At 44.5% G+C, this 57,671-nt stretch carries 49 protein-coding genes and 1 tRNA gene (2 of these 50 only partly in view); 29 read left to right on the top strand and 21 right to left on the bottom strand.

The window, feature by feature from the left end:
* The 11 genes from AC07M6_RS05280 to AC07M6_RS05230 all read left to right on the top strand — a co-directional run.
* Positions 1-796, top strand: the 3' portion of a protein-coding gene (locus tag AC07M6_RS05280; RefSeq protein WP_494887879.1) for a glycoside hydrolase. It extends 740 nt beyond the left edge of the window; only the last 796 of its 1,536 coding nucleotides appear in the window; the start codon falls outside the window, past its left edge; its stop codon occupies positions 794-796.
* Positions 797-1,098: 302 nt separating this feature from the next.
* A complete protein-coding gene (locus tag AC07M6_RS05275) occupies positions 1,099-2,310 on the top strand; it encodes a TolC family protein (RefSeq protein ID WP_494887878.1) in 1,212 nt (403 codons plus the stop codon).
* A 4-nt stretch (positions 2,311-2,314) separates the two neighbouring features.
* On the top strand, positions 2,315-3,262 hold the full coding sequence (locus AC07M6_RS05270; protein ID WP_494887877.1) for an efflux RND transporter periplasmic adaptor subunit: 948 nt from the start codon (positions 2,315-2,317) through the stop codon (positions 3,260-3,262).
* Positions 3,259-6,321: an efflux RND transporter permease subunit gene (locus AC07M6_RS05265; RefSeq protein WP_494887876.1), complete on the top strand. Its 3,063-nt coding sequence runs from the start codon at positions 3,259-3,261 to the stop codon at positions 6,319-6,321. Before AC07M6_RS05270 ends, AC07M6_RS05265 begins: the two co-directional genes overlap by 4 nt.
* Positions 6,322-6,708: 387 nt before the next feature.
* Entirely contained in the window at positions 6,709-7,233 is a 525-nt protein-coding gene (locus AC07M6_RS05260; protein WP_494887875.1) for an RNA polymerase sigma-70 factor, read from the top strand.
* Between the two features lie 154 nt (positions 7,234-7,387).
* Positions 7,388-8,515 (top strand): FecR family protein, encoded by a 1,128-nt coding sequence (locus tag AC07M6_RS05255; RefSeq protein WP_494887874.1) that lies wholly within the window; start codon positions 7,388-7,390, stop codon positions 8,513-8,515.
* Between the two features lie 192 nt (positions 8,516-8,707).
* Positions 8,708-12,037: a SusC/RagA family TonB-linked outer membrane protein gene (locus tag AC07M6_RS05250; RefSeq protein WP_494887873.1), complete on the top strand. Its 3,330-nt coding sequence runs from the start codon at positions 8,708-8,710 to the stop codon at positions 12,035-12,037.
* Positions 12,038-12,049: 12 nt separating this feature from the next.
* The gene (locus tag AC07M6_RS05245; protein WP_494887872.1) at positions 12,050-13,543 is read left to right on the top strand and encodes a RagB/SusD family nutrient uptake outer membrane protein; all 1,494 of its coding nucleotides are present in this window, start codon (positions 12,050-12,052) and stop codon (positions 13,541-13,543) included.
* Positions 13,544-13,564: 21 nt separating this feature from the next.
* The gene (locus tag AC07M6_RS05240; RefSeq protein ID WP_494887871.1) at positions 13,565-14,143 is read left to right on the top strand and encodes a hypothetical protein; all 579 of its coding nucleotides are present in this window, start codon (positions 13,565-13,567) and stop codon (positions 14,141-14,143) included.
* Between the two features lie 49 nt (positions 14,144-14,192).
* Positions 14,193-16,727: a zinc-dependent metalloprotease gene (locus AC07M6_RS05235; RefSeq protein WP_494887870.1), complete on the top strand. Its 2,535-nt coding sequence runs from the start codon at positions 14,193-14,195 to the stop codon at positions 16,725-16,727.
* Between the two features lie 19 nt (positions 16,728-16,746).
* The gene (locus AC07M6_RS05230; protein ID WP_494887869.1) at positions 16,747-17,502 is read left to right on the top strand and encodes a hypothetical protein; all 756 of its coding nucleotides are present in this window, start codon (positions 16,747-16,749) and stop codon (positions 17,500-17,502) included.
* A 673-nt stretch (positions 17,503-18,175) separates the two neighbouring features.
* Here the strand turns inward: AC07M6_RS05230 and AC07M6_RS05225 are convergent.
* The 5 genes from AC07M6_RS05225 to AC07M6_RS05205 all read right to left on the bottom strand — a co-directional run bounded on the left by AC07M6_RS05225 (position 18,176) and on the right by AC07M6_RS05205 (position 23,959).
* Positions 18,176-18,898 carry a hypothetical protein gene (locus tag AC07M6_RS05225; RefSeq protein WP_494887868.1) on the bottom strand — a complete coding sequence of 241 codons (723 nt, stop codon included), beginning with the start codon at positions 18,896-18,898 and terminating at the stop codon, positions 18,176-18,178.
* A gap of 188 nt (positions 18,899-19,086) precedes the next feature.
* Complete coding sequence (locus AC07M6_RS05220) at positions 19,087-21,855, bottom strand: TonB-dependent receptor (RefSeq protein WP_494887867.1); 2,769 nt, start codon at positions 21,853-21,855, stop codon at positions 19,087-19,089.
* Between the two features lie 163 nt (positions 21,856-22,018).
* The gene (locus tag AC07M6_RS05215) at positions 22,019-23,005 is read right to left on the bottom strand and encodes a FecR family protein (RefSeq protein WP_494887866.1); all 987 of its coding nucleotides are present in this window, start codon (positions 23,003-23,005) and stop codon (positions 22,019-22,021) included.
* Positions 23,006-23,093: 88 nt separating this feature from the next.
* Complete coding sequence (locus tag AC07M6_RS05210) at positions 23,094-23,678, bottom strand: RNA polymerase sigma-70 factor (RefSeq protein ID WP_494887865.1); 585 nt, start codon at positions 23,676-23,678, stop codon at positions 23,094-23,096.
* Between the two features lie 204 nt (positions 23,679-23,882).
* A tRNA-Met gene (locus tag AC07M6_RS05205) sits at positions 23,883-23,959 on the bottom strand.
* A 144-nt stretch (positions 23,960-24,103) separates the two neighbouring features.
* Here AC07M6_RS05205 and era point away from each other — a divergent pair.
* The 6 genes from era to AC07M6_RS05175 all read left to right on the top strand — a co-directional run bounded on the left by era (position 24,104) and on the right by AC07M6_RS05175 (position 30,383).
* The gene (gene era / locus AC07M6_RS05200) at positions 24,104-24,982 is read left to right on the top strand and encodes a GTPase Era (RefSeq protein WP_494887864.1); all 879 of its coding nucleotides are present in this window, start codon (positions 24,104-24,106) and stop codon (positions 24,980-24,982) included.
* Between the two features lie 115 nt (positions 24,983-25,097).
* Positions 25,098-26,399, top strand: a complete 1,302-nt coding sequence (gene der / locus AC07M6_RS05195) for a ribosome biogenesis GTPase Der (RefSeq protein ID WP_494887863.1) — start codon at positions 25,098-25,100, stop codon at positions 26,397-26,399.
* A 365-nt stretch (positions 26,400-26,764) separates the two neighbouring features.
* A complete protein-coding gene (locus AC07M6_RS05190) occupies positions 26,765-26,998 on the top strand; it encodes a hypothetical protein (protein ID WP_494887862.1) in 234 nt (77 codons plus the stop codon).
* Positions 26,999-27,006: 8 nt separating this feature from the next.
* Positions 27,007-28,842 (top strand): hypothetical protein, encoded by a 1,836-nt coding sequence (locus AC07M6_RS05185; RefSeq protein WP_494887861.1) that lies wholly within the window; start codon positions 27,007-27,009, stop codon positions 28,840-28,842.
* Entirely contained in the window at positions 28,832-29,662 is an 831-nt protein-coding gene (locus AC07M6_RS05180) for a hypothetical protein (RefSeq protein WP_494887860.1), read from the top strand. Before AC07M6_RS05185 ends, AC07M6_RS05180 begins: the two co-directional genes overlap by 11 nt.
* Positions 29,655-30,383 carry a DUF6339 family protein gene (locus tag AC07M6_RS05175; RefSeq protein WP_494887859.1) on the top strand — a complete coding sequence of 243 codons (729 nt, stop codon included), beginning with the start codon at positions 29,655-29,657 and terminating at the stop codon, positions 30,381-30,383. The genes AC07M6_RS05180 and AC07M6_RS05175 overlap by 8 nt, the downstream gene beginning before the upstream one ends.
* On the opposite strand, the gene AC07M6_RS05170 is transcribed toward AC07M6_RS05175, so the two are convergent.
* The 7 genes from AC07M6_RS05170 to AC07M6_RS05140 form a co-directional block, all read right to left on the bottom strand.
* Positions 30,369-31,931, bottom strand: coding sequence for a DNA cytosine methyltransferase (locus tag AC07M6_RS05170; protein WP_494887858.1), 1,563 nt, complete (start codon positions 31,929-31,931; stop codon positions 30,369-30,371). The two genes, AC07M6_RS05175 and AC07M6_RS05170, sit on opposite strands and share 15 nt — an antisense overlap.
* Entirely contained in the window at positions 31,924-32,163 is a 240-nt protein-coding gene (locus AC07M6_RS05165) for a helix-turn-helix domain-containing protein (RefSeq protein WP_494887857.1), read from the bottom strand. The genes AC07M6_RS05170 and AC07M6_RS05165 overlap by 8 nt, the downstream gene beginning before the upstream one ends.
* 56 nt (positions 32,164-32,219) lie before the next feature.
* Positions 32,220-32,633, bottom strand: a complete 414-nt coding sequence (locus tag AC07M6_RS05160) for a very short patch repair endonuclease (protein WP_494887856.1) — start codon at positions 32,631-32,633, stop codon at positions 32,220-32,222.
* Between the two features lie 16 nt (positions 32,634-32,649).
* The gene (ypfJ, locus tag AC07M6_RS05155; RefSeq protein WP_494887855.1) at positions 32,650-33,522 is read right to left on the bottom strand and encodes a KPN_02809 family neutral zinc metallopeptidase; all 873 of its coding nucleotides are present in this window, start codon (positions 33,520-33,522) and stop codon (positions 32,650-32,652) included.
* 933 nt (positions 33,523-34,455) lie between these two features.
* Complete coding sequence (locus tag AC07M6_RS05150; protein ID WP_494887854.1) at positions 34,456-35,199, bottom strand: zinc ribbon domain-containing protein; 744 nt, start codon at positions 35,197-35,199, stop codon at positions 34,456-34,458.
* The gene (locus AC07M6_RS05145) at positions 35,199-36,296 is read right to left on the bottom strand and encodes a Nif3-like dinuclear metal center hexameric protein (protein ID WP_494887853.1); all 1,098 of its coding nucleotides are present in this window, start codon (positions 36,294-36,296) and stop codon (positions 35,199-35,201) included. The genes AC07M6_RS05150 and AC07M6_RS05145 overlap by 1 nt, the downstream gene beginning before the upstream one ends.
* Before the next feature lie 37 nt (positions 36,297-36,333).
* Positions 36,334-37,314, bottom strand: a complete 981-nt coding sequence (locus AC07M6_RS05140; RefSeq protein WP_494887852.1) for a peptidyl-alpha-hydroxyglycine alpha-amidating lyase family protein — start codon at positions 37,312-37,314, stop codon at positions 36,334-36,336.
* A 209-nt stretch (positions 37,315-37,523) separates the two neighbouring features.
* Between AC07M6_RS05140 and AC07M6_RS05135 the strand changes: the two genes are divergently transcribed.
* The 3 genes from AC07M6_RS05135 to AC07M6_RS05125 all read left to right on the top strand — a co-directional run bounded on the left by AC07M6_RS05135 (position 37,524) and on the right by AC07M6_RS05125 (position 39,825).
* Positions 37,524-37,967: a MarR family winged helix-turn-helix transcriptional regulator gene (locus tag AC07M6_RS05135; protein WP_494887851.1), complete on the top strand. Its 444-nt coding sequence runs from the start codon at positions 37,524-37,526 to the stop codon at positions 37,965-37,967.
* 89 nt (positions 37,968-38,056) lie between these two features.
* Positions 38,057-39,319 (top strand): MFS transporter, encoded by a 1,263-nt coding sequence (locus tag AC07M6_RS05130; RefSeq protein ID WP_494887850.1) that lies wholly within the window; start codon positions 38,057-38,059, stop codon positions 39,317-39,319.
* A gap of 53 nt (positions 39,320-39,372) precedes the next feature.
* The gene (locus AC07M6_RS05125; RefSeq protein WP_494887849.1) at positions 39,373-39,825 is read left to right on the top strand and encodes a 3-oxoacyl-ACP synthase; all 453 of its coding nucleotides are present in this window, start codon (positions 39,373-39,375) and stop codon (positions 39,823-39,825) included.
* Between the two features lie 87 nt (positions 39,826-39,912).
* On the opposite strand, the gene AC07M6_RS05120 is transcribed toward AC07M6_RS05125, so the two are convergent.
* The 5 genes from AC07M6_RS05120 to AC07M6_RS05100 form a co-directional block, all read right to left on the bottom strand.
* Complete coding sequence (locus tag AC07M6_RS05120; RefSeq protein WP_494887848.1) at positions 39,913-40,545, bottom strand: ABC transporter ATP-binding protein; 633 nt, start codon at positions 40,543-40,545, stop codon at positions 39,913-39,915.
* Between the two features lie 104 nt (positions 40,546-40,649).
* Positions 40,650-41,432, bottom strand: a complete 783-nt coding sequence (gene lpxA / locus AC07M6_RS05115; RefSeq protein ID WP_494887847.1) for an acyl-ACP--UDP-N-acetylglucosamine O-acyltransferase — start codon at positions 41,430-41,432, stop codon at positions 40,650-40,652.
* Positions 41,429-42,838: a bifunctional UDP-3-O-[3-hydroxymyristoyl] N-acetylglucosamine deacetylase/3-hydroxyacyl-ACP dehydratase gene (locus AC07M6_RS05110; protein ID WP_494887846.1), complete on the bottom strand. Its 1,410-nt coding sequence runs from the start codon at positions 42,836-42,838 to the stop codon at positions 41,429-41,431. Before AC07M6_RS05110 ends, lpxA begins: the two co-directional genes overlap by 4 nt.
* A 67-nt stretch (positions 42,839-42,905) precedes the next feature.
* Positions 42,906-43,964 carry a UDP-3-O-(3-hydroxymyristoyl)glucosamine N-acyltransferase gene (gene lpxD, locus AC07M6_RS05105; RefSeq protein WP_494887845.1) on the bottom strand — a complete coding sequence of 353 codons (1,059 nt, stop codon included), beginning with the start codon at positions 43,962-43,964 and terminating at the stop codon, positions 42,906-42,908.
* A 166-nt stretch (positions 43,965-44,130) separates the two neighbouring features.
* Positions 44,131-45,366: an HD domain-containing protein gene (locus AC07M6_RS05100; protein ID WP_494887844.1), complete on the bottom strand. Its 1,236-nt coding sequence runs from the start codon at positions 45,364-45,366 to the stop codon at positions 44,131-44,133.
* A 235-nt stretch (positions 45,367-45,601) separates the two neighbouring features.
* On the opposite strand from AC07M6_RS05100, the gene AC07M6_RS05095 reads away from it, so the two are divergent.
* The 3 genes from AC07M6_RS05095 to AC07M6_RS05085 all read left to right on the top strand — a co-directional run bounded on the left by AC07M6_RS05095 (position 45,602) and on the right by AC07M6_RS05085 (position 47,373).
* Positions 45,602-45,976 carry an HYC_CC_PP family protein gene (locus tag AC07M6_RS05095; protein ID WP_494887843.1) on the top strand — a complete coding sequence of 125 codons (375 nt, stop codon included), beginning with the start codon at positions 45,602-45,604 and terminating at the stop codon, positions 45,974-45,976.
* Positions 45,977-46,067: 91 nt separating this feature from the next.
* Positions 46,068-46,562, top strand: coding sequence for a heavy-metal-associated domain-containing protein (locus tag AC07M6_RS05090; protein ID WP_494887842.1), 495 nt, complete (start codon positions 46,068-46,070; stop codon positions 46,560-46,562).
* A 4-nt stretch (positions 46,563-46,566) separates the two neighbouring features.
* Positions 46,567-47,373, top strand: coding sequence for a hypothetical protein (locus tag AC07M6_RS05085; RefSeq protein WP_494887841.1), 807 nt, complete (start codon positions 46,567-46,569; stop codon positions 47,371-47,373).
* Between the two features lie 34 nt (positions 47,374-47,407).
* Here AC07M6_RS05085 and AC07M6_RS05080 read toward each other — a convergent pair whose 3' ends face one another.
* Positions 47,408-48,397 (bottom strand): hypothetical protein, encoded by a 990-nt coding sequence (locus tag AC07M6_RS05080; protein WP_494887840.1) that lies wholly within the window; start codon positions 48,395-48,397, stop codon positions 47,408-47,410.
* 55 nt (positions 48,398-48,452) lie between these two features.
* Between AC07M6_RS05080 and AC07M6_RS05075 the strand changes: the two genes are divergently transcribed.
* From AC07M6_RS05075 to AC07M6_RS05065, 3 genes are all read left to right on the top strand, one after another.
* Complete coding sequence (locus AC07M6_RS05075; protein ID WP_494887839.1) at positions 48,453-49,460, top strand: dipeptide epimerase; 1,008 nt, start codon at positions 48,453-48,455, stop codon at positions 49,458-49,460.
* Between the two features lie 10 nt (positions 49,461-49,470).
* Positions 49,471-49,836 (top strand): hypothetical protein, encoded by a 366-nt coding sequence (locus AC07M6_RS05070; RefSeq protein WP_494887838.1) that lies wholly within the window; start codon positions 49,471-49,473, stop codon positions 49,834-49,836.
* Between the two features lie 155 nt (positions 49,837-49,991).
* Positions 49,992-51,155 (top strand): hypothetical protein, encoded by a 1,164-nt coding sequence (locus AC07M6_RS05065; protein ID WP_494887837.1) that lies wholly within the window; start codon positions 49,992-49,994, stop codon positions 51,153-51,155.
* Positions 51,156-51,211: 56 nt separating this feature from the next.
* On the opposite strand, the gene AC07M6_RS05060 is transcribed toward AC07M6_RS05065, so the two are convergent.
* The 3 genes from AC07M6_RS05060 to AC07M6_RS05050 are packed head-to-tail and all read right to left on the bottom strand — an operon-like array spanning position 51,212 to position 52,636.
* Positions 51,212-52,117, bottom strand: a complete 906-nt coding sequence (locus AC07M6_RS05060; protein ID WP_494887836.1) for a prohibitin family protein — start codon at positions 52,115-52,117, stop codon at positions 51,212-51,214.
* Between the two features lie 18 nt (positions 52,118-52,135).
* Positions 52,136-52,318, bottom strand: coding sequence for a DUF6358 family protein (locus tag AC07M6_RS05055; RefSeq protein ID WP_494887835.1), 183 nt, complete (start codon positions 52,316-52,318; stop codon positions 52,136-52,138).
* 3 nt (positions 52,319-52,321) lie between these two features.
* Positions 52,322-52,636 (bottom strand): rhodanese-like domain-containing protein, encoded by a 315-nt coding sequence (locus AC07M6_RS05050; RefSeq protein WP_494887834.1) that lies wholly within the window; start codon positions 52,634-52,636, stop codon positions 52,322-52,324.
* Positions 52,637-52,832: 196 nt separating this feature from the next.
* Here AC07M6_RS05050 and AC07M6_RS05045 point away from each other — a divergent pair, with 196 nt between their 5' ends.
* The 3 genes from AC07M6_RS05045 to AC07M6_RS05035 all read left to right on the top strand — a co-directional run.
* Positions 52,833-53,951 carry a DUF4407 domain-containing protein gene (locus AC07M6_RS05045; protein ID WP_494887833.1) on the top strand — a complete coding sequence of 373 codons (1,119 nt, stop codon included), beginning with the start codon at positions 52,833-52,835 and terminating at the stop codon, positions 53,949-53,951.
* 24 nt (positions 53,952-53,975) lie between these two features.
* Complete coding sequence (locus AC07M6_RS05040; protein ID WP_494887832.1) at positions 53,976-55,370, top strand: alpha/beta hydrolase fold domain-containing protein; 1,395 nt, start codon at positions 53,976-53,978, stop codon at positions 55,368-55,370.
* 544 nt (positions 55,371-55,914) lie between these two features.
* On the top strand, positions 55,915-57,671 hold the 5' portion of the coding sequence (locus AC07M6_RS05035; protein ID WP_494887831.1) for a sensor histidine kinase. 28 nt of this gene lie beyond the right edge of the window; the window shows 1,757 of its 1,785 coding nt (coding positions 1-1,757); the start codon lies at positions 55,915-55,917; its stop codon lies beyond the right edge, outside the window.

The following is a 57,671-nucleotide window of genomic DNA, read 5'->3' as shown; positions in this document are numbered from 1 at the left end:
TTCAAAAATATTAGTAGGCGAAGCCGGGAGCATCAACTATTTATTTACAGCTGGCGATAAACCGGGAAAAGGAAACCAGATTAATGATTTTTTTAAACCAGGGGCTGCAAATTATATTGGTAACCTGCCGGGCATAAGCAAAACCATAGCGGGGCATAGTTATTTTACCACATCGCCAATGGCAACAGCTATAAAAGCTCGTAAGGCGCTGGCAGATACCGTAGCCACTATTAAGGGCCTTGATCTGTGGCAATCAGAGTATTGCATTTTGGGCGATAACGCAGGCGAAATAAACGGTAACAAACGCGATCTGGGGATCACTTCAGCGCTTTACTTAGCCTCGGTAATTCATACTGATCTAACCGTAGCCAATGTTTCGGCATGGCAATGGTGGACAGCTATTTCGGCCTACGATTACAAAGATGGCCTCATCTACATCGATAGAAATAAAAGCGACGGCAATTTTTACGCCAGCAAAATGCTATGGGCTATGGGTAACTACAGCCGGTTTATCAGTCCTGGCGCTATCAGGGTTGATGCCGGGGCTTTATCCGCAGCCGGGAGCGCGCCTATACTTGTTTCGGCCTTTAAAAAAGGCAGGGATTTAACGGTGGTGATAGTTAACCCCAATCCGGATGATATAACCGTTAGGTTTAATACTGGTGGTGTTAAAGTTCGGTTCACCTCGGCATACACTACATCGCAGACAGATGATCTTAAGGCGGGTAAAGTAACCGGAGATAAAAATCTTATCCCGGCCCGATCCGTCATCACGCTTACAGGGATCATTCAATAAAAGGTGAAAATATCGGGGATGCGATATAATCATGCTTTATACAAAAGCCTTCAGATTTTATCTGAAGGCTTTGCGGTATAATTGGGGCTACTTCACCAGCGGTTTCATAAATCGGCCGAGTCTGAAGGTAGTGGATTGGGGTTTACCCTGGCCCGGCAAATTTGCGAAAACTACAGCCTGGAACTTACTTGCGGCTTTGTAAATAACCTCCACAGGTTTAGTATAAAGTTTTAAGCGCCGTACAATTTTTATACAGAATTAAGTGGTAGCTTAGCTATATGCGATACTTATTTTGCTTCCTTTTGCTCTATTTAATTTATCCCGATGCCCGGGCGCAGCAACGCACGCTTGATGATTACCTGCGTGCAGCCATACAAAACAGCCCGCTTACTAAAGACCTGAACAATCAGCAATTAGCTGCGCAGTTGGATAGTGTGCGTATCCAGGCTGGCTTCCGTCCGCAGGTGAGCGGCATTGCCGGTGGTTTGTATGCCCCGGTGATCCATGGCTTTGGTTATTCAACGGCCATTACCAACGGGCAATCGTTAAACGCGCAGGTAAGCGTTAATAAAACCTTTATTGGTAAAAGCTACCTCAACGCGCAGTTAAATAGCCTGCTGTTCCAGCGCGATTCGTTGCGTAACGCCGTTAAGCTATCCGAACAGGATCTGCGTAAAAGCATCACCAGCCAATATATTGCCGCCTATGGCAGTTTAGAACAACAAAACTTTAACCAGGGAGTAGTAGACCTGCTGGCCAAAGAAGAAGACGTGTTGAAAAAACTTACCCGCGCCAATGTTTATAAACAGGCCGACTACCTTACCTTTTTGGTAACACTTAAGCAGGCGCAGATACAGCTATCGCAAGCTAAACTGCAATACAAAACAGATTTTGCCACACTCAATTACCTGGCCGGTATAACCGATACTACGGTAACAGCCATTGCTAAACCCGAACTGGCCCGCACCATGATGTTTGACCGCCAGAACAGCATCTTTTTCCGCCAGTTTAAAATTGACAGTATGCGCCTGCAAAACAGCCACGCGCTGATAGATTATAGCTATAAGCCTAAATTCAATGTATTTGCCGATGGTGGTTATAACTCGGATCTGACCGAAGAATACTACAAGCACTTTGGCGCCAGCGCGGGCTTTGGTTTAACTATACCCCTGTACGATGGCGGGCAGAAAAAACTGGCCCACAAAAAGCTGCAGCTGGAAGAGGATACCCGCCGCAACTACCTGAATTTTTTTGAACGCCAGTACAATCAGCAGATCAACCAATTGCGGCAGCAAATTGCCGGTTTTGATACCCTGCTGGCCGAAATAAAAGACCAGTTTAAATATTCCGAATCGCTGATAAAGGTTGATACCCAACTGATGCAAACCGGCGACTTACGCATTGCCGACCTGGTGCTGGCCATTAACGGCTACCTGTCGGTAAAAAACCTGCTGACGCAAAATGTGATCAGCCAACTGCAACTCATCAATCAACTTAATTATTGGAACAAATAGCAAAATGAATAGTCCATATAAAAAATATATAACCCGGTTAAGCAATAGCGGTTTTATAGCGGCTATGTTATTGATAAGCGCCTGCGGCAGCAAACCGGTAGCCGAAGAAGAAACCGCAGCCATAACACAAACTCCGGTTACTGTAATCACCATAAGTACCGGTGCCATGGCCGACTCGGTGGTGTTAAGTGCCATCTCTAAATTTCAGCAGAAAAGTTTTGTAAAGGCTAATGCCATTGGTTATATCACACAGGTAAATATTAAACCGGGGCAGTTTGTAAATAAAGGGCAACTGCTATTTTCCATTAAAACCAAAGAGGCGCAAAGCATAGGCAATGCCATAAACGTGTTGGATACCACTTTTAAATTTTCGGGGGTAAACCATATCCGTGCAGCCAGCAGCGGTTATGTTACGCAACTAAACCACCAACTGGGCGATTATGTGCAGGACGGCGAACAGCTGGCCGCCATTAGCGACAGGGGCAGCTTTGCCTTCCTGCTGCAATTACCGTATGAATACACCGGCTTGCTGGCCAGTAACAAAACCATCCAACTCACCCTGCCCGATGGCAGGCAACTGAACGGACAAGTAAGCTCGGTAATGCCTACTGTCGATTCGCTCTCGCAAACCCAGGGTGTGGTTATTAAGGTAGATAGTCCGCAGCCCCTGCCCGAAAACCTGGTGGCTAAGGCGCGATTGATCAGATCGGCAAAAAGCAATGCGGCTACTTTGCCCAAATCGGCTATCCTGGCCGATGAAGCCCAAACCGCGTTTTGGGTAATGAAGCTAATTAACGATACCACGGCCATTAAAATACCTGTAAAAAAAGGCCTGGAATCGGGCAACAGGATAGAAGTACTATCGCCAGCTTTTGCACCTTCCGATCGCATTATTGTTACCGGCAATTATGGATTGGCTGATACGGCTAAAATTAAAATTGTGAAGCCATGAGTCAATTTAATAACTTCTTTGTTTCGCATAAAAAGCCCATCAGTCTGGTTTTATTTATCATACTGCTGGGCGGGGGCTTTGCTTATTCCCGCCTGCAAACTTCGCTGTTTCCCGAAATTACTTTCCCTAAAATAAAGATCATTGCCGATGCCGGCCTGCAACCCGTTAATAAAATGATGGTTACGGTCACCAAGCCCTTGGAGAACGCCGTTAAACAAGTGCCCGATGTGCAATATGTGCGCAGTACCACAAGCCGTGGCAGTTGCGAGATCTCGGCCTTTATGAATTGGGATGCCGATATTGATTTAAGCCAGCAACGCATAGAATCGAGCATTAACGAAATTAAAAGCAGCCTGCCGCCCGAAGCCAACATCACGGTAGAGAAAATGAACCCCTCTATCCTGCCCGTGAGCGGTTATACGCTGGAGAGCCACAACCTGTCGCCCATTGAGTTAAAACAATTGGCTACTTATACCGTGAAGCCCTTCCTGTCGCAGGTTACCGGCATCTCCGAAATCAGGGTGATTGGTGGTAAGAATAAAGAGTACTGGCTGATATTGAACACCGCGAAAATGAGTTCGCTGGGGATAACGCCCGATATGGTGAGCAATACGCTGGCGCAAACCAACTTCATCAAGTCAAATGGCTACCTGTCTGATTATAAAATGCTGTACCTAACCGTGATGGATGTCAGCATAAATGCCCGCGATGAACTATCCGAACTGGTGATCAGCAATAACCGCAAGCGCGTAATACAGCTAAAAGATATTGCCGAAGTGCAAATCAATCCCGGTATCGAATACACCAAAATAAATGCCAACGGGCACGAGGGGGTACTGATTGCTGTGATCAAGCAACCAAACGCCAACCTGATTACCCTGTCGGCGGATATGACAAAAAAAGTGGCCGACCTGCAAAAGGTATTGCCGCAAGGCGTTACCATTAAACCCTATTACGTACAGGCCGATTTTGTAAACGAATCCATCAAAAGTGTAAGCGATAGTTTGTGGATAGGTTTGGCGCTGGCCATTATTGTGGCCATTATCTTCCTGCGCTCGTTTAAAGCGAGTGCGGCTATCCTCATCACCATCCCAATTACGCTGGGCTTTACGCTGATCATCCTATATGTTTTGGGGTATACCTTCAACATCATGACGCTGGGTGCTATTGCCGCCGCCATAGGCTTAATTATTGATGATGCCATTGTGGTGGTAGAGCAGATCCATCGCACGCACGAGGAACATCCGGACGAGCCAACATTGAACCTGCTGCAAAAAGCTATCAGTTACCTGTTCCCGGCTATGGTAGGTTCGTCGGTGAGCACCATTGTGATATTTATACCATTTGTGCTGATGAGCGGGGTTGCAGGGGCCTATTTCCAGGTAATGACCAGTACGATGATCGTTACCCTCACCTGTTCGTTTTTGGTAACCTGGATAGGGTTGCCGGTAGTGTATTTGTTGCTAAGCCGCGATAAAAAGAAAACCCCCAACCAGGCAAAAGAGGAAGAACACCACGTAAAAAAACAGCGATGGGTGTCATTTTTTATCCTGCGCCCGGTAATCAGTATCGTAATGATAATCGCGCTGATAGCGGTAATTATCATCATTCCCGGCAAAATGGAAACAGGTTTCCTGCCGGATATGGACGAGGGTAGTATCGTGCTGGATTACACCTCGCCACCGGGTACCTCGCTTGATGAAACCGACCGTATGCTGCGCGAGATAGAAAAGATCATCATCAAAGATCCCGAAGTAGCCACCTACTCGCGCCGTACGGGTACGCAAATGGGTTTCTTTATAACCGAACCCAATACGGGCGATTACCTGATCCAACTGAAAAAAAGCCACAAGAAAACCAGTGAAGAGGTAATAAGCGACTTGCGTACACAGATCGAATCTACCCAGCCGGCATTACGTATTGACTTTGGGCAGGTTATCGGCGATATGCTGGGCGACCTGATGACATCGACCCAACCTATCGAGATCAAAGTTTTTGGTGACGACCAGGCTAAATTGCAGCAACTATCTAAACAGGTAGCCGGAGTGGTATCCAATGTAAAAGGCACCGCCGATGTGTTTGACGGTATTGTGATAGCCGGCCCATCGGTAACTATGGTACCCGATTATGCTAAACTGGCGCAATACAATATTACCCCTGCCATGCTGCAAACGCAGGTGCAATCGGCAATGGATGGCAACGTAGTAGGGAATGTTTTCGAGAAGGAACAGCTATCGCCCATCCGCATGGTTTATCCGGGTAACCGCAGCCAAAATGTAACCGGGTTAGACAAGCTGAATATATTTTTACCCGACGGCCGCCTGTTACCTATACACCAGTTAGCCAAAGTTGAGTTGCGCGGCGGCGATGCCGAAATTCAGCGCGAAAACCTGCAAGCTATGGGGGTAATTAGCGCCCGTTTAGATAATGTTGACCTGGGCACGGCCATTGCCGAGATACAAAAAAAGATCCGGCAGGATATTCACCTGCCGGCAGGATATCATATTGAATACGGCGGCGCTTACGCCGAGCAGCAACAATCGTTTAAAGAATTACTGACCATTTTGGTCACGGCCAGTCTGCTGGTGTTTTGTGTGATACTATTCCTGTTCCGCCAGTTTCGCATTGCTTTGCTGATACTGGTGATTGCAGTACTGGGCATTGGCGGCAGTTTCCTGGCGCTGTTTTTAACCAATACACCGTTAAACGTAGGCAGCTATACGGGGCTGATTATGATCGTCGGCATCATTGGCGAGAACGCCATCTTTACCTTTTGGCAATTCCGTGAAAGCGCAAGGGAAAGCAGTGTTGACGAAGCCATCATTTACGCTATATCCACCCGCTTACGCCCCAAGCTGATGACGGCTTTAGGCGCTATCATTGCCCTAATGCCATTGGCATTAGGTATCGGCGCGGGGGCACAATTGCACCAGCCCTTAGCTATCGCGGTAATAGGGGGCTTTATTGCAGCCTTGCCGTTGCTCCTGATCGTGTTGCCAAGTATGATGCGGGTATTCTATCGCAACCACTCGTTCGAGCCGGCTAAGATCAAACTATAATTGGCCATCACTCCATACATAAAAAACAGGGCCGCTGCGGTTAAGCAAGCGGCCCTTATTAATTAGGGAAGAAGGAGCGTTTATTTATCAACCTCAATTACATGGAAAGAGCCGGGTATTTGCTCTAATGTAACTGCCTGTTTATGAGGTAGGATGAACGCGACAAATGCCGAACCTTTCAGAAGATCTGGAAAGTATCCAGGGGTTCACGCTATAATTGATGCCAGCGGGGTAACATTCCGGGCATCAATGATAAATCAGCAAATTTACAGCCTTGTAAGCGATAACCTAACGGTAAATTTATATTGCGTTAATTTATCTGTATATTCGTTATTGCAAACGGAGATGGTACCCCTTAACAAACTCACTGACTTTGAATTATCTGACATGTTGAAGGCAGATAGTGAGCTTGTATTCCGTTTACTTTATGAACGCTATTGGGATAAGCTTTACGTTATAGCGAAAAAGCGTTTGGGAGATAACGAAGAAGCTGAAGAAGTTGTTCAGGATGTATTCTGTAACCTGTGGCGCCGCAGGTTAAATCTCAATTTAACCAAAGGATTTGATAATTATTTTGCTGTTGCTGTTAAGTTTGAGGTGATAAACCGCATGGCAAAACATGCTAAAGCAACCGCTTATGAAAAAGAAGCCGCGCTTGCACTATCAGAAATAGATCAAAGTACCATTCAGCAATTAGATTATAATGAGTTATTGCGGCAGTTTGAGCAAACTGTGAATGCCCTGCCCGAAAAATGCAGGATAGTATTTAAACTACAGCACGAAAAAGGTTATACGCAACAACAGATAGCCGACGAGCTCGAAATCTCCACAAAAACAGTCGAAGCCCATCTTTCAAAGGCCCGGAAAACCCTTCGCGGCACTTTTGGTAATTTGTTAGGGCTTATGCTTTAATAAAAGCAGGTAGTTTTTAAGTTTTTTCTGCACTTTTTATTGATTTTGTCAACAAAAATCAACCTTTTTTGACTTTTTATTAAATTATTTATTTCCAGACTAAGGGTTTTGTTCTTTTCGCTTGGCTTTATATTAAACAGCCATCAATATATCGATGAAAAGAACTAACGACTATATGGAAAGCCTGGCCAAAAAATGGCAAACCGGTGAAATTACCGATCAGGAAAAAACAGAATTTGATACCTGGTATAATTCTTTCGACGACACCAACTTTCAGTATTCTTCAGCAGAGTCGTTAACCGATCTGAAAAACAGGCTATACAGTTCAATTCTTCAAAAAGAAAATATTCCGGTACACAACGTTAAATCCCTGTTCCCGTGGAAACGTATGGTTGCCGCCGCCTCGGTTTTGCTGATGCTATCTGTAAGCGGCTGGTTTGCATTGCATAAGCGCACAACACCGGATATTGCAGCTGGTGGCAACCGTGCCATTTTAACCCTGGCCAATGGTAAACAAATCATATTAACCACGGCACAAAACGGCAAACTGGCCGACGAAAATAATGCCTCGGTTAAAAAGACCGCCAGCGGGCAAATCGTATATGTGGTTAACGCCTCGCAAACAGCGGCAAAAAATGCCGGGATAGAATACAATACCATTAATACCCCGCGCGGTGGGCAGTACTGGGTTATTTTGGCCGATGGCACCCGGGTGTTGTTAAATGCGGCGTCATATTTACGTTATCCCACTGCATTTACCGGTGCCGACCGTAAAGTAGAGCTGAAAGGTGAAGCTTATTTTGAGGTAGCTAAAGATAAGGCCCATTCTTTTATCGTATCAACAGATAAGCAAGATGTTGAGGTGTTAGGAACGCACTTTAATATCAACAGCTATACGGATGAGCCTGCCACCAAAACCACTTTATTAGAAGGCAGCGTAAAAGTTACCGACCTGCAAACTAAACAAACCGGCATGCTTATGCCAGGTCAGCAAGCTGTTTTGAGAGACCATCATGTGGTGATTAGCGAGGCTAATACCGAAGAGGCGATGGCCTGGAAGAATGGCTATTTTATATTCGAAAGTGAAAGCATAACATCTATTATGCGCAAGGTATCACGTTGGTACGATGTGGATGTTGTTTTTGATGGCCCCATACCAACAGATAAGTTTGGCGGCTCGGTTAACCGTTTTGCCAATGTATCACAATTGCTCGATAAGCTTGAGTTAACCAATAAAGTTCATTTTAAAATTGAAGGAAGGAGGATCATGGTCAGTAAATAATTACACTACTCACTGTGCATACCTCAAAATAAAAAAGCCAGAAGTGCAGCAACACAACTGGCCCAATGCCTGGGGTTACGCCGATAAAACTTTCGATTACATCAACTCTTAAAACCAGACTAACAAATGTATAAAATTTATACTAAGAAAACTCGTGTGCCTACATGGCACTTATCCAAACTGTTGTTGATTATGCGTTTAACCACTATTATTTTAGTAGCAACCTTAATGCAGGTTACCGCAGCCGGGCTGGCACAAAAAATCACCATCAATAAAAAAGGAGCCACGCTAAAAAGCATTTTCGCCGATTTGCGTAAACAAAGCAATTACGATTTTTTATATACCGACGAGTTACTTCAAAACTCAAAGCCTGTAGATATTAACAAAACCGGCGTCGAACTGAAAATTGTTTTGGATGAAATATTTAAAGATCAGCCTTTAACCTACACCATTACCGATAAAACCGTGGTAATTAAAGAAAAGGGCTTTTTAGAAAAAATAAAAGACAAACTGTTTGCCGACCCGGAGTTTTTTACCGTCACCGGCCGCATAACCACCGCAGAAGGTGAACCCCTAAACGGTGCGGTGATAGTGATAAAGCGCACTAAGTTTGGCACTACAACCGATGCAAACGGGTTTTTCATGATCAGGGATGCGAAAGCTAACGATACGATTACCTGTAGTTTTATAGGTTATAAATCGCAGATGGTGCCTGTGGTATTAAAAAAAGCGTTCTATGACATAAAGCTGCAGGAAACCACCAATAGCTTAGATGAGGTAGTTGTACAGGCTTACGGCCAAACCACTCAGCGTACCACAACCGGTAATATTGGTAAAATTACGGCTAAGGATATTGCCATACAGCCTGTAATGGATATTTCCCTTGCCCTGGAAGGTAAAATACCGGGCGTAATTGTAACGCCACAAACAGGTTATGAAGGCGGCCCCATGAAAGTTGAAATAAGGGGCCGAGGTTCTGTTGGCGCCAATTTTACGTCAGATCCGTTGTATATTATAGATGGTGTACCCTTAACCGTGCTTGATATCGGTGGAACCTTAGCCACCGCTTATAGCAGCAGTGCGTTATCGCGCGGGATGAGCCAGGCAGGCATCACATCGCTATCCGGAGGGCAAAACATTTTGTTTAACCTTAATCCGAGCGATATCGAGTCGATAGAGTTTTTAAAAGATGCCGATGCAACCGCTATTTACGGTAGCCGTGGCGCCAATGGCGTAATGCTGATCACAACCAAAAAAGGGAAAGCCGGCCAGGCCCGGTTAGAGGCAACGGCATCGCAAGGCCTGCGTTTTGTTACCAGCCATTGGGATATGCTGAACACACAACAATACTTAGATGCACGCCGTGAGGCTTTCAGGAATGACGGTATTACGCCAACCGCCGCTGCCGCGCCAGACCTGCTTACCTGGAGCCCGACAGATTATACCGACTGGCAAAAGGTTGCTTACGGTGGCATGGGTAAGTGGACCAATGCTCAAACCAGTTACTCGGGCGGTACCGGCCAAACCACTTTTCGTATAGCGGGCGGTTTTAACCGGACTACCGATATTACTACGGTTAGCGGCGCCAACCAAAAAGCTTCGGCTTCGTTCAATTTAACAAACCATAGCACTAATAAACGCTTAACAACTTCGCTAACGGCAAATTATGCGCATAGTTTGTTAAACGAGATAGGTATCAATGGCGTTGCTCAATTGGCCCCTAATGCCCCTGCCGCTTTTGATGCTAACGGTAACCTTAATTACGCGGGCTGGGGCTCGCAACGTGGTAGCTTCCCGTTTGGCCCCTTGTTAAGGCCGTACAGCAGTAAAAACAATTCCTTAAACACTAATCTCGCGGTCAACTATAATATAACAAAAGCTTTGGTTGGCAGGGTGAGCCTGGGTTATACCAATGCCCTTACAGACGAAGCTTATCTTACTCCCTTAGCGTCCTTAGATCCCAATCCTATTGCACCTGCGGTAAAGGGCACCGGTTCGGCCAGATTCGGCACTACTAAAAACAGCAACTGGATAGTGGAACCCCAGTTAGAGTATAATAATTTGATAGGCAAAGGAACATTTAATGTATTGCTGGGCGGTACATTGCAATCAACAACAACATCAAGTATGGCGGTAGGCGGTAGCGGTTACACAAATGATGCGCTTTTAAATACCATCAGTGCCGCCGTGCCTGCTACAATAACATCATCTGATGGATACGGCCAATACAAATATACAGGTGTATTTGCGCGTATAGGTTACAACTGGGAAAACAGGTACATTATTAACCTGAGCGGCCGGCGCGATGGAAGCAGTCGTTTTGGGCCGGGCAAACAGTTTGGTAATTTTGGCGCTATCGGGGCAGCCTGGATAGTGAGCGATGAAAAATGGCTGAAGGATGCGCTGCCAAAGGTTATCAGTTTTATCAAATTTCGCGGCAGCTATGGTTTAACCGGCAGTGATGCTGTTGGCGATTATAAGTACCTGGCCCAATATGCGGTTGGTAATGTTATAACCTATAACGGCGTGCCAACACTCACGCCAAGTTTAATGCCTAATACCGATTACCAGTGGCAGGTAAACAAAAAGCTTGAAGGCGCTTTTAACATCAGCTTTTTTAACGACAAGATAAACCTGGAAGCCGTTTATTACGATAACCGCTGTAACAACCAACTATTAAGTTTCCCGATATCCGAAATTACCGGTTTTACAAGCGTTATAGCCAACTCGCCCGCCAATGTGCAAAACAGCGGTTATGAGTTTACCCTGAATGCAAACCTTATCGAAAAAAAAGACATCACCTGGCGTACCATCTTCAACATAGGGTTTAACCATAACAAACTGCTTAGTTACCCCAACTTAGATCAGTCTCCGTTTAGAAAATTATATGTTATTGGCCAGTCGTTAGATAATGTGTACGTGTATAACTATACCGGTGTTGACCCATTAACCGGGCAGTACACATTTGAAGACCACAACCATGACGGTAAAATAACCGCCAACGAAAGCGTTGCGCCGGGTACCCAAAACGACGACCGCTATGTAGCCATAAACAGGGCGCCTAAATACGCCGGCGGTATGAGCAGTTTAATACGCTACAAAGGGATTACGCTAAATGTAAACTTTAGTTTCCGTAAACAAATGGGCAGCAATGGGCTAACCTACCAGGGCGATATGCGCAATTTATCTTTGTATCAGTATCTCAACAGGTGGCAATATCCCGGCCAGGTTGCGCTTGCAGCCCGGTTAACCAATAATCCGGCAACGTCTGACAATAGCATCGGCAGCTCAAATTTAGGGTGGACCGACGCGAGCTACATCCGTTTGCAAACGCTGGCGCTTTCCTATTCGTTCCCGGCTAAGCTTATTCATAAAATTGGCTTAAGCAACCTGGCCATCACTTTTAGCGGCCAAAATATTTTTGTGCTTACCAAATACAAAGGGCTCGATCCGGAGGTTCAAACCTTCCCGAGCATGCCACCGGTGCGTACAGTTACTTCAGGGCTAAGTTGTTCATTTTAAAAATCATATCAAATGACAAAGAAAATTAATCATCAAAATAAGGTCTTCGCAATCATCGCTGCCCTGTGCGCCGTGTTTGCTTTTGGCTGTAAAAAACTGGTAGAGATAGATCTGCCACATAACACCATCACTTCAACCGCTGTTTTCTCAACCGATGGTAATGCAAATTCGGTGCTTTCGGGTTTATATGTCTCGCTTTCTACATCGTTAACCCTATATGCAGGGATGTCGTCTGATGAGTTGGTGCCTTACGCTGGAGTGGCTAATCAACAGGACTATCAGTTTTATACCAATACTTTGCAAGCCAGGAATACCCTTGTTGAAGCACAGATATGGGGGCCGCAATACAAAACCATTTATAATGCAAACTCAATAGTGCAAGGTGTTGCCGGATCAACCTCGGGGGCGCTTACTGATAGTGTACGCCGCCAACTTGTGGGCGAGGCTAAGTTTATAAGGGCTTTTTCTTATTTCTATCTTACCAATTTTTTTGGAGATGTGCCGCTGGTGCTCGATATCGATTTTCATACAACAGCTTTACTGCCCCGCGCTCCCCAAAGTAAAATATACGATCAAATTGTGCAGGACCTGCTTGATGCGCAAAGTACATTACCTGCCGATTATAACGTAGCTGCTTTAGGCGAACGTATACGCGCCAATAAATGGACGGCGACCGCATTACTTGCACGCGTTTACTTGTATCAAAAAAAATGGAAAGATGCCGAAACACAAGCAAGTGCCATTATAAACAACACTACCCTTTACGGGTTGGTAACGCCTTTAAATAACGTATTTTTAAAAAACAGTAAGGAAGCCATCTGGCAGTTTAAACCAAGCACCGCTGCCAACCCACCTTATGGTATCGATTCGCGATACTTTTTGCCAACCCTGTTGTGGCAGTCTTTAAGTGCTGCGGATATGGCTACATTTCTTCAGCCGGCTTTCTACCCTATATATGGCTCATTCTTTACTCCGCCTTATAACCTTAGCCCTCAAATGGCGGGTGCGTTTGAAACTGGCGATCAGCGTAAAGCCGTGTGGACAGGCAATACGCCAAGCCCTGCGGCTGCACCATATAACGGCGTTGTAACTTATTACCCTTTTAAATACACCCAGGCACAGGCGTTAAACGCTGTGTTAACACAATACAATATGGTGTTAAGGGTGGCCGAGCAATATCTTATCCGTGCCGAAGCGCGTGCGCAGCAAAATAACCTTGGCGATGCGGCAAATGATATTAATATTATACGCAGCCGTGCAGGTTTAGGTGCCACGCCTGCTACCAGCCAAACCGACCTGCTTGCAGCTGTAGCGCAGGAACGCCGCGTTGAGCTTTTTTCTGAATGGGGACATCGCTTCTTCGATTTGAAACGCACGGGCAAAGCAAGCGCGGCACTTGGCGCAATAGCCGCAAAGCAACCTTTTAGCGATTTCCAATTGCTGTACCCGATACCGCCATTAGAGCTTACCAACGACCCTAACATGGTGCAAAATCCAGGATATTAATTACCCCTAACCAAAACAGAAATGAATACCTATAATAGTTCCAGTTTTTTTAAAATTATTGCTGTACTGCTCATTGCCATAACCCTGTATGGGTGTGGCGGTGGCGGCGCTGCTCCGGCCCGTAAAAAAATGCCCGAATTTAACTCGTTAGATGGCATTGAAGGTGGCGGTTTCAGCAGCAGCAACAGCCAGCCGCAACAGGGCAGCTTTGCCTTTGCACCAACCAATGTTGATATGGTATTTGAGGGTAGCCAGCGTGGGTTTGTTTCCATCCCCTTGCCTGATGCCGGTACCGATTCGGCGGCTATCAGCCTTATCAATACCATGAAGCCTTTTGCTATGCCCATGCTTGCAGCCTGGGCGCAGCAACAACGCAACGGGGTAGTGATTGACCTGAGCCGGCATAACGGCGTAAACACGCATCGCACAGATTATGTAATGCAAAAAGGTAATGATTATTCCATCCCAATAGTTATTATTTGGGATGCGGCATCTTCTTACCGGGTATCGCTTATTAAATCTATGGTTGACGATGTGCCTTATCTTAAACTAAACAAAACCGCCGGCGATGACCCAATAAGGTTTGCATCCGGAAGGTAGTACAGCCGTTTATTAATTATTACACTATTTAAAACATCAGAAACTAAAAATGCAATTTAATCAATATATAAAAGCCTGCTCCCTTGCACTAACACTCGCGCTGCTAAGCCTGGGTGCCAAAAGCCAGAAGATCCCCAAATTGCCCGCTAAGCTCCCTATAGTTATCGATACTGCTAAGAAAGATTCTGTAAAAAAGGATTCGGTAAGCAAGATCATCCCGCGCAGTAAGATCAAATCTTATGCGTCGGTAATTACAAAGGCCTTTAAATCGCAAATGGGCCTTTTTGGCGTACATCAATCCAAAGACATCGTTTATTTTGAGATCCCCGATTCTATCCTTACCCGGGATATTATGCTGATTAACCGGCTTAGTAAGGTAGGTGCCGGTATGGGGATGTATCCCGGCGAAGTACTGGACCAGAAGACCATTGCTTTTGAAAAAGGGCTCGATTCAACCATCCGCATCCGGTTTAACCTGGTAGTTAACGAAGCCGATAGCAGCAGCAATATTTATAAAGCGGTTGTAAATGCCAGCCTTAACCCGGTAGTGGTTTCGTTCCCTATCGTAGCTTACGGTAAAGGAGGTAAAAGCTACGTAATAGATGCTACCAAGTTTTTAAAAGACAAAGGCATAGTTAACGGCATAGATGCAAGTACCGCCTTAGCTAAAAACGCCAACATCCTTGTAATGAAGGATTACAATATCGAGTCTGTCCATGTGTATCCTATTAATGTTGAGGTTAGTATCAGTAAGAACATGGACCCTAAAGGCGGTGTGCCAAATGCAAATCCATCAACTATCGAAACGCATACATCGTTTATTGTTTTGCCCAGAGTGCCTTTACAACGCCGCTATTCCGACCCGCGTGTAGGCTACTTTGCCGATTATTACAATGCTTTTGCCGATGATCAGCAAAAATCGGAACAGCGCAAATTCATATTGCGCTGGAGACTTGAGCCTAAAGACGCCGATATTGAAAAATGGAAACGGGGCGAACTGGTTGAGCCTAAAAAACCAATTGTTATTTATGTTGACCCCGCCGCTCCGAAACAATGGAGGCCGTACCTGATAGCCGGTATTAACGACTGGCAAAAAGCTTTTGAGCAGGCAGGTTTTAAAAACGCCATTATTGGTAAGGAATGGCCGGAGAATGATACCACCATGCATGTAGATGATGCCCGGTATTCGATGATCAATTATTTTCCATCGGATGTTGAAAACGCCTACGGACCTAATATACACGATCCAAGGAGCGGCGAGATCATACAAACGCATATTGGCTGGTACCATAATGTGATGTCGTTACTGCACGATTGGTATTTGATACAGGCAGCAGCTACCGACCCCGAAGCACGCAAAGCCAAATTCGACGACAAATTAATGGGGCAGTTGATCCGGTTCGTATCAAGTCACGAAGTTGGGCATACTCTGGGTTTACGTCACAATTTTGGCAGCAGCAGCCAAACGCCGGTTGATAGCTTGCGCAGCAAGCATTATTTAGATGTGCACGGCCATACTGCCAGCATTATGGATTATGCCCGCTTTAACTATGTTGCCCAGCCCGAAGATCATATCCCGCAACAAGATCTGTTCCCGCGTATTGGTGAGTACGATAAATGGGCCATTGAATGGGGATATAAAAGATCAGGAGCCGCAAATGCAGATGAGGACAAAAAGCTGGTTAAGCAGTGGATAGTTGACAGAACGTCAAAAAATACAAGGTTATGGTTTGGCGATGGCGAGACACAACACTTTGACCCCCGTAATCAAACCGAAGACCTGGGCGATAACGCGATGAAAGCAAGTACCTACGGGATAAAGAACTTACAACGTGTTATGGCCAACCTGCCCGCCTGGACACACGAAGACGGCGGCATAAATGAAAGCCTGACCAGCGCCTACAAAGCCCTTGCCCAGCAATATTTCAGGTATATGGGCCATGTGCTTAAAAATGTAGGTGGTGTGTACTATACTATTAAAAGTGAAGAACAACCTGGTCCGGTTTATGCGGAAACGCCCAAATCTATGCAAGTACAGGCCCTCGCTTTTTTTAACAGGCAATTGTTTGATACCCCCTATTGGTTACTGAACAAAAGCGTGCTCGATAAGGTAAATAACCCCGGTGAGCCTATTATGGCTGAAGCAAAAGGGAAAGACCTGTCGAATTTTGTTGAAGATACCCAGGTAAAGGTTTTGAATAGCTTGCTGGATATTACCCTCATTAACAAGCTGATAGAAACACGTAACCAGTTTGGCCCCGGGGCCTTTGGCGCCGATGAATTTATTGCAACTATTCACAGGGGTATCTGGAAAGAGTTAAAAGCTAAAGGGGCGATAAAGGTTGATGGTTACCGCCGCAATCTGCAAAAATCATATCTGGGGGCTATTTTGGATATGATGACTTCTAAGGACGCACCTAACAACGAAACTGATGCATCGTCGCTCATTAAGGCTGATTTGGCTTTATTGCAAGGTGAAATAAAGCAAGCCATGCCACACGTGCAGGATGCGATGACCTTATATCATTTAAAAGACCTGCAAAGCCGTATTAAAAACGCCATGAATCCTAAACAGGATATATAAATTAAAAACGACATTAAAAATGAAAACAAAACTCACATATGCAATTGCAATATTGCTGCTGGTAAGCGGTTTTATTTCCTGCAAAAAAAACACCGATACGCCCATTGTTTCTTCGTCCTTCACTATTGTGAATACGATTTCGGGGGCCGGGGCGTTGGTGGTTAATTTTGATAATACCTCCCCCTTACAGTATTACAAGGCGGCAATAGTTACACCTATACCGGCTTATTCAAACGCTTCGCCGTTTATGGAGTTTCCGAGTCATATCGGTAGCTTTCCGTTAGGCGTTTCGCTTACTACCGATACCCTGCATACCATTTATAAGGGTACGGTGAAATTGGAGGCCGGCAGTATTCGCTCGTTGTTTTTAACGGGTACGTTAACAGATGTCGATACCGTTTTTACGAACGATAAAGTGCCGGCTTTTGCCCCGGCCGATAGCTTAGTAGGTATACGATTTGTAAATGCGTCGAAAGGAAGTCCGGCCCTTACTGTAAATATCAAAAATCAGACCACCAACCTGGTTAACGACCTGGCCTATAAGGGAGCATCAAATTATTTTAGCTTTTCGGCAAAGAAAACCAACCCGGCAACCGCGAGCTACATTTTTGAGATACACGACCCTGCGGCAGCCAACAAACTGATTACGAGTTATACTTTAACCACAGCCTTAATGCTAACGCGGCTGGGCAAAAGCTATACGATAGCCCTGCGCGGCCTGCCATCAGGCACTGGGGTTAACGCGCAAGCAGCTGTGCTGGTCAATAATTATTAACAAATAGATAGCGGTCGCGCCCGGCAACGGAGCGACCGCTTTTAGCTAAAAGTGGCAAAGCCGGTCGCTTTAAACTACCGGTTGAAATATAGGGACGAAACACCAAATGGATATTTAAACATCTATCAACAAAAGAAATTGAATTTGTGGTGTATGATCCGGACAACATACTTGCCTGACAATATCCGGCTAATAACACGGCCTAAAAAAATATTTTTTTTAATAGCATATAATGAATGTAACCGTTATCGAAGTCGCTTTTGTAATCATAATTTTCATACTGGTCATCATCATTATAAAAACATTGAAAGACCTGTTGAGAGGTGATAATTAGTTATTCCTATAGTTGTCTTTACGCGTCCATTTAGACTAAATTCGGTGATCAACGAGCCGTTAATAAACGTTATACCATTCAGTTCATCATCAACACCTTCCGTAAGGAGTGTGGTCAAGGTCACTTTTATATGTACAAAATGGTGAGGGTTATGACAACGAATTAGTAGAAAAGAGAGGAGAAGGTATTGCCAACGCTATGAGTAGTTAACAATTAGTTGGGAGAGGAAAAAACAGATAATAAATATAGCCATCCGTTTAGATAGCTATATTTAGTGATAATGTGTTCTTGATCCTATTCGTCACCATTAACAAAGGTGTCGGTAGAATACTATAATGATTATTTCGTTTTCTTGAGTATTATGGTATGAGCTGTAATATTTAATGAGGGCCCCCCGCCGTTAAGCTTAGCCACAATTTTTCGGGTTCCGCCTACCTTTTTTAATAATTGTTGATTCTGAGAGCCTAAATCAAATTCCGATTCTACATTACCTGCTGTAACAATCAGGTTTGCAGTAACCCTTGAATCGGGTGGCAAAATAACTTCCACAACTCTCCCGAATGACTCGATGGTACTTTGCTTGAACTGAGACAAAGACGAATATTCGACGGAGACATCTGAAGCCATACTTGATGCCTGTACCGGCCCTGCTATATCCTTTAGGATTATCCTTGAAACCCATGACTTGGCTACTACGGAACCACTAATATTTAAAATCCTAATTAGCTTAGGAGCACGAAATTCTTCTTGAAAGGATAAAGAACATTTTTTGGGCACTCTAATCACATAAGAGGCTGCTGACTCAATATCCAAAACTTTTCCTGAAACCTTTACGTTTACGCCAGTAGCGCTCTCTCCAAGAAGTTTTTTGTCGGACTCAACAAAGTTCGATGCAGTAATAGTTACACTATCTTCATTAGTACCTATAATTTCAACATCACTATTGTTAAGTGAAATATTTATTTGACGAGTACTTGAAGACTTGAACGGAACGGTATGGACCTGGGCCGTTGCTCCTATGGAGAGAGAAAGAGGAATTAGAAATGACATAAAGTTTTTCATAATGTATGATTAAGTGAATTTAATTTAAAGACGTAAGTTTTTTTAATGCGTTAATGAAACTTGCCGAACGGATATTTGCTTTGTTCAAGTTTGCCAGGTATTGCTGTGTATTTGCACAAAAGGTACACGCAATGCCTGCCCATATCATAATGATGATGGTTTTCATGTTAAAGTGTTTAATGTTTGAGTTAATTACCGGGCGGCGTTGGTGGTGCTATAGTTGAAGTATCATCGTTTTTAACCGATTTTTTGTTCTTTTTTACAGAAGCATCCCGCAGTTTTCCAAAAGTGTAGTTTAAATAAATGTTGAACCTGCGATATACAATATCCTGCTGTATAACCTGGTTATAATGCGGATCTGAATAATTGATTTTGTAATTAAGATATCTTAAATAAGGGTTACTTACCGTGCCGCGGATGCTCAGCTTTTTATTGAATACGCTTTTAGCCAGGCTAAAGGAAGTATAATAATATGGACTAAAGGTTGATTGCAAGGCTATTCCCGTTTGACTATAATACTGAAACTCAAAGCCCGTACGCCAGTTATGATCCATTTTGTAACTTAAGTTAATGTTAGTGTTAACAAACATGGCGTTTTTCACATAGTTTAGCCCGTCAATCATTCCGGTCAGATGTGCCCGACTGATCTCCGCATAAGTATCCAGATTTAGGCGCTGGCTTAGCGGATAATTAGTGCTTATATAGCCCGAGAGCTTGGCGTTTTTTCCCAAATTGCTGTAGGTGTTATTAGTTACGCCGTCTGCTCCTAACAGACTTATAAATTGTATAGAGTTGTTGGAAAAAGTATAGCTTAAGCCGGCATTAAAAGAACCATTGCTATACGTACTGTAATTGAAACTAAAAGTATGGTTTAACTCTGGCCGCAGATTGGGGTTGCCATAGCTAATGGACAATGGATTTTGCCGGTCGATATAAGGGTTTAGCTGCCTAATGCCCGGCCTGCTGATCCGTTCGGTGTACCCCCAATTAATACTTGTTGATTTGGAAAGCTTTTTTTGAACGGCAATGGCTGGTACTACCCGGTTATAATCGGGAATATTGACGATACCAACTGATGAGAAGTCGGCCTTCATCGAAGTCATCTCCCATCTTGCTCCTGCCTTAATCGTCCAGGAATCCAGCTTAAATTGGTAGGAATTATAAGCTGCATAAATATCCTGATCGTAATTAAACCCGTTTGCTGAACTGTTGCCTGTATTAAACAAGGTGGTTACATAATCGCTAAAATTATTCCGGAAAATACTTTTGATACCTGCCTCTATATCCACATACTTTAAAGGATGGGTATAGTCCAGTTGCAAGGTGTGTTCTTTAGTGCCTGATGTATTTCCCTGGTTATAATCGTTAATACTGGAATTAACCTGCTGAGATGCAGTAAACAGGTTAAACTGGTTGTAGTCGTTATCGCTATAGCGATAGGAAAACGAGAGCAGTTGCGTTTTCTTTCTCTTAAAACCCATTTGGTAATCCAAACCAAGGTCATACCCATGTTGGGTGTTACGGCCGTCCTCGTCTGATTGATAACTGCTGTTCGTGTTGTCTGTCTTGCGGGTAAAACTGCTGCCCAGGCGGTGGTTGAGACCATTAGCGTAGTTAATAATTGCCGAAATCAGGTTCAGGCTGTCAATCTCATAACTATACTGGGAATAAACAACACTTTGATGATTAATGGTATGGGCCGTACCCTCCTGGTTAATGGTGGAATTAACCGGGCTAATGTTTTGCCGGGAGATAGAAAAAGGCGTTTGTGGGGTATTGTTGATGTTATAGCCCCCTGATACAGCCATGGCGAATTTGCCGCTTTTAAACGTGAAATTAGCATAGTTGCGCGGCCCGTTGGGGAACTTATACTGAAAGCCCAGATTGCCGGTATAACCGTCCAGTTTTTTCTTTACGGTAATTACGTTGATAATGCCGGCTAATCCCTCGCTATCATATTTCGCGGGCGGGATAGTGATCACTTCAATACTGGCTATACTGCTTGCCGGCATCACCCTAAAAATATCCGCAGGGTTATTTGCTACTAAAGATGATGTACGGCCATCTATTAGCACCTTAAAGCTCGAACTACCTTTTAGTTTGATATCGCCGTCGGCATTAACCGATACCAATGGGACTTTACCCAGCATATCCAGGACGGTGCTGGTTTTATTATCCGGATTGCCCTGCACATTGTAAACCAGTCTATCCACTTCCTGCTTAACCAGTGGTGATTTGTCAGCAATAACCACCTCTTTTAGTAGCTTCGGATCGGGTTCCAGATAAATTTTCGGCAGGGTAACTTCACCGCCATCTGCAACCGGGGCCCGGTATACATGATAGCCCATCAATGCTATCCTGATGATATGCGGTGAGTTATCCTGAGTGCTGATCGCGAAACGACCGGCAGAATCGGTAAAGGCTTGCCCTACCAATTGCAAATCAATGCTACGTAATAGCTCTACGCGGGCATCACGTAGTGGTTGCTGATTATCCATCGCCAATACTCTGCCGCTGATCCCAATTTTTGCGTTTGGTAATTGCCCGTTAGTTTCTATCAGGATATTCTGATCTATCTGCCTAAAGCTAAAGCCCGTATTATGCAGCAACTCAAAAAGCGTCCGTTCAATGGTACGCCTCTCTGGCGCCAGGTTTAGTTTAGCTAACTTATCTACCTCTGCCTTACGATAAAAAAAGCGCAGGGTGGTTTGCTGTTCAATCTGTTTAAGCGCGTCCGTTAGCTCTTGTTGTTTTAGTCTTACGGTCACCTTTTCAACGGTCATATCCTGGCCATGTGTCGGTACTGCCAACAGTAACTGTAGCGTGGCGATAAGCAAGGCAGTAATAAGGAAGCTGACGCGCATAAATTGTATAAAGTTTAATCTGTATTGTTGTGATTTATTAAAAGGGTGGGCATAATGCATCCCCTCGTCCTGCTTTATTGCAGAAATTTCCATACTTTTAAATGTTTTAAGTGATTACCAAATGATTTAAAACTCCGGTTTTCCGGAAACCTGTAAGCCGATTGCCGTCGGCTTGCAGGTTCTATTCTTGCTGTTTATGCTACCTTGAGTACAAATCAGCCTTTGCTTGCTATTCTATTTGCCGTCCATTTTGTTATTAATTACATCCGTTCCCATCGATCATAATGCTGCCATCCTTTTTTGTTTGATAGGTCGCATTGTTAAAAGCACAGACCACTTTTAATATTTTATCCAGTTTGTCGCCATTTAGGGCTGTGCCCGTAAACCGGCAATCTTTTATCTTATCATTACTAAAGTTTATTTTGATATGGAAACGCTGTTGCAACTGTAAGGCTGCTTCGGCAAAGGTGATGTCCTCAAAATGCAGCTCGTTTTTCTGCCACGCAATAGCCTGTTTGGCATCTACTTCAGTTTGAGTAGCCTTACTATTCAATAAATTAAAGCTGATCTGCTGGTTAGGCGTAATAATACCTAACTGCTTAATGCCGTTAGCAACACTTACTTTCCCTCGTGTTACCGTTACTACTATGGTATGGCTGTTCTTATCCTCTTTAATATTAAAGGCCGTACCCAAAACAGTAGTAACTACTTTTCCTGTGTGGATAATAAATGGCTTACTTACATCATGCTGAATATCGAAATAAGCCTCACCGGAAAGATAAACCTCTCTTATTTTACCATTAAATTGTTGGGGGTATTTTAGTTGAGAGCTGGCGTTAATCCAAACTTTACTTCCATCGGCTAAGGTGATTTGCTTTTGTTGATTTAAGGAAACCGTTAACGCGGTTAACTGTACCGGACGCAGGCGACTTTGCAAGGCAGGCCATTCCAGGTACAGCGTAAAACAAATAGCTAATACTGCTGCGACGGCAGCAATGCGCCGCCATAAATGCTTGCGCTGCGGCATGGCAACTATTTTCGGTTCATTAGTTTTGATGCTATCTTGTACCTGGCCGAATACATCTGCCAGCCATTGATCTTTCCGGCTTTGATTAAAATGCTGCCATTCTGAATGGGGATTATTGTTCTCCTGCAACCAGTTTTCTACCAATTCATTTTCTTCCTGCGAAGTTTCGCCTTTCAGGTAACGATCCAATAAGGCTTCTATAATATTTCGGTCCATCTTTATAGAAATTTAACAGTAGTCGTATGAACTGCCGTTTAGTACTATAAGAAAATGAAATATTTTTTAATAAGGAATAAACGTGGGTTTAAGGCAACAACCAAAGCAAAAGAATTGAGGCAGAAATGCCTGGTAATGATTTTCTTAGGTGCGATAATGCAGTGGATAGCTGATTTTTAACGGTCTGCTCTGATAATTGAAGCTTTTCAGCAATTTCCGGGATACTTAGATTTTCTTCACGGCTTAACTGATAGATCTCTTTTACTTTTGGAGATAATTCATTGAGCGAATTTTCGATAGTTTGCTGAAGTTCTTTAACGGCTATTTGTTGCTCAATGTTAGGCTGATAAGCGTTTGCTAATGATTGCAGCATTGCTGCGTATTCTTCACGGGTAATATTCCGGCGTATTTTATCGATGATGCGATGGCGGGTAATTGTAAACAGGTAGGTTTTTAAATTAGAAGTGATATTCAACTGTTTCCTGTCTTCCCAAAGTTTAACGAAAAGGTCATGGATAATATCCTGCGCATCCTCCAGGTTAAATAATTTTGATACTGTAAAATCTGCAAGGCTTTTTGCGTAACGTTTGTAAATTTCGGCAAATGCAGTCTCATTATCTTCCTTTAAAAGTCGAATAAGTTGTACATCTGTTAAATCGTTTGAAAACTGCATATTTCTGGTTATCAGATTAGTTCACGTTTTTATGATTAATCAGACAGTCATTACTAAAGACAAATAACTAAAATATTTTGTATTATTTTATTAACGAAGCAGCACTCGAACCGAAAATGGTAGGATTTTTATTAAAGAGGGAATGTTTTAACAAAAACAACGAAAAGGTCATAAAAAAAGCACCTTCCGATTAAGAAAGGTGCTTGGGTAGCGGGAGCAGGACTCGAACCTACGACCTTCGGGTTATGAGCCCGACGAGCTACCAACTGCTCCATCCCGCACTATTTTTGGTATTGTACATAACGGTCATAAACCCGAAATGTTTGTTTCCAATTGTAAAAAAGCAATTTGTAACTCCTTTTAATTGGACTGCAAAGATATAATTCGTTTCTTTGCAGTCCAAATAATATTTTAATTATTTTTTTATGAGTCATAGGGCAGGTTTTGTAAGCATCATTGGCAAACCTAATGCGGGTAAATCCACATTAATGAATGCGCTTGTGGGCGAAAAAATGTCCATCATCACTCCAAAAGCACAAACTACGCGCCACCGTATTTTGGGTATGGTAAATACCGATGATTACCAGGTGGTGTTTTCGGATACGCCAGGGATCATCAAGCCGCACTATGCCCTGCACGAAAGCATGATGAACCAGGTACAGGGATCGATAGTAGATGCCGACCTGATTTTGCTGGTGACCGATATTAACGAGAAGCACGACGAAACCGATGTGATGAAAAGGCTGGAAGGCTCGCAGGCGCCGGTGATCGTACTGATCAACAAAGCCGATTTGAGCGATGCCGATACCATTAACCAAAAAGTGGCCGATTGGGAAGAGAAGCTGGAGCCGCTGGCTGTGTTTGCTATCTCGGCCCTGAAAGCGCCTAATACGGTTGAACTGTTAAAATTTATTGTTGGCTACCTGCCTGAGCACGCGCCTTATTACGAAAAGGACGCACTGACCGACAGGAACGACCGCTTCTTTGCTTCGGAGATGATCCGCGAGCAGATTTTTAAACAATACAAAAAAGAGATCCCTTACAGCACCGAGGTAATTATCACGGCGTTTAAGGAGGAAGAGAAAATATACCGCATCAGCGCCGAAATTATTGTGGAGCGCGATTCGCAAAAGAACATCATTATTGGCCAGGGTGGCAGCATGCTGAAAATAGTAGGCACGTACGCCCGCCGGTCGATGGAGGATTTTTATCAGAAGAAGATCTTTTTGGAGATGTTTGTTAAAGTGATCAGCGATTGGCGCAGCAAAAAAAACTACCTGAAGAAATTTGGGTACGATGATTAGTTCTAAGTTCTGAGTCTTAAGTCTGGAGTCTTAAATTTCCCCGTCTTATTATTCACAACTTTCTTATAAATTAGTGTTGACTTAAGACTCAATACTTAAAACTTACGACTTAACAATGAGTAACATAGTAGCCATAGTAGGCAGGCCCAACGTTGGCAAATCAACCCTATACAACCGTTTAACCGAAACCCGCAAAGCTATTGTGGACGATTTTAGCGGCGTAACCCGCGACCGTCATTACGGCGTGGCCGAATGGGTGGGGCGCAACTTTACCGTGATTGATACCGGCGGCTATGTAGCCAACAGCGACGACGTTTTTGAAGCCGCTATCCGCGAGCAGGTGAACATCGCTATTGAAGAGGCTACCGTTATCCTTTTTGTGGTTGACGTTACCACCGGCATTACCGACCTGGACGATGAAATTGCTACCCTGCTGCGTAAAGGCAAAAAGCCAACGTTTGTAGTAGTGAATAAGGTTGATCACGGCCTGCTGCAATCAGACGCGAGTATATTTTACAGTTTGGGTTTGGGCGAGATCTACAATATCTCATCCATGACCGGCAGCGGTACCGGCGAACTGCTGGACGAGGTAATTAAAACCTTCGACGATGAAGTGGTAGCGGAAAATACCCTGCCTAAATACGCCATTATTGGCCGCCCTAACGTGGGTAAATCATCCATCATCAACTCGCTGATTGGTAAGGACCGTAACATTGTTACCCCTATTGCCGGTACCACGCGCGATAGTATCCATATCCACTATAACCAGTACGGTCACGAGTTTATGCTGATCGACACGGCCGGGATGCGTAAAAAAACCAAGGTGAAGGAGAACATTGAATTTTACTCGGTGATGCGTACTATTAAGGCGCTGGAAGAAGCCGACGTAGTGATCCTGATGATTGATGCCGTTGAAGGGATGGAATCGCAGGATGTGAATATCTTTCACCTGGCCGAGAAGAATAAGAAAGGCGTTGTGGTAGTGGTGAACAAGTGGGACCTGATTGAGAAGAACACTAAGACCGTTAAGGTTTTTGAAGAAGCCATCCGCCAGAAACTGGCGCCGTTTACCGATGTGCCTATCGTATTTACTTCGGTAACCGAAAAGCAGCGGGTGTTAAAGGTGCTGGAAACCGCCAACCAGGTGTATGCCAACCGGGCCAAAAAGATCCCTACATCAAAACTGAACGATGTGATGCTGCCTATTATCGAAAACTATCCGCCGCCGGCGTTGAAGGGCAAGTTTGTAAAGATCAAATACATTACGCAGATCAAAGGTACATCGCCTATGTTCGCGTTCTTTTGTAACCTGCCGCAATACGTTAAGGAATCGTACATGCGCTTTATCGAAAACAAGCTGCGCGAGAACTTTGATTTCACCGGGGTACCCGTACAGATCTTCTTCAGGCAGAAATAGACCTTGATTTTTTTGATTTGAAGGCTTAACAGGATTGCTTTACGGTTACGCTCTCTTGCGCAGGATTTGCTATGCATTGCGATAAAGGAGAAAATCCAACTTTACATTGCAATCCCTCTCCCCTAATTCGCGGATATGATATTAAGTTGCAATTGGCTTTAGCGTGAAGCGCCTATTAACATCGCCCCCCCCCCTCTTCCTCTCTCTCTCTCTTCATATATATAATGAAATATATTTTGATGTATTTCATTGTGATTTGTTTGTGGAATAGTGATAATATTAATTAAAATATTTATATATATAAAAGTGATTTTATTTTTATAAATAAAATCACTTTTATATATTTGATTAAAATATATAATATCATGAATGCGTTAAATACAAAAAAAGAGAGATTCAAGAATGTCGCTGGCAGAAGAGTTCAAAAGGTACTGGACGATTTAGAAAGCCTGGCAAACTGCTCGAATACTTCAACATATGAGTATACAGATGCTGAGGTAAAAAAAATGATGGAAGCGATTAACAAAAAAGTTAATTACTTAAAGGTTTCCTTTGAGGCCAACAATAGTAAAACGAATAAGCAAACTTTTGAATTTTAAATGATAATATGTCAAAAATATTAGATTGGAATTTTGCGTCAACCGGTGGTGGTGACATAGACGGGTTAAACAATTCTATGATTGAGCATTTTAGCGGAAATTATAATTATTTCCTCGCTCGGGAAATAATCCAAAACTCTCTTGATGCAAAAGATAAAAAAATCAAAGAGCCGGTTAAGGTCATTTTTGGATTAGAATATTTCACAAAAGAAGAGTTTCCCGGCCATGTTCAACTTAACAATATCGTTAAGTCTGCAAAGGATTTTTGGCGCCATCATGATGAAACAATCAACTTCCTTGAAAACGCTATAACATGTTTAGGGCTGGAAAAAATTCCATTTTTAAGGATATCTGATTACAATACAATAGGATTGAGTGGTAATGATGATGACATGAAAGGAGGATGGTTTAATCTTGTGAAGTCGAATGGCGCGAGTTCAAAAAGTGCCGGCGAAGGCGGATCTTTTGGTATAGGTAAGGGAGCCCCTTTTGCGGCTTCAGATTTAAGAGTGGTTTTTTATTCAACAAAAAATGAAACGGCAACATCCGTATTTCAAGGAAAAGCAGAACTTGTTAGTTTTCAGGATAGTGAAGGGGATAAAAAACGAGGGGGTGGTTCTTTTGGTTTTGCGCAACAATCTGTAAGAAAGGCAGAGCAAATTCCTGATCGTTTTTGGCGAAGGACACAAGGGACAGATATTCTTTTAGCCGGTTATAAAGTTACAAAGGATTGGATCGAAGATTTATTAAAGTCTGTTTTAAGAAATTTTTGGTATGCAATCCATTCTAATGACTTAGAAGTTGACGTTGAAGGAAATGAAATTAATTCCAATAATTTATCTGAGTACCTTGTTCGATATTTTGCAACCGAACCTTTTAAAGATTACGTAGAACCGATTGGCAATCCTTTACAATATTATTTGGCTGTAGTTCAGGGACAAGAACTAGGAGGCAATGAATTTCTTCCATCTTTGCAAGAATGTAAGTTTCATTTTAAAATGATTGAATCACATATGAATTATGTTGCAATGCTTCGTAGATCTCATATGGTTATATACTCAAGGCGTTTTAACTTTCCAGGAAACTTTGCTGGCGTATTTATTTGTGATAATGACATGGGGAATTTAAAATTAAGGAAAATGGAACCACCAGCACATGACAAATGGGATCCTAAGAGGAGCAAAGAAAACGGAGAAACAATAATGGCTGAAATAACCAAATTCATTAGAGGCTGTTTAGATAAAGTTAAAAAGAGTCAAAATTTTGGTGTTCTTGAAATACCGGAATTACAAAGGTTTTTACCTTTTGACGATGGCGATGATTCAGGAGACGGCAGCGGGGGAGAAATAACATATACAAATAATGAGGGGACAAAAGAAACTTCCAAAACCATTCAAAAAGCAGAAGGATTTAATTCACAGGTTGTTATAACTCCCTATAAAATCTCTATTATAAATGATAAAGAAGCAGAAGACAGTGAGCAAGGGGATAGGGGAGAAAATAGTGGTGCCGGTGGCAGTGGCAAAGGAAGTTTTGTAAGAAAAGTTAGAGGATTGGTATCAAGGGCCTATTTGATTTCTCAAACCGAGGAAAAATTAACTTATAAAGTGATTTTAAAAAACAGTCAAAACATACGATGTAATATAAAATTGATTGCTGTTGGTGAAGAAGGAACAGAGAAATTGAAAATTTTAAATATTTATGATCAAAATAACGGCAAGTACTTTTATTCTGAAAATTTAATACGGCATTTGCAATTGCTAAAAAATATCAGTCAGGAATTTACCGTAGAAATCAGTTCAGCATTTAAGCTGGCTTTAAAAATTGAAGCCCATGTTATATAACAATAGAAATTATCCGCATCCTGTTTTGGGTATTGCTGATGACTATTTGAACAGTAGTCTAAAAGTTGATTTGAAAATATCCTCGAAAGTCGATTTTATAGAAATCACACCAGTCTTTATTCTTAATAATCCAGATATAAATATACTTATTCAAAAAGATTCTGCGGCATATATATCGCATGTTTATTGCAGGGGTACGTTGTATCGGGAAGTATTCAGAAGCCAAAAAAGCTTAGCTGACCCCATTTTGATTCCATCTACTAAACTAAATGGTGAAGTGGAAATTGATTTTTTTATTTGCGCATTAGCTTCAATTAATAAGTATAAAAGCTCTTTATTCAATATTGACTATGGGCAAAATAGTTTTGAAATTGATAAGTCGGATCTAATGGCCTACGCAGGTAAAGGCAAGTTTTATGCAAATAAAAGCCCACTAGAACTCAAATCAATTTCCGCACTTATGAATATTGATTGTACAGGAGAAAGTAAGTCTCCGATGTATTTAGATTATTCTGGGGAAAAAATAACTATTATGTTATGCATTGAAGATTATAATAATTATAAGTTATTTAAAAGCAATAAACAGTATTTTGGATTAATTTTATCTTCATTGGTTTTTCCAGCTTTACTCGAAGCTCTCCACTTTCTTAATGATCCGACAGCTAAGGACTATGCTGAAAATAAATGGTATAAGGCATTAAAAGAAATCAAAGACGCATCTAAAAAGCATCCTGAACCCATAAAAATTGCACAAAACATTCTTGATCAGCCCTTAAATAAATGTTTTGAATCCCTAACAACAGACTCAGATTATGAATAAGAATGAAGTGCGCTTTTTTTCGACCTTGTATGTTGATAAGCTTTTTAGGAACGTTTATTCAACAAAAAATCACGATAACTATTTAAAAGACAAATTCCCTTTTGAAGAAAATTATTCAAAAGGGGCAACTGGAATATTTTTTGATCAAAATTTATATCTAAATCCTGATCAAAAAAAGGATATGGATAATAGTATAGTTCTTTATGAATCTTTCAATACATTGACTGAAGTTGAAGCGTCAGATGAACGATTGTGGGTAAGTTTAACACATGATTTTTTTTGGGATTACATGCGTGAGAGATGGCCTGTTGAAGCTGCAAAAAACCCCGTAGGGCGCGTTAAAGAAAGATACTTTCTAAGAAATTTAAAACTTGAATCAATTACCAGGAATGGCATATCAAGGTTATGGTGGTATGCACACATAACTCATGACATCAGCAAAGGTGATCGAAAGTATGAACTTCTTGAAACGATGTTACAGAGGCAAGATTTAGCTGTGGGAATAACCGAGCGTGCTATTGGTACTAGCAAATCTATCAGAACTGGGCTATTGGAGTTTCTGAAACTCAATTCAGATATTGCCAGAAGTGAAGACAAAACAAGAGAGTTAATTAAAAATTTAAATTTATTTGGTGGCGTAAAATTTCTCCCCTTGTTTAATACAGAAGAAATCATTAATCTATTAAATAAAATAAAGCCTCAAAGTTTACCCATAAGCTAACAATTTTTGAATGATCGATGCTATCTGGTATGCCAAATACGGCGGCACTGCGTTTCCAACCTGATGATATTGCTCTGTACGCGGCCCACAGAAGTAATAGTTATCCGGGAACGTCTGTATTCGTGCTGCTTCACGCACCGTTAAACTTCTACATTGTGCCGGGTCGGGGTGGATATAATAGTGCCCATCCTTTGAAATATGACTGGTAACCGTTTTTGATGGTTCATTTAACAATTGCACCCTAAACCTATCGGCAAATTTGTTTTCATCAATCCCATCCCTCACATTTAAATGCCGGGGCAATAACCTATCCGGAAAATCAGACAATTTAGGAGACCTCCCTTCAATTTCGGCAAAACAGGCAACAAACATATAGCGGTATAAATCATCTTTAATATGGCTACGTGTTTCATGATTGGCAAACCCATGTAAACGCTGGTCAACATACCAATTGTTTAAATAGGCTATTGTTGCATTACCATCAATAAATAAACCCCCACGGTTATTTTCCGGCAAATTTAATTGATTAATTACTCCTATAATCCTTTCTCTAACCGGTTCTTCAATATTATTCCATATCCCGGTTTCAAGGCTTTCCTGTAACAACGCAATCCATTCATTACTTCCATCTTTCTCTTTTGATATACCACTTCTTAATGATGGCAAATCACCAATCACATCATTAACAGTTATTGGTAACAAAGCTTTATGTAAGGTATCAGGTGTAATGTTTAAATCATCTCTAATACCTAAGAGTATAACCCGGTGCCTAGTCTGTGGTATTCCATATTCTTCTGACTTTATAATAAAGTCCCGGGGTTCAAAAATATCTTCACCAAGTAAGTTTTTTTTCCTTGGTGTAACTAAAGAATATATTTGATAACCGGGTGGCTTATACGTTAAGTCTTCCTGACCTTTTAATTTACGGTAAGCCTCGAAAGGATTTTTTAAGTCACGGACAACCTGGTTGAAAATAGATTCAGTATTAACCTTCGCAGATAAAATACCTTTTACATTTTCCATAATAAATACAGGTGGCCGGTGAACTGCAAGGATACGGTAGTACTCGCGATACAGATAAACGCGTGGGTCTTTTTCATCAAGGCCATCCTTTTCCTGGCGCCTTGATCTTCCAACAAGGGAGTAGGCCTGGCAAGGCGGCCCACCTATTAAAACAAAGTTTTTTTCTCCTTTTAAACCATCTTTTATTCTTTTATCAATTAGCTTATGCTTTGCGTTATCACCTACCTCAATTTTCCAGGCTTCGTGCTTAGCCGCGGCTGCCTGTTCGGGGTATTTATGATACAGTTCTTCAACTCCTTTTAATTCACCTTTAACCAGGGAATAGTATTCTTCAGGCAAATGATTCGGTTCAAACTGGCGTACAAAGCTACGAAGCGTTAGTGTTTGATGCGCAAAGTCGTCCTTTTCAATAGATAGGGCTATTTTAAATACCCGTTTATTTTCATCATTTAATACAGAAGTGAAACCTTCGCCCAGTCCACCGGGCCCGGCAAACAGGTCGATAATTGGAATAGATTTAAACATTAGAATTTACGGTATCAGAAAAGATTGGGGAATTAAAGAAATCGCGGATATTGGTTTCCAGTGCAAGAATTATTTTTTCAAGGTTAATTACAGAAACATTTCGTTTGCCGTTTTCAACCTCGTTAACGTAAGTCTTATCTATCTCTGCCTTAAAGGCTAAGGCTTCCTGTGTTAATTTTAAATTTGTTCGGTGTTCCTTTATGCGCAGCCCGATTTTCTTGCGGATATCCATTACGCAAGCTATTGTCTATTCGACTATAAGTCAATCGGATATAAGTGAACTTTTTATTATTTTAAAGAAACTAATAAATGGCTAAGCGTAGCATCAAGCGATGCTTTCTTCAATTCACACTCCCATATCTCAATAATATTCCAGCCTAATTCTTTTAGGGAAGTTTCAGCAATACTATCATTGGCAATATTGCCATTAATTTTATTTAGCCACCATTCGGTTCGGGTTTTCGGCACAACATAATATCTGCACCCCTCATGTCCATGCCAAAAGCATCCATGAATAAAAATAACCGTCTTGTATTTGGGTAAAACAATATCGGGCTTGCCGGGCATATCCTTTACATGCAGCCGGTAGCGGAAACCATGTTTATGCAAAAATCTCCGCACCAGCATTTCAGGCTTAGTATCCTTACTCCTGATCCGCGACATATTGTAGCTTCGGGTTTCCTTACTGTGCACATCGGCCATAGCACAAATTTAAGTACTAATACTCATCCTCCGTCCTCACCGCAAAAGTATTCCCCTGTTTGATATCCCCCGTGTCGAAACCTTTTTTAAACCAGTAGGCGCGCTGGGCGCTGGTGCCGTGGGTAAAGCTGTCGGGTTCTACGTGGCCCTGGCTTTCCTGCTGCAGGCGGTCGTCGCCAATGGCGTGGGCTGCCACCAGGGCGCTGTCTATATCGCTGCGGTTAATCACTATGCCTTTGCTGCGGGCGCGTTGCAGGTAATGGGCCCATACGCCGGCATAAAAATCGGCCTGGAGTTCCATTTTAACCGATAGCTTGTTAAAATCTTCGGTGCCGAGCTGCTCCCGGGCGCGCTCCATTTTGGCGCTCAGTCCCAGCAGGTTTTGCACATGGTGACCAACCTCGTGGGCTATTACGTAGGCGCGGGCGGCTTCGCCGGGGGCATTAAAGCGCTGACTCAGTTCATCAAAAAAAGAAAGATCGATGTACACTTTACGGTCGGCCGGGCAATAAAACGGACCGGTTGCCGCGCTGGCAAAACCGCAGCCTTCGGCCTCAACCGCGCCTTCAAACAGGTGCAGGGTAGGCCGCTCGTAAGTGCGCCCTTCGGCGCGCATCAGGCTGTCCCACACGTCTTCGGTACTGGCAAATACTACGCTGGCAAACTGCTGTTCGCGGGTAAGGTTGCCGCTTAGCTTTTGGTTTTGCTGCTGCTGGGCGGGGTCGCCCTGGCCGCCGTTAAGCAACTGGGAGGGGTTAACACCCGTCAGCAGGTAAATCACCACCCCAATAATGCCTACAATACCACCGCCAAAAACCAGTCCGCGGCCACCGCCGCTGCTGCTCCCTGTTTCTACATTATCGCTTTCGCGTCCGCCGAACCACTGCATAGTTTTAGTTTTTTAGGTTAACAGGGGGTAGGGGTGGTTTGTTTTATGGGATGTTGTTGGGTTTGTGCTTTTTATGAATGTTTGTGCGGATAGTGACCGTTAGTCCGGCTCAATTGCCGCCGGAAGGGCTGTTACTTTTTTCTTGATAAAAAAGTAACCAAAAACTAAGCGATAGCGACCTCATGAACGCCTTGAAAAATAAATAATATGTGAATAAATCAAGACAGCGCTAATGCTTCCTTTGCCGCACAGGGCCTTCGCCCGCATCATGCAAAACCACGGTACGCAAGAATTTGCCCCTGCTCCCGCTCGCACGTGGCCCCGCTTCAGGCAAATCCGCTTCCCTTTTCCGCCCACGGGCCAGCATCGTTTTGCCCGATCTTTCCGGAAGCCGCACCGCTGTCGGAGAAGAGAAGCGGAGCTTCGCTCCAATTCGGCCGGAGGTCTTTAAAAAGAGCGGGGGCCTGTCAAAAAAGCGGGCCCGCGTTGGCGGGAATGCCCTTGGCAACCGCCTCCGGCGGGTAGTTGCCAAGGCAGGGAGCGTTGAAGCTTTTTTTTGACTTGGGTTTTTGGATACTTTTGGGCCCAAGCCAAAAGTATCTTGGCCCCTGCGGCTAAGAGCAGACTGACGTTAATTTACAGCACAGCCGTTCACATGTACTACTGTCCTGCCAATTATGAGATTGCTTCGTGCCTCGCAATGACGGGATGGTGGGTTATGGGTGGTGAAACCCCTCCCTGCCAACACACAGACAGCCGCACCCCTTGCTCCGCCGCTAAAGCTAAGGCGCACGCGGCCCGGGGGAGGGACTGTTACCTGTTCTGCTCACGATGTAGTGAAAACAAGAAAGGCGTTCAGATCAAATCTGAACGCCTTTCTTATATCATCTTAGTGATCCCTAATCTCCAATCACTAATTAACTCATCTCTAAATTATGCTTCTTCAACTTCCATAGCCATTTGCTCGTCAACCAGGATACGGCCGCAATGCTCGCAAACGATGATCTTTTTGCGTTGACGGATATCTGACTGGCGCTGTGGCGGGATCTGGTTAAAGCAGCCCGAGCACGAATCGCGACGGATAGTTACTACTGCCAAACCGTTTTTAGCGTTGGTACGCAGGCGGTCGTAAGCAAATAACAGGCGGTCTTCGATATTAGCTTTGGCTTTATCAACCTGTGCTAATAATTCTTCTTCTTCTTTTTGGGTTTCGGAAGTAATGGTGCCTAATTCGTCCCTTTTTAATTCAAGGTCTTTTTTGCGTTCTTCCAAATCGGCCAGGGCTTTTTCATAAACCTGGTTTTTGGTAGTGATCTCAAAACCAAACTCACGGATCTTTTTCTCGCTCACTTGTATATCTAAGCCCTGTATCTCAATTTCTTTTGATATAGCTTCGTACTCGCGGTTGTTTTTAACCTCGTTCAGTTGAGCCTCGTATTTTTTGATATTGGCTTGCGAGTCGCGGATCACGTTTTTGCGTGTTACGATCTCATCTTCCAAATCATCCAGTTCGAATTTAATTTTCTGAATGCGGGTCTCTAAGCCAGCAACGTCATCCTCTAAATCAGCAACTTCCATCGGCAACTCGCCACGTACCTGGCGTATTTTGTCGATCTGTGAGTGGATGCTTTGTAGTTCGTATAAAGCTTTTAGCTTCTGTTCTACGGTTTGTTCCATTAAATATAGTATTTGACGGGGTTTGTATTTATTTCTGTTAAACGGACGGCAAAGTTAGTGAATTTTTTTTGAATTATTTCACACAATAAATGTTGCGTAAATTGTTCACTTTCAAAGTGTCCCACATCGGCAATAACCAGCTTTCCTTCGGCATCAAAAAACTCGTGGTATTTGTAATCGGCGGTCATAAAAATGTCGGCCCCGGCGGCTATGGCCTGCTTCAGTAAAAAGCCCCCGGCACCGCCGCAAACGGCTACTTTTTTAACCATTTTGCCGGTAAAGGCCGTATGGCGGATCACGCTGGCGTTCATTTTCCATTTTACGTGCTGCAAAAAGGTTTTCTCGTCAACAGGATGCTCTACCTCACCTATCATGCCGGCGCCAACTTCCTGGTGCTGGTTGGTAATGGGGTACAGATCATAAGCCACCTCCTCGTACGGATGGGCCAGAAACAGCGCCATCAGCACTTTGCTTTCCAGGTTGGCCGGGTATATGGTTTCTACACGGGTTTCGGGTTCGGTATGGCGCTCGCCGGGCTGGCCTACGTAGGGGTCGGTGTGTTCGTTACCCTTAAAGGTGCCGTGGCCCTGCACGCTGAAGTTGCACTCGCTGTAATTGCCAATATGCCCCGCGCCGGCTTTAAACAGGGCATTGCGCACCTGTTCGGCCTGGGCATGCGGCACAAAGGTGACCAGCTTTTTCAGCAGGCCTTGTTTCGGCGACAGGATGCGGCAGTTCTGCAAGTCCAGCGTTTCGCAAATGCGGGCGTTAACGCCGGTTTTAATATGATCCAGATTGGTATGGATGGCGTAAATGGCGATGTTATTTTTAATGGCTTTCTCTACCACACGCTCCACATAGGTTTTGCCATTGAACTTTTTGAGGCCCTTAAATACAATAGGGTGGTGCGATACGATGACCTGGCAATGGCGGGCAATGGCTTCGTCAACCACGGCTTCGGTACAATCCAGCGATACCAGCGCCTGCTGGATCTCCCTGTCGGGGTGACCGACGATCAACCCCGAGTTATCGTAATCCTCCTGGTAGGCCAGCGGTGCCAGGCTTTCCAGGTAGTTGGTGAGTTCGGATAGTTTCATTTCCCGAAGTTAACCATGATTTTTAGGATTTTAAGATTTACTTGATTATCGGTTGTTTTTTAGACCGTCCGGGGCTTAATTTTTGGATGATATTACCCAGGATATCGGCGGTGTAGATATTGCCGTCGCTGTCAACCGCTACATCGTGGTACCAGCATTTGGGGCCGCTGTAGTGACTGGTTCTTCCCTGGCGGGATATGATCTTGCCGGTGATATCGAATACGATAATATCCGATCCGTTGTGCCGGATATCAAACCAGGAGGTTTCATCGTCGACCGCTATTATTTGGTTTTTAACTTTATCAAACGTTAACCCGCAGATCCGGCCGAAGCTTTCATCACCAAACTGCTTCAGGAATTTACCTTGCGGGTTAAATACTTCTACGCGTTTATTGGCCCTGTCGGCTACGTATACATTACCGGCCTTGTCCAGCGTCAGGCCGTGCGGAACGTTAAACTCACTTGGGCCGTTTCCTTTTTTACCCCATTCCAACAGATATTTCCCGGCAGGCGAAAACTTAACCACCCGGCTATTGCCATAACCATCGCTCACATAAAATGAACCATCGGCAGCAATGGCTACGTCCGTCGGTTGATCAAAATGACCGGCATCATTGCCCGGTACTCCGACTACGCCCAACTTCATCAACAGTTTACCATCATGCGTAAACTTGAATACCTGGTGCAGGCCAACATCGGTAACCCAAACGTTGTTGGCGCTGTCAACAGTCAGTCCGTGCGGCATAATGAACAGGTGATCGCCCCAGCTATTGATGATCTTTCCGGTTTGATGATCCAACACTAAAACGGTTTTTTGCGCGATAGGCGTTTTAGGCATGGACCCAATCAGCGGCCAGTCGCGATTACCCCGCCTGAAAACAATCAGGTTTTGATTGCTATCAACGCCAATCCCCGAAGGGTTACCCAGCACCATGGTATCTGGCAGAGACGGCCAGTTTTTAACCAATTGGTACGATGCTTTGCTGATCTGCCCGGCATGCTTTTGCTTACATGCCATTATAAAGCAAACAGGTAGAATAAGCAATAAGAATATTTTTCGGCTCATAATATTAGAGGCAAGATAATAAATAATGGCTTTGTGTCCTTTGTGATTTCTACCTCTGTGTCCTTTGTGGTTAAATTCTAATCTAAGCATTATGACTTTCTCTCAACAAAACAAATCCTATATTTGTAAGGTAAACTTACAAGTTTACTTAACAATAAAAAATGAGCGATCAAACCACAAGGCAATTAGCCAGCAACCTGCGTAACGTAATTACCCGTTTAACCAAAAAGCTGCGCAAGCAATCGGCCACGGGCGAAAGGCTGTCGCTGACCGAACGCTCGACCATTGCGCTGCTGGATCAGTACCAGCAATTATTGCCCAGCGAACTGGCTGTTATGGAGCATATTACCACGCAATCCATGTCGCAGGTGCTGAATAATTTATTTGAGATGGGACTGATCATCCGAACGGCTTCCGAAACGGATAAGCGCAAAGTGATCATTTCTTTATCGCCATTAGGCACAGAAACACTATACAAGGTACGTAACGAACGCGAAGAGTGGCTAAACAAAGCGCTGAACGAGGTTTGCACACCCGAAGAACAAGCCCTGCTGCAACAGGCATTAGGCCCGCTGACCAAACTGGTTGATTGGGACCCCTCCTAACCTCCCTAACGGGGAGGAATGAGTGAGGGTTTATATAAAATAGATGGATTTAAAGCCCGCTCCTTTGGAGAGGGTTGGGAGAGGTTACTATGAACATCAATACATTTAAAGCTTTTAAAAGCTACAACTACCGCCTTTACTTTTTTGGCCAATCCGTTTCGCTGATTGGTACCTGGATGCAAAAAACCGCCGTAAGCTGGGTGGTGTACGAGTTAACACAATCTAAATTTATGCTGGGGATGACGCTGTTTGCCAGCATGTTCCCCTCGTTCCTGCTGTCGTTTTTGGGTGGCGTGGCGGCTGACAGGTACAACCGTTTCCGGTTGTTACTGGCAACGCAGGTAGCCAGTATGATACAGGCCATATTGCTTACCGTGCTGGTGTTTACCCGGCATTACAATGTTTGGGAAATTATAGTGCTGAGCGTGGTGCTGGGTATCATTAACGCTTTCGATGTTCCGGCCCGCCAATCGCTGGTGTATGATATGGTAGATAATAAAGCCGATTTGCCTAATGCCCTCGCGCTTAACTCGTCTATGGTCAACCTGTCGCGATTGATAGGGCCGGGGATTGCCGGTATAGCTATTGAAAAACTGGGCACCGATGCATGCTTTGGTTTAAACGCGGTAAGCTTTATAGCGGTAATTGGTTCGCTGCTAATGATGAAACTGCCTAAATACGAGGCTAAGCCGCACCCAAAAAATGTATTCGGCGAATTAAAGGAAGGCTTTGTTTATCTCAAAAATACCCCATCCATTTCCTTTATCCTGCTCATGCTGGGTACTATCAGCTTATTGGTGCTGCCTTACAGTACCCTGATCCCGGTTTATGCCAAAGATATTTTCCACGGTTCGGCATCTACCTTTGGGGTGATCGATAGTGTGATCGGTCTCGGTGCGTTTTCGGGCGCCATATTCCTGGCATCGTTAAAACCCGGGCATAATCTGAAGAAGATCCTGGCCATCAATACCTTTATTTTTGGTGTCGGCCTGGTATTATTCGCGCATGAAACTAATTATCCATTGGCCTTAGTGTTTTCGGTGATAGGCGGCTTTGGCATGATGTCGCAGATCACCGTCAGCAATACCCTTATCCAAACCTCCGTTGCGCCCGAAATGCGTGGGCGGGTGATCAGCTTTTACGCCATGGCTTTCTTCGGGATGCAGCCGTTGGGCGGATTGATCATCGGCGGGTTATCCCAGTGGATAGGCGTGCAGAATACCATCCTGGCCGAGGGTTGCGTAGCCCTGCTGATCGGTGGGCTGCATTTACGGTTTCTGAAAAAAAGAAAGCTTCAAAAAAAGGAGCAGGCTTTACTGGAGCAACAACCGCTGGAGGCCGTCCACACATAGGTGCTGGCGTTGGCTTTTAAACCAGCCGCTTTTTCCCATATTTGCATCCGCCCATGAATCAACTGAAAAAACAACTTCACCAGCTTTGTACGGTTTTTGTACAGCAACGTATGGACAATGCACAGCAAGCCATCCAATCGGCCGAACAATCATCTACCGAAGATACCAAAAGCAGCGCGGGTGATAAGTACGAAACCGGCCGCGAAATGCTGCAGCAGGAAAAAAACCGCGGCATGGCCCAGCTCACCGGAGCCAATAAGCTGCTGGTAGCGCTTAACCGCATCAGCACGGCAGGAAAATCGGACAAGGTGGAAGAAGGCAGCGTGGTGAAAACCAATAACGGCAACTTTTATATCGCGGTAAGCGCGGGTGTTTTAAATGTGGCCGGTGAAAGCTATTTTGCTATATCGTCGGCATCGCCTGTCGGGTTTAAAATGATGGGCTGCAAGGCGGGCGATGAATTTAGCCTGAACGGGAAGGGATATGTGGTATTGGAAGTGATATGATCTTGCGTGAATTCATTTTCAAACAAGATAGGCGAAGAGTTACTCTCTCGACCGGGTTTGAATGACCGGCAATAAACCAGGTTGATATTATCCTTTATAATCGGTTATGCGTAACTGATCATTGCAAAAGTTATACTCGTGCTCCTGGTTGGAGCAGATGATGACCAGGCGGCCCTGCGCGAATTGCTGTATGAGGTTTAAATACCAATTGACACCCTGCACGTCCAGATTAGAGGTGGGTTCGTCCAGCAGCAGCATAGGGGTGTCTGCGCAAAAGGCCAGAGCCAGCTTTAAGCGCTGTTTCATACCCGACGAAAAGTATTTGATCAGCTTGTTTTTAGCCCCGGGCATATCCAGCAGGTCGATTACCTTATCGCTGTTGAATCCCTTCAGATAGGGTTTAAATTTAAAGTGAAAACCGATCATTTCGGCCAGGCTGAACTCCTCTATCAGTTCCATATAAGGCGCAGCCAGGCTAATGTGCTTAAACACCTGTTCGGGTTCCAGCACTGCGCCGTTCAGGCTATAACTGATTGTGCCGGCCGAAGGGGATAAACTGGCATTAACCACCTGCAATAAGGTAGACTTGCCCGAACCATTTGGCCCCAATATGGCGTAACTGTTGCCCGAAGTAAAAGTGTAATCCACGCCCTTAAATATCCAGTCGCGGTTAAAGCGGCGGCCTATTTCTTTAAGGGATATGGTAATCTGAGATGTCATTGAGTCATTGAGTCATTGAGTCATTGTTATATCGCAACACACAATGGATCAATGACAGCGAAGCGTAATGACCCAATGACAGCGAAGCGTAATGACCAACAACCTTAGTTGTTTCCAAACCCCTTCATGATACCGCGTTGCGATCCTTGTATAAAGTTCAGGATCTCGTCGCGTTCCTGCGTCGGGCGAAAATCGGCCTCGATGATCTCCAGGGCTTTGGTTACATTATAGTTGCGTACAAAAAGGGTGCGGTAAATATCCTGTATCTCGTTAATCTTGTCTTCGCTAAAGCCACGGCGGCGTAGGCCAACCGAGTTGATGCCGGCGTAGGACAATGGCTCGCGCGCGGCCTTTACATACGGCGGTACATCCTTGCGTACCAGCGAGCCCCCGGTTACAAACGCGTGCGACCCAACCTTAACAAACTGGTGAATGGCTACCATACCCGCTAAAACCACATTGTCGCCAATGGTGATATGGCCGGCAAGGGTGGTGTTATTTGAGAATATGCAGTTATTGCCCACCAAACAATCGTGCGCTACGTGGCAGTAGGCCATAATCAGGCAGTTGCTGCCAATTTCGGTTTTAAAGCGGTCGTTTGTGCCACGGTTAATGGTTACGCATTCGCGGATGGTGGTATTATCGCCAATTACCACATGGGTATTCTCGCCCTTATATTTCAAATCCTGGGGGATAGCGGATATAACCGCGCCCGGGAAAATGCGGCAGTTTTTGCCAATACGCGCGCCATCCATAATGGTTACGTTTGACCCTATCCAGGTGCCCTCGCCAATTTCCACATCCTTATGGATGGTTACAAACGGATCGATCACTACGTTTTCGGCTATCCTGGCCTGCGGATGGATATATGCTAAGGGTTGGATCATTCTTCGGTGTTTTTAGTTTTTTTAACAATTTGTGCCATCAGCTCGGCCTCCACAACAATGCGCGATCCTACCATACCTACGCCTTTCATTTGTGCAATACCCCTGCGGATAGGCGCCAGCAGGTTACAATGGAAAATAATGGTATCGCCCGGCACAACCTTATCCTTAAAGCGGGCATTTTCTATTTTCAGGAACAAGGTAATATAATTTTCAGGATCAGGAACGGTGTTTAATACCAGGATACCGCCGGTTTGCGCCATCGCCTCGATTTGTAAAACACCGGGGAACAGCGGCGAACCGGGGAAGTGGCCCATAAACAAGTCCTCGTTCATGGTTACGTTCTTTAGCCCTACCACGTGGCTTTTTGATAGCTCCAGTATCTTGTCTATCATTAAAAACGGCTGGCGGTGCGGTAATATATTCATGATCTGCACGGTATCATATACCGGCGTCATGTTAGGGTCGTAAACTTTTACGTGCTTACGGCTGCGCTCTTTTTTAATTAAGGCCTTTATTTTTTTGGCAAAGGCAACGTTAGCGGCATGGCCCGGTCTTGCCGCCATAATATGGCCGCGCAGCGGAACGCCTACCAGCGCCAGATCGCCAATCATATCCAGCAGTTTGTGGCGGGCCGGTTCGTTTTGGTGGCGCAGTTCAATATTATTCAGTATCCCCTGCGGGGCTACATTAATATCTTTACGGTTGAACAGCTTGGCCAGGTGGGCCAGCTCTTCTTCGTCTACCTCTTTATCAACCACTACGATAGCGTTGTTAAGGTCGCCGCCTTTTATCAGGTCGTGTTTAAGCAGCATTTCCAGTTCGTGCAAAAAGCAAAAAGTGCGGCACGATGCTATTTCCTTTTTAAATTCGGCAATGGTTGAGATACTGGCATGCTGGCTGCCCAACACGGCCGAATTATAATCAACCATACAGGTAAAGCGGTAATCATCCAGCGGCATAGCCACCATCTCTACCTTACGGTCGGCTTCCGAATAATGGATGTTATATGGGATATGGTAATACTCCCTGTCGGCTTCCTGGTCAACAAACCCGCCGTCGGCCAGGGCATCCACAAACATAATGGAGCTGCCATCCATAATAGGGGTTTCGGGGCCGTCGATATCAATCAGTACGTTATCAATTTCTAAACCTACCAGGGCGGCTAAAACATGCTCAACGGTGCTTACACTGGCTCCGTTTTGCGAAATGGTTGTTCCGCGCGATGTATCGGTTACATTATCGCAATCGGCATCAATCACCGGCGAGCCTTCCACATCAATCCTTCTGAATTTATAGCCGTGATTATCCGGCGCGGGCGTAAAGGTCATGGTCACCTTTTCGCCGGTATGCAAGCCCGTCCCGGATACTGATACCGGGCCTTTAATAGTTCTTTGTTTTACGTTCATAAAAAGCCTCACCCAACCCTCTCCAGGGGAGAGGGCTTTTGAATTTGTTTATTTAACAGCCTACCTTTTAAGTCCTCTCCTCTGGAGAGGATTTAGGTGAGGCATCCTTAATTATTTTTTCTAATTCCTGTATCCTTTTTTCCAGCTCGGGCAGGCGTTGAAACACTACCTGCGACCGCATGTGCTCGTTATATTTGGTAGCAGGCGAACCCATCCACCTTTTACTTTCTTCGGCAATATTGCGACTGATGCCGGATTGCGCCTGTACCTGCGATCCGTTGGCTATGCTGATATGGCCAACCACACCAACCTGCCCGCCCAGTATTACCTGCTCGCCAATTTTGGTGCTGCCCGATATACCTGTTTGCGCGGCCACTACTGTATTGGTGCCGATCTCCACATTATGGGCCACCTGGATCAGGTTGTCCAGCTTAACTCCCTTGCGGATAATGGTCGACCCCATCGTTGCCCTATCTATTGTGGTGTTGCTCCCTATCTCAACGTCATCTTCGATGATCACATTGCCTATCTGGCTAATTTTTGTGTAACTGCCGTCAGGGTTGGGGGCAAAGCCAAAACCATCGGCCCCGATGATGGTACCCGAATGGATGGTAACGTTGTTGCCCAGTACGCAATCAAAATAAATGGTTACACCGGGAAAAAGCGTTACGTTATCGCCAAGCGTTACGTTATCGGCAATATAGGTATTAGGGTAAAGCTTGCAGTTATCGCCAACGATTACATTTGGACCAATATAGGCAAAAGCGCCGATGTAGGCATTTTTGCCAACCTTAGCGCTCTCATGTACAAAGCTGGGCTGCTCTATACCGCTTTTATTTAATTTGATGGAATTGTACTGGTTCAGCAACAGGGTGAAGGCGCTGTAAGCATTTTCTACCCGTATTAAGGTAGCCTTTACCGGTTCGGCCAAAACCTGGTCGTTATTAATAATAACAACCGATGCGCCGGTGCTGTATAAAAAGCTCTCGTACCTGGGGTTAGCCAAAAAGGACAATGCCCCGGTAGTGGCTTCCTCTATTTTTGCCAGGCGGTTAACTGTGGCCGAAGCATCACCTTCTACAGTTCCGTTAAGCAGTAAACTTATATCGCTGGCAGTAAATTGCATCCGGCAAATTTAGTTGTTAATTGGTTAAGGGGCAAATTACAAATAATATCTTAACCACAGAGAGCACAAAGGCCTGCACAGAGGTCACAGAGCCTTTTTGCCCGATCAATCTCCATATAATCTCTGTGCACTCTGTGTTTCTCTCTTTGTGCACTCTGTGGTTAAATTAACCACAATAATCCAAATCTTTTACATAACAGGTAATATGCTTTTTTACCGTTTTTGTCAGCGCGCCAAGGCTGCTGTAATCGCTGGCATCGGCAATATCTTTAATGCTGTTATCCTTCATCAGGATACGGATGTTGCCATCGCCCTGCCGGTAGGCATTATTGCGTATGGTATCGGTAAACACAAAATATTCGGCCTCATCTGCACTTATACGATATTTTTCAACCGCTTGTTTTATCAGGCCGTCCAAATGGTGCTGGGTAGATACCTTGGTTGAAATATCTACATGATACAGCTTGCGATGGATGAGGTTATGGCATAAGGTAGCCAAAATTAAATCATCGCAGCTTGCCCAAACCTTAATGGCCGACATGATATCCGTATCATCCAGCGATGAAAATATATCCAGGTTTTGCGCGTCGTTTTTAAAGGCCTCCTTATTAATGGTATTCACCAAAAAATGGTTAAGGGCAGGTGTGGCAAACAGGGGTACACCTTTCAGCGCCAGTTCGCGCGCGCGTTTTAAGATCTTGCCCAATAATTGCTCGGCCGCTATAACGGTTTTGTGCAGGTAAACCTGCCAGTACATCAGCCGGCGGCTGATCAGGAAGTTCTCTATTGAATAAATTCCTTTTTCTTCTACCACAATATGATCGTCCACCACGTTCAGCATTTTGATGATCCGTTCCGAACTGATCACGCCCTCGGATACCCCGGTAAAAAAGCTGTCGCGGTTCAGGTAATCCATCCGGTCCATATCCAGCTGACTGGATACCAGCTGGTGCAAAAAGCGCCGCGGATAGGTGTCATTAAAAATGGCGATGGCCATATCCAACTGCCCGTTCAGATCGCGGTTTATGCGGTCCATCATGGCGGTGGAGATATCCTCGTGCGAGATACCCTGCACAATGGTTTTTTCCAGCGCGTGCGAGAATGGTCCGTGGCCCACATCGTGCAGCAGGATGGCTATGGTTACGGCTTCCTGCTCTTCGGGGGTAATTTCGTTCCCTTTATTGCAAATGGTCTCTATTGCCATCCGCATCAGGTGCATGGCACCTAAAGCATGGTGAAAGCGGGTGTGCAGCGCGCCGGGGTATACCAGGTGCGTCATCCCTAACTGCTTAATATAGCGCAGGCGCTGAAAGTACGGGTGTTCGATCAGGTCGAAAACCAGCGCCGACGGAATGGTAATAAACCCGTAAACCGGGTCGTTTATAATCTTCTTTTTGTTCAAGGGGGTAATATAGATTGCAAATGTGTCAAATTATGATGAGTTTGATACCAGATGCTTGTAAAAATTATGGCTAAGTGCTCACAAATATATGCAACGCCACGAAAGCCGCAGAATACCGACCGCATTATCCAGGGAAATATCCACCAAAAATATCTTCATCATAATATTAACCATACACAATATTCAACTAACCTTTTCGTTTGTAAATACGAAAACCGTCACATACCTTTGCATTATGTTTAAAAAAGTAAGCGTATTAACTTTGATGTTGCTGTACCTGGTTACAGCATCGGGCTTTGCGCTTAATTTGCATTATTGCGGCAACACTATCGCATCCATAAAAATAGATGCGCCTGCCAAAAAATGCAGCCCGGTTAAAATGAAATGCTGCCGGGATAAACATGTAGTTGTAAAGGTTAAGGATGCCCATCAGGCTAAAACACCGTCGCTTTTAAGCAAGCTGTTTTTTGTTGATCTGCCTAAACTTCCGTTCGAGGATTATCTTTTCCCGGCAGAAGAAGTAGCGGTTGCCACCCCAACCGACCGTGGCCCGCCCGACCGAAGTTCGGTTACCCCCAAATACATCCAGAACTGTAATTTCCGAATCTGATCTGTCGATAATTTCCCGCTTAATAGTTTGATCGCCAGCATATAATTCGCTATGGCCGGTCTGTTTTAACGTTTAATTATTCGATTATAAAATGAAATTCCTGAAAATATTTTTCGTGCTGCTGATGCTCAGCATTGGCGCACAAGCCCAGTTTACCAAAGCCGAAGTACAAGTGAGCGGACTAACCTGCTCCATGTGCTCAAAAGCTACCGAAAAAGCCCTGCGCACTATCGACTTTATCGGCGATATCAAACCCGATCTGAACCGCAATGTATTTGTGCTTACCTTTAAAAGCAATGCACCGGTAAACCTCGACCAGATCAGTAAAAAAGTACAGAACGCCGGCTTTTCGGTTAACAGCCTGAAGGCTACCTTTAATTTTGCCGCTACTAAACTGTCCGGCAATACGTTTAGCTATTCGGGCGATACCTATTTAGTGGTAAGCGGCGCCGATAAGATCACCGGCGGGCCGGCTGCCTTCACTGTTGTGGAAAAAGGCTTTGCCCCTGCATCCGTGTATAAAAAGTACGCGGGCCAAACCACAGCCGAAGCAAAAACAGGCAAGGTTTACCGGGTAATTATTTAAGCTGATGATCAGGCATATCATTGTCGCGCTGGGGCTGATGGCCCCGGCCGGCACTTTGCTGGCGCAGGAACTGTACGTAAATACCGAACCCGCCAGCAATATGGCTACCCGGTCGTTAGGCATTCGGCTGGAAAACCAGGGCTTTAACAGCAATGGGTTAAAAGACCGCAGCACTTTAGAGCTGATGTATGGAGCCAGCAAAAACCTGATGCTGCACACGGTTTTTTACGCGTCGAACTTTAATCAGTCGGCCAAGCATTTTGAGGGGGCAAGCGCTTATGCCAAATACCGCTTTCTGTCGGTAGATTCGGTACAAAGCCATTTCCGCGGGGCGGTTTTCGCCAAGCTATCCACCATTAACAATCCTTTTATTAACCAGGAAATTAGTTTGGAGGGCGATAACTCGGGCTGGCAAAGCGGCGTGATATTTACCCAGTTAGTACATAAACTGGCCCTATCGGGCTCGGCAAGTTATTTGCGGGCGTTTGATAACCGGGGCGGGTACAAACTGCCCATCAGCAATGCCCGCGATGCCATTGGCTATAGTTTATCTGCCGGGTACCTGGTGTTTCCTAAAACTTATACCGATTATAAGCAGGTTAATTTAAATCTCTATGTAGAGCTATTGGGCAAAAGTAACCCGGGCTACGCGCAAAGTTATCTGGATGCCGCGCCAGCCGCTCAATTGATATTTAACAGCGTATTCAGGGTTGATCTATCGTACCGCACACCGCTTTATAATGAGATGACGCGTAATAGTAAAAACATGTACCTGGTAAGGCTGGAGTATAACCTGTTCAATATTTTTTAGGCTATTACTGCAGCGCATCCATGACTTAGGTAGCTTAAGCCGGCAGACTGATTTCTTCTGCCGGTATAAATTCCCCGTCGGCGGTGGTTAAAAAACTCATCGGCTGTTCGGGTTTTTTAATGATCTCTAAAAGCAGGAAGCCCCATTTCCCCCAAAAGTTTTCCAGCACCTGTCCGTAGGTTTTATTTTGCCAGTGATCAAACAATGGCTTACTGTTCATGCCACGCAGGGGCATGGCCTCTATATATAATTCTTCGCCAACAGGCAGCAGGTTATATTCGGGCATCCGGTTAAACAGGTAGGCCGAGTAAAATACCCGCCCGCAAAATTCCTCAAACTGGATGGGGTGCAGGGGCTGGCCGCCAATTTTATCAACCAGTTCCTGGTGATAGCGCTGGTTGGCGCCGTTATCCTGCAGGCAAATGATCAGGCCCATATCGCGCACGCGGATAGAGAAGGTAAGGGTATTGATCTCATCGCGGTAAACAAAATCATCTTCGGCATTATTTACCCTGAACAGAAAAAGGCTGAACGGTTTAAACCCATCAAAAAATATGGGTTTATTAATGCTTTGCAGCATCAGGTGCAGGTGGCTGAATTTATGAATAATGGATTGCGAAATATTAAAATCCTCGCCCTGCGTATGCTGTAATTTAATGCCGGCCTGCATCTCGTTAAACACCATGCCGTATACAAATTTGGCCGCCCATTGGAAAAGCTTTAGCTCGTCAACTTGTTTTACGGCATCGTACCCTTTATTAAAAGCGGCAGCCATTTCATCCTCCAGGGGTACAAAAAACTGGTTATTGATGGCTGTAGCGCAGGGCACTTTCAGTTCTTTATAGGTGGTGATGCTTTCATCGAGCAGTTTAAACGGTTTTTCCTCTAACTGGTAACGGGTCATCAGCCATTGCGGAAACACCTGGATGCGTTCTTCGTCGGGGTTAACGGGTTGCCCTGTTAAAAAACAGATCCGGTTACTAAAGTTAAAAGCCTCAAAAGGATTGTAAATTTCTACAGCCATAAGCCGCAAAGATAAGCATTGAAGTATCCGAAAATTTTTAGCTTTGAATTTTAACATGAAACTGACTTATCGCCCATTTGAATTAGAGCTGCGGCACCCGTTCACCATATCGGGTTTCTCGCGCACATCTACCCCGCTGATGCTGGTAGAAATAGCCCACGAAGGCTTTACCGGCCATGGCGAAGCCTCTATGGTGCCCTACATGGGCGAAAGCCATCAAAGCGCCGCCTGGTTTTTAAACAAGATTGAGGTAAAAGAACTGCATTATCCCTTTGATTATGCCCGCATCACTGCTTACCTGGATAGCATTGCCCCCGGCAACCCGGCCATAAAAGCGGCCGTAGATATTGCCCTGCACGATTTGGACGGTAAGCTGCAAAACAAGCCCTGCTGGCAATTAATGGGGAGTGACCCCAGCCTGATGCCCGTAACCAGCGCCACCATTGGCATTGATACGCCTGAGGTAGTATTAAGGAAAGTAAAAGAAGCGGCAAACTGTAAAGTGATTAAAGTAAAGCTTGGCCGCGATACGGATAAAGTGCTGATAGAAACCATTCGCTCGGCCACCGACGTGCCGCTTTATGTTGATGCCAACCAGGGCTGGACAGATCTGGAACAGAGCCTGGATATGACCCACTGGCTTAAAGAACAAGGTGTACAACTGATAGAACAGCCCTTTGCCAAAGATAATATAGATGCCAACGCCTGGCTGACCGAGCGCAGTCCGATAGCTATTGTAGGTGATGAAGCCGTACAGCGCCTGGCTGATGTGGATAAGGCCAAAGGCGTTTATCACGGTATTAATGTAAAGCTGATGAAATCGGCCGGAATGCACGAAGCGCGCCTGATGATACAGCGCGCCAAGCAATTAAACCTGAAAGTACTGATAGGCTGCATGAGCGAAACCAGTTGCGCAACCTTAGCAGCAGCCGCCCTTGCCCCGCAATGCGATTGGGCCGATTTAGATGGGCCCTTCCTTACACGCAATAACCCCTATGCCGATCCGGAATTTAAGGATGGTAAATGGGTGTTGAATGGGGATGCAGGGTTAGGGTTGAGGTAAAATAACCGGTATGAGTAAACAATTAATATACGCCGCCCTGCTATTTGCAATAGTTATATTGGTTGTTACGGGCCGGTTATACCAGCTTAATAAAACAAATTTTGATATAGATATACTTGGCAACCAGCTTGCCCCTGTAAAAAAACTTTTACCCTGCAACGCATCGGTTGGTTTTTATACCAACCGGCCGTCGGCTATGTTTATTGAAACCGGGTATATTATGGCACCCCTTGCGCTGCAAAACCGCCTGGATTGCGATACCATACTGACTATTCAGGACACCACCATTAAAACACGTGATTTTCGGGGTTATAAAGCAATCTGTACTAACAAACAAGGGGTGCTCATCGCTTCGTTAATGGTTAAAAACAAGTAGCTATGCAGTTGATTATAGCTATACTAAATATTGTTTTATTATGCCGGGGTATTAGCTGTGCCATAAAAAACAAACTGCCCCAAATTGAGCGGCCTATCAGGGTAATCACATCCTTTATTATTGCGTTAGCCATAATTAGTTTTTTATATTATTTAATGTTGGTATGTGGCTTTGCGTTTATATGGCTTTTAGCCATTCTGTCGCTGGCTAATATGGCGCATATTTATTTAATGCAATCGTTAAAGGGAGGAATAAGCTTTAACGCGAAAAAATTATACAGCATTGACGCGGGGATCCTGTTTAGTGGTTTATCTTTAATTATTATTTACTTGCTTTTAAAAGCCAGCAAACACGGCGGCTGGGATGCCTGGGCTATATGGAATTTGCATGCCAAATTTATGTACAACCCGGCTTACTGGCTTAATATGTTCTCGCCCGGCTTAGCTTATTCTCATCCCGATTATCCGTTAATGCAGCCTGCCATTATCGCCTTTTTTTGGAATAGTGCTGGTGTAATTACTCCGCTTGTCCCCATGGTTCTCTCTTTTGTGGTGCTGCTTTTAATCCCCTCATTAATTTATGCGGCACTATCTGTAAAAAAGGGGTATAACCTATATGCCGGCCTTGGTTTATTGCTGTTTGTGGTTGACAATAATTATAAAGCTATTGGCGCGCTTCAAACAGCCGACACCCTATTGTCATTATTGATTTTGCTGGTATTTGTTTTAAACAGCCGCGTTAATCATACTAAAAGTAATATCATCTATTTGATTGCTTTTATTTGCGCGTCATGCACCTGGCTTAAAAATGAAGGCTGGCTGTTTTACCTGATATTTACCGCTGTTTTTACAGTTTCAAATTATAAGGATCTAACCAGCTTAAAAAAATATGCCGCCGGCTCACTGATACCTTTGCTGTTTACGCTTTCCTTTAAGATCTTTTTTGCACCGGTAAATGATCTGGTGGCGGCCAATCATCATCATACTATCCAGATGATCACCGATGCCGGCAGGTATCTCACCATTATCAAGTTTTTAACCGGTATGTTGACAGATCAGTATATCATCCTGACCGCGCTGCTTGTTTTGGCGATAATGATCAATCGCCGGTATTTTAAGTCGGCGGCCTTTATTTGCTTGTTAATCGTGTTCGCGGGCTATCTGTTTATCTATGTTACTACGCCGTATAATCTTAACTGGCATTTAAGCACATCGTTGAACCGGCTGATACAGCATTTGTACCCGGCATTGGTGTTTAGTGTGCTGCTGTCGGTTAAAAATAGGTATCCTTTAAGTGTTGGGGAAGAAGGCCGGATATGAGGTTAAATCCGCCCTTTTGCCGCTACTTAGCACTTTACAGCATTACAAACATGCGCCTACTTATCGCTTATCATAATCGGGTTACCCTTACCGCCGCCCATAATGATCACTTTTGTGTTTGGCGACAGGGCTATTTCCTTTTGCGCTTTAATAGCTTCGTATTGTAATTGCTTATCCGAAAGGCCGGTTGAAAGGATCCTTTGGTAATCGGCAATACCCTGTGCTTCCACGCGTTTACGGTCGGCCTCCTGGCGTTCCTTTTGCAGTACGAACTGCATTTTCTGCGCTTCCTGCTCGGCGTTGATCTTTGATTCGATACTGGCCTTTACTGATGCCGGCAGACTGATATTACGCACCAGGATCTGCTGCACCTCTAACCCGTTACGGGCAAAGTTTTTGCTGATGGTGCTGTTGATCTTATTTTGAAACTCCTGCCGTTTGGTAGAATACAGGTCTACCGCCTGGTAGGCTACCGCGTTATCGCGCAAGGCGGTGCGGGTTACCGGGCGCACAATTTTATCCTTAAAATCAACCCCTATGTTTTGCATAATAAAGGGCGTTTTGTAAGGCATTACGTTATACAATACCGATAGATCGATAGTTACCTCCAAACCATCGGATGATAATACCCGGATGGCGTCGTCGCCCTGCACATCGCCCTCGTTATGGGTGCCGCTCATGGTATAGTTTTGGGTTTGCACATCAAATGTAGTTACCTCAACCAGGGGGTTAATCACGTGCAGGCCGCTCTCCAGCACCTGGTCCTGCACCTTGCCAAACAGTACCTGTACGCCAACCTTGCCTGGTTCAATGGTTTTAAAGATGGACAGTAAAATACCCAGTACAAAAATTGCGATACCAACTGATGTGGTAATACCGCCAAAACGGTTGCCCGGTTCGGGTGAACGGCGAAGTACAATGCCTACAACAAGCACAATAACTCCCAAAATTGCGATAAACATAATGGTATGGTTTTAAGGTTATTTTTTAGGCGTCCTCAGGTCCTTCAGTAATTTTATTTTCAGGATAATGAACAAGCCGCCAATAAACACAGCACCCATAATAAACTCATACCGTTTAAGCGGATAAGCCCAGTAAATAACGGCTAAACATACAAATATGCCGATAGTATACAGCACATTTAAAAACAGTTTAAGGGCCATAGCTTAATAAACTTGTAAGGTTGGGTCAATCTCCTGCGCCCAGGCGGTAATGCCACCCTGCAGGTTATACAAATTGGTGAAGCCCTGCTGCTCTAACTGCATAATGGCTACCGCGCTGCGTTTGCCGCTGCGGCACATCATTACTACCGGCTTTTCGGTTTCAATTTTATCGGTTTCTATCAAGATCCCGCCCAGCGGAATATGTAACCCGCCCAGGTTCGACATTTCGTACTCAAAATCTTCGCGTACATCCACCAGCTGGAAGTCGTCGCCGTTATCTAATTTTTCTTTTAATTCCTGTACTGATATTTCTTTCATGGTTATCTGTAAAATATAATCAAAGGTATAGTTTTGTTATATTGCTTGTACAATATGAATGTAAATTGCAGATAGGTGATGAATGTGATAGGGTATATTCTCAATTTTACCCGCAACCGACATCAAACCACACATTTATACTCAGTTTTGTAACAATAACGCCCTTAAAGCGTTTTATAATAGAAATTAATACTTCATGAAGAAAATTACCCGGTTTTTCTGGTTCTGCTCAGGGGCCCATATAGAGACGTTAAAAAAATACCCTATCGAACACAATAAGTATGTGGGCATTGGGGCTACTATATTTTTCACCGCGTTGTTTGCCTCGCTATCGGGGGGCTATGCCATGTATTTTGTTTTTAACGGCGATGCCTTCGCGGTAGGGTTCGCTATTTTGTTTGGGCTGATATGGGGTACGGCTATCTTTAATATGGACCGCTACATCGTTTCCAGCATTAATAAGGAAGGCACTACCAACCAGCAGATCCTGCAGGCATCGCCGCGTATTTTATTAGCGATAATGATAGGCATCGTAATATCGCGCCCGCTGGAATTGAAGATCTTTGATAAGGAGATCCGCCAGAAGCTGAAATCATCGTACCTGAAAGGTCAGAACCGTAAGATTGATACCCTGCAAAAAACCTATCAGCAAAAATATGCCATGGAGCTGAACAAAAACCTCGACCTGAAAAAGGAAAAGGACTCGCTGGAGAAGGATATCAACCGATCGCGCTATCAGCTAAACCAGGAAGTTTTTGGCGATAAAACCAACCAAACATCGGGTATTACCGGCTACGGCACCTACGCCAAACAAAAGGAAGGCGTACTGATAGAAAAACAAAACCGCCTGAAAACCGTAACCGACGATCTGGGCCAAATGGACCAGTACCTGGCCAGCCGCAAACAGTTTGAGGGATTGAACGACCTGCGCCTGTTTACCCCCAAACAACTGGACAGCCTGACTACCATAGCCGGCTTTGCCGACCGTAACTGGGCTTTGGGGCAATTATCCTACAATGAAAACGGCACGCGCGATCTGGATACCTACCTGGCTATTTCCTTTATAGGCTACCTGTTTATTTTGTTTGAGTGCTTACCTGTATTTGTAAAGCTGATGTCGCCCAAAGGCCCGTATGATGTGGCGCTGGCTAAAATATCCGAAGCCAATATCCATTATGCCGAAAAAGATAAAGACCGTGATATAGCCGTAACCGACAACACCTTCGATCATAACCTGGATGCCGATATAGCCCGGCGCAAAAAGATCATCACCGCCCAGTCGGATTATGATTTTGAGCGGCATAGTTATGAGTAGTGATCCGTCTGATCATATGAAATAATGGCCCGGCTGGTATTACTTATCGTGTTCTTCCTGATCTCGCTGCTGGCGGTATGCCCGGCTCCGGCTTATTACCTGTGGTTGCTGGCTGTAGCCGTAACAGAATACCCGCTAATATTTGTTGCTATTGCTGCCGCGCTAACTGCCTGGGGCATTTGGGTCATCCCTTATAAAACAGCCGGAAATGTAATCGGCCTAATTACCATACTCCTTTTTTTATCGCCTATTGTACGCGCTTATATGGTTGGTGCCGGTTTACAGGCAGATATGGCGGTCTCGTTTACGGGTGGCGGCAGTCCGCCTGTTTTTCCGGCGCGCGCGCCTTTTAGCTTAGGGGGATTGCTTAAAACGACACCCAAAATATCGTATAAAACAATCACGTACGCTACTTATACAGCAGATACCCGTTTAACCTTAGATTATTATCTAACCAATGGCGGGCAGCAACAACACAGAGTTGAGCTGATCCCCTATCATGATACTCCGCCGGTTGAGTTGCGCCCTTGCGTCATCATTATACACGGTGGCTCGTGGAGCAGCGGCGATAGCCAGCAGTTGCCCGAATTAAATAGTTTCCTGGCAGAACGGGGTTATAATGTGGCATCCATCAACTATCGCATGGCGCCAAAATATCAAACCCCGGCACCAATAGAAGACATTAAAAAAGCATTAGCATATTTAACCCGGCACGCTGCCGAATTGCATATCGATACCAATCAATTTGTGCTGCTCGGCCGCTCGGCAGGCGCGCAGATAGCCTTACTGGCGGCTTATACTTTACATGATCAACGCATAAAGGGTGTGGTGGACTTTTACGGCCCGGCAGATATGGTTTGGGGATATGCTGTTCCATCTAACCCGCTTATTATGGATTCGCGCGGGGTGATGGAGCGGTACATTGGTGGCCCCTATAAACAGATGCCTGCAAAATACGCGGCCTGTTCGCCTATTGAATTTGTGGATGATAAAACGATACCAACCCTGATTATTCATGGTGATAATGATGTGCTGGTATCGCCCGGGCATAGCCACAGGCTGAACCTGAAATTACAGCAGCACAACATCCGGCATTACTGGTTAAAACTACCCTGGGCCACGCACGGGTTCGATTTTAATATTAACGGACCGGGCGGGCAATTGTCTACTTATGCCGTAGAAACTTTTTTAAACACGATAACCCATACCCCTTACGGAAGGGGGGTAGCTGATGTTAAGCGTTTTTATTTGCCGGTGATTTTCCCGCTCAATATGGCTTTGCCATCCTTACCGGCTGGTGTGGTTACCGGTAGGGTAAGTAGCAGCGTGTTGCTGGTAGAAAATCCGGGGATAAATGTCCGGTCAACAATAGCCAGATCAGTTGGGGCGGAAGCACTCCCATTGTTATTTATCAAATAAAAGTTAAAATCCAGGTCGTTACGCAGGCTTTGCTGCGGGCTTATCTTCTGTACGCGGTATTGGCCCATGTCGGGGTGCAGGATTGGCATGTGATCTACGGTTGCATAGGTTATCCTGTCGTCCATATTTACACGCAGTTCATTTTTCCCGTCCTTATAGCTATCATATTTATTAAGTAAGTTGCCTGTTCCCAATTTATAGGCCGGGTTATCCATCATGCCGCCGGGGGTTTTATACTTAAATACTGGTGTTTGGACAGTATCCGTTAATATGATTGGCTTGCCGTTGGGCATCGCATATAATTTATTGCCCTGCTGGGCAAAAACCATGGCAGGTAAAACAAGCAGCAGCAAAATACCGGTGTAAAATATGGCTTCGAAACCGGGTTGTTTTAAAAGCTTTTTCATGATGATAAATTCAGATCTGAACGCAAAGCTAATAAACATTTAACAGTCAATATGTTAAAACCCATAAGGGCAACTGTTAAAAAATGTTAAAGCGGGCCTATATGGCTTAATTAAAATTATTTTTGTTGTGGTAAAAAATGAAAAAGAAGAGCATTGGTTTAATTATAGGGTTGATGGGTTGCGCTTTATTGGGCGTAATGGCTATGCAATTGTATTTCCTGGTGCAAACTTATAATATGCAATCGCAATTATTTGACGGCCAGGTTACCGACGCGCTTAAAATTGTGGTAGATAAGGTGGCGAAAGAAGATGCCAATAAGTTTTATAAAAAGAAAACCAGGTATATCGATTCGCAAAACCGGGCGGATAATATAGAGGCCGGTTTTACCTATGATAAAGATGGCTTGCCCGGTAAAAAACTTCATTTTGTTAACCGTAAGGTAATTATACGCGATAGTTTAAAGCGCCTGCGCCGGGCACTTGCCGAGGATCTGGCCGAATCGGGACTGGGTTCGGTTACGCTTCGCATCCGTTTTGAAGCTTATACCGATGAAAGCGGCATCGTTCATCAGCGCAGGATCAACGAGGTGGTTAAAAATCCGTCCTCGTTTTTAAGTCCGGGTAAGCTGCATCAGTTTGATACGCTGCACTATAATTATTTAGACCCGCAATTTGGCCTGCAGGTGCTGAGCCATATACAGGAAAACCCAATATGGAAAGCCGAGCAGGAACGGAAGCAAAAAACAAGGCAATTGCGCGCGGTTAATAAACTGCTGGAACTCGACTCGGTAGATATGTTGAAGGCTGCTAACAGCAAAGCCGTTTTTGCAGACATTTCCGAAGAATACCAAAAAAGTAAAGAGCCGCTTAGTAATCGTCTCGATCCCTTGCTGATAGATTCCCTGCTGCGTTTTGAGTTGCAAAACAAAGGCATTTCACTGCCCTTTAGTTACGAGGTAAGTACAGCCAATAACGATTCGGTGCTGTACTCAAAAGCCAATGATGTTAGTGGCGAGCGGCCGGTATTTACGGTTGCCAATAAGCCTTATCAAACCCCCATTTTTGCTAAAAGTGTTATCAACGATCCGGGGATGCTGCGTCTGGTATTCCCTAAAAAAAGCTCGCTGATATTAAGTAATATGGCTTTTAGCATGGGCACATCAGGCGGTTTGCTGCTGGTGCTGATATTTTGCTTCGGTTATACCATCTTCTCTATCTTAAGGCAAAAGAAGATCTCGGAAATGAAGACCGATTTCATCAACAACATGACCCACGAGTTTAAGACCCCGGTATCAACCATTATGATTGCCAGCGAGGCTTTAAAAGATGACGAGGTTACCGCAGACAGGGGGCGCATCACCCGTCTGGCCAATATTATTTACGAGGAAAACGCCCGCCTGGGCAGCCATATTGAACGGGTGCTGAATATTGCCCGTATTGAAAAGAACGACTTTAAGCTGGATATTAAACCGATAGAGGTGAACGATACCATTACTGCCGTGGTAGACAGCATGTCGCTAAAACTGCAAAAGTATGGGGCTAAAACCACACTGCATTTAGATGCCCGGTATTCGACCATTAGTGCGGATGAACTGCACTTTAGCAACGTGCTTTATAACCTGGTAGATAATGCTATTAAATACAGTAGCGGTACGCCCGATATAACCATTAGCACCGTTACCTTAAAAAATAATTTAGTGATCACCATTGCCGATAAGGGCATAGGCATGACCCGCGAGGAGCAGGCCCGAATATTTGAACAGTTTTACCGCATCCCTACCGGCAACCTGCACGATGTTAAAGGCTTTGGCCTGGGTTTAAGCTATGTAAATACCATAGTAAAACGGCTTGACGGTACCATTAGCGTACGCAGCGAAAAAGATAAAGGCTCGGA

Source organism: Mucilaginibacter sp. GW821-FHT07H05 (assembly GCF_059418485.1).
Note: the sequence above shows the minus strand (reverse complement) of the source record. Positions and strands in the feature narration are given on the sequence as shown.

Excerpts from the sequence above, each read along its gene's own strand:
- AC07M6_RS05270 (WP_494887877.1), top strand. The coding sequence starts at position 2,315 with ATGAATAGTCCATATAAAAAATATATAACCCGGTTAAGCAATAGCGGT.
- AC07M6_RS05265 (WP_494887876.1), top strand. The coding sequence starts at position 3,259 with ATGAGTCAATTTAATAACTTCTTTGTTTCGCATAAAAAGCCCATCAGT.
- AC07M6_RS05260 (WP_494887875.1), top strand. The coding sequence starts at position 6,709 with ATGTTGAAGGCAGATAGTGAGCTTGTATTCCGTTTACTTTATGAACGC.
- AC07M6_RS05255 (WP_494887874.1), top strand. The coding sequence starts at position 7,388 with ATGAAAAGAACTAACGACTATATGGAAAGCCTGGCCAAAAAATGGCAA.
- AC07M6_RS05250 (WP_494887873.1), top strand. The coding sequence starts at position 8,708 with ATGCGTTTAACCACTATTATTTTAGTAGCAACCTTAATGCAGGTTACC.
- AC07M6_RS05245 (WP_494887872.1), top strand. The coding sequence starts at position 12,050 with ATGACAAAGAAAATTAATCATCAAAATAAGGTCTTCGCAATCATCGCT.
- AC07M6_RS05240 (WP_494887871.1), top strand. The coding sequence starts at position 13,565 with ATGAATACCTATAATAGTTCCAGTTTTTTTAAAATTATTGCTGTACTG.
- AC07M6_RS05235 (WP_494887870.1), top strand. The coding sequence starts at position 14,193 with ATGCAATTTAATCAATATATAAAAGCCTGCTCCCTTGCACTAACACTC.
- AC07M6_RS05230 (WP_494887869.1), top strand. The coding sequence starts at position 16,747 with ATGAAAACAAAACTCACATATGCAATTGCAATATTGCTGCTGGTAAGC.
- AC07M6_RS05225 (WP_494887868.1), bottom strand. The coding sequence starts at position 18,898 with ATGAAAAACTTTATGTCATTTCTAATTCCTCTTTCTCTCTCCATAGGA.
- AC07M6_RS05220 (WP_494887867.1), bottom strand. The coding sequence starts at position 21,855 with ATGGAAATTTCTGCAATAAAGCAGGACGAGGGGATGCATTATGCCCAC.
- AC07M6_RS05215 (WP_494887866.1), bottom strand. The coding sequence starts at position 23,005 with ATGGACCGAAATATTATAGAAGCCTTATTGGATCGTTACCTGAAAGGC.
- AC07M6_RS05210 (WP_494887865.1), bottom strand. The coding sequence starts at position 23,678 with ATGCAGTTTTCAAACGATTTAACAGATGTACAACTTATTCGACTTTTA.
- era (WP_494887864.1), top strand. The coding sequence starts at position 24,104 with ATGAGTCATAGGGCAGGTTTTGTAAGCATCATTGGCAAACCTAATGCG.
- der (WP_494887863.1), top strand. The coding sequence starts at position 25,098 with ATGAGTAACATAGTAGCCATAGTAGGCAGGCCCAACGTTGGCAAATCA.
- AC07M6_RS05190 (WP_494887862.1), top strand. The coding sequence starts at position 26,765 with ATGAATGCGTTAAATACAAAAAAAGAGAGATTCAAGAATGTCGCTGGC.
- AC07M6_RS05185 (WP_494887861.1), top strand. The coding sequence starts at position 27,007 with ATGTCAAAAATATTAGATTGGAATTTTGCGTCAACCGGTGGTGGTGAC.
- AC07M6_RS05180 (WP_494887860.1), top strand. The coding sequence starts at position 28,832 with ATGTTATATAACAATAGAAATTATCCGCATCCTGTTTTGGGTATTGCT.
- AC07M6_RS05175 (WP_494887859.1), top strand. The coding sequence starts at position 29,655 with ATGAATAAGAATGAAGTGCGCTTTTTTTCGACCTTGTATGTTGATAAG.
- AC07M6_RS05170 (WP_494887858.1), bottom strand. The coding sequence starts at position 31,931 with ATGTTTAAATCTATTCCAATTATCGACCTGTTTGCCGGGCCCGGTGGA.
- AC07M6_RS05165 (WP_494887857.1), bottom strand. The coding sequence starts at position 32,163 with ATGGATATCCGCAAGAAAATCGGGCTGCGCATAAAGGAACACCGAACA.
- AC07M6_RS05160 (WP_494887856.1), bottom strand. The coding sequence starts at position 32,633 with ATGGCCGATGTGCACAGTAAGGAAACCCGAAGCTACAATATGTCGCGG.
- ypfJ (WP_494887855.1), bottom strand. The coding sequence starts at position 33,522 with ATGCAGTGGTTCGGCGGACGCGAAAGCGATAATGTAGAAACAGGGAGC.
- AC07M6_RS05150 (WP_494887854.1), bottom strand. The coding sequence starts at position 35,199 with ATGGAACAAACCGTAGAACAGAAGCTAAAAGCTTTATACGAACTACAA.
- AC07M6_RS05145 (WP_494887853.1), bottom strand. The coding sequence starts at position 36,296 with ATGAAACTATCCGAACTCACCAACTACCTGGAAAGCCTGGCACCGCTG.
- AC07M6_RS05140 (WP_494887852.1), bottom strand. The coding sequence starts at position 37,314 with ATGGCATGTAAGCAAAAGCATGCCGGGCAGATCAGCAAAGCATCGTAC.
- AC07M6_RS05135 (WP_494887851.1), top strand. The coding sequence starts at position 37,524 with ATGAGCGATCAAACCACAAGGCAATTAGCCAGCAACCTGCGTAACGTA.
- AC07M6_RS05130 (WP_494887850.1), top strand. The coding sequence starts at position 38,057 with ATGAACATCAATACATTTAAAGCTTTTAAAAGCTACAACTACCGCCTT.
- AC07M6_RS05125 (WP_494887849.1), top strand. The coding sequence starts at position 39,373 with ATGAATCAACTGAAAAAACAACTTCACCAGCTTTGTACGGTTTTTGTA.
- AC07M6_RS05120 (WP_494887848.1), bottom strand. The coding sequence starts at position 40,545 with ATGACATCTCAGATTACCATATCCCTTAAAGAAATAGGCCGCCGCTTT.
- lpxA (WP_494887847.1), bottom strand. The coding sequence starts at position 41,432 with ATGATCCAACCCTTAGCATATATCCATCCGCAGGCCAGGATAGCCGAA.
- AC07M6_RS05110 (WP_494887846.1), bottom strand. The coding sequence starts at position 42,838 with ATGAACGTAAAACAAAGAACTATTAAAGGCCCGGTATCAGTATCCGGG.
- lpxD (WP_494887845.1), bottom strand. The coding sequence starts at position 43,964 with ATGCAATTTACTGCCAGCGATATAAGTTTACTGCTTAACGGAACTGTA.
- AC07M6_RS05095 (WP_494887843.1), top strand. The coding sequence starts at position 45,602 with ATGTTTAAAAAAGTAAGCGTATTAACTTTGATGTTGCTGTACCTGGTT.
- AC07M6_RS05090 (WP_494887842.1), top strand. The coding sequence starts at position 46,068 with ATGAAATTCCTGAAAATATTTTTCGTGCTGCTGATGCTCAGCATTGGC.
- AC07M6_RS05085 (WP_494887841.1), top strand. The coding sequence starts at position 46,567 with ATGATCAGGCATATCATTGTCGCGCTGGGGCTGATGGCCCCGGCCGGC.
- AC07M6_RS05080 (WP_494887840.1), bottom strand. The coding sequence starts at position 48,397 with ATGGCTGTAGAAATTTACAATCCTTTTGAGGCTTTTAACTTTAGTAAC.
- AC07M6_RS05075 (WP_494887839.1), top strand. The coding sequence starts at position 48,453 with ATGAAACTGACTTATCGCCCATTTGAATTAGAGCTGCGGCACCCGTTC.
- AC07M6_RS05070 (WP_494887838.1), top strand. The coding sequence starts at position 49,471 with ATGAGTAAACAATTAATATACGCCGCCCTGCTATTTGCAATAGTTATA.
- AC07M6_RS05065 (WP_494887837.1), top strand. The coding sequence starts at position 49,992 with ATGTTGGTATGTGGCTTTGCGTTTATATGGCTTTTAGCCATTCTGTCG.
- AC07M6_RS05060 (WP_494887836.1), bottom strand. The coding sequence starts at position 52,117 with ATGTTTATCGCAATTTTGGGAGTTATTGTGCTTGTTGTAGGCATTGTA.
- AC07M6_RS05055 (WP_494887835.1), bottom strand. The coding sequence starts at position 52,318 with ATGGCCCTTAAACTGTTTTTAAATGTGCTGTATACTATCGGCATATTT.
- AC07M6_RS05050 (WP_494887834.1), bottom strand. The coding sequence starts at position 52,636 with ATGAAAGAAATATCAGTACAGGAATTAAAAGAAAAATTAGATAACGGC.
- AC07M6_RS05045 (WP_494887833.1), top strand. The coding sequence starts at position 52,833 with ATGAAGAAAATTACCCGGTTTTTCTGGTTCTGCTCAGGGGCCCATATA.
- AC07M6_RS05040 (WP_494887832.1), top strand. The coding sequence starts at position 53,976 with ATGGCCCGGCTGGTATTACTTATCGTGTTCTTCCTGATCTCGCTGCTG.